Source organism: Mesorhizobium sp. M1334, assembly GCF_040317995.1.
Taxonomy (GTDB): domain Bacteria; phylum Pseudomonadota; class Alphaproteobacteria; order Rhizobiales; family Rhizobiaceae; genus Mesorhizobium.
The window spans coordinates 451,991-507,557 of sequence record NZ_JAMYLM010000003.1; the positions used below are offsets into that span (position 1 = coordinate 451,991).

56 protein-coding genes and 2 pseudogenes (1 of these 58 only partly in view) are annotated in these 55,567 nt (G+C 63.0%); 26 read left to right on the top strand and 32 right to left on the bottom strand.

Annotation, left to right across the window (positions count from 1 at the left end; all coding sequences use genetic code 11):
* A protein-coding gene (gene gntR, locus NKH17_RS09175) for an HTH-type transcriptional regulator GntR (RefSeq protein WP_352900581.1) crosses the window boundary here: on the bottom strand, window positions 1-658 show its 5' portion. Its footprint begins 371 nt before the window's first position; the window shows 658 of its 1,029 coding nt (coding positions 1-658); its start codon is at window positions 656-658; its stop codon lies beyond the left edge, outside the window.
* A gap of 171 nt (window positions 659-829) precedes the next feature.
* The gene (locus tag NKH17_RS09180; protein ID WP_352900578.1) at window positions 830-2,062 is read right to left on the bottom strand and encodes an MFS transporter; all 1,233 of its coding nucleotides are present in this window, start codon (window positions 2,060-2,062) and stop codon (window positions 830-832) included.
* 175 nt (window positions 2,063-2,237) lie between these two features.
* On the opposite strand from NKH17_RS09180, the gene NKH17_RS09185 reads away from it, so the two are divergent.
* Window positions 2,238-2,525 carry a DUF3175 domain-containing protein gene (locus NKH17_RS09185; protein ID WP_352475440.1) on the top strand — a complete coding sequence of 96 codons (288 nt, stop codon included), beginning with the start codon at window positions 2,238-2,240 and terminating at the stop codon, window positions 2,523-2,525.
* Between the two features lie 343 nt (window positions 2,526-2,868).
* Here NKH17_RS09185 and NKH17_RS09190 read toward each other — a convergent pair.
* Together NKH17_RS09190 and NKH17_RS09195 are read right to left on the bottom strand one after the other, a co-directional pair.
* Window positions 2,869-3,457, bottom strand: a pseudogene (locus tag NKH17_RS09190) (IS5 family transposase); the annotation flags it as partial.
* A 22-nt stretch (window positions 3,458-3,479) separates the two neighbouring features.
* Window positions 3,480-3,959 carry a hypothetical protein gene (locus NKH17_RS09195; RefSeq protein ID WP_352900575.1) on the bottom strand — a complete coding sequence of 160 codons (480 nt, stop codon included), beginning with the start codon at window positions 3,957-3,959 and terminating at the stop codon, window positions 3,480-3,482.
* A 387-nt stretch (window positions 3,960-4,346) separates the two neighbouring features.
* Here NKH17_RS09195 and iolE point away from each other — a divergent pair, with 387 nt between their 5' ends.
* The 4 genes from iolE to NKH17_RS09215 all read left to right on the top strand — a co-directional run bounded on the left by iolE (window position 4,347) and on the right by NKH17_RS09215 (window position 7,692).
* A complete protein-coding gene (gene iolE / locus NKH17_RS09200) occupies window positions 4,347-5,258 on the top strand; it encodes a myo-inosose-2 dehydratase (protein WP_352900572.1) in 912 nt (303 codons plus the stop codon).
* Window positions 5,259-5,459: 201 nt separating this feature from the next.
* Window positions 5,460-5,666 carry a LacI family DNA-binding transcriptional regulator gene (locus NKH17_RS09205; protein WP_254819080.1) on the top strand — a complete coding sequence of 69 codons (207 nt, stop codon included), beginning with the start codon at window positions 5,460-5,462 and terminating at the stop codon, window positions 5,664-5,666.
* A 4-nt stretch (window positions 5,667-5,670) separates the two neighbouring features.
* Entirely contained in the window at window positions 5,671-7,137 is a 1,467-nt protein-coding gene (gene mocR / locus NKH17_RS09210) for a rhizopine catabolism transcriptional regulator MocR (protein WP_352799420.1), read from the top strand.
* Window positions 7,138-7,326: 189 nt separating this feature from the next.
* The gene (locus NKH17_RS09215) at window positions 7,327-7,692 is read left to right on the top strand and encodes a GFA family protein (RefSeq protein WP_352644841.1); all 366 of its coding nucleotides are present in this window, start codon (window positions 7,327-7,329) and stop codon (window positions 7,690-7,692) included.
* A 31-nt stretch (window positions 7,693-7,723) separates the two neighbouring features.
* Here NKH17_RS09215 and NKH17_RS09220 read toward each other — a convergent pair whose 3' ends face one another.
* Together NKH17_RS09220 and NKH17_RS09225 are read right to left on the bottom strand one after the other, a co-directional pair.
* The gene (locus NKH17_RS09220; RefSeq protein ID WP_023675820.1) at window positions 7,724-8,167 is read right to left on the bottom strand and encodes an SRPBCC family protein; all 444 of its coding nucleotides are present in this window, start codon (window positions 8,165-8,167) and stop codon (window positions 7,724-7,726) included.
* Window positions 8,168-8,337: 170 nt separating this feature from the next.
* Window positions 8,338-9,582, bottom strand: a complete 1,245-nt coding sequence (locus NKH17_RS09225) for a DegT/DnrJ/EryC1/StrS family aminotransferase (protein WP_352900568.1) — start codon at window positions 9,580-9,582, stop codon at window positions 8,338-8,340.
* A 348-nt stretch (window positions 9,583-9,930) separates the two neighbouring features.
* Between NKH17_RS09225 and NKH17_RS09230 the strand changes: the two genes are divergently transcribed.
* From NKH17_RS09230 to NKH17_RS09250, 5 genes are all read left to right on the top strand, one after another.
* Window positions 9,931-10,905: a polysaccharide deacetylase family protein gene (locus NKH17_RS09230; protein ID WP_352900565.1), complete on the top strand. Its 975-nt coding sequence runs from the start codon at window positions 9,931-9,933 to the stop codon at window positions 10,903-10,905.
* A gap of 67 nt (window positions 10,906-10,972) precedes the next feature.
* Window positions 10,973-11,941, top strand: a complete 969-nt coding sequence (locus NKH17_RS09235) for a rhizopine catabolism ABC transporter substrate-binding protein (RefSeq protein ID WP_352882452.1) — start codon at window positions 10,973-10,975, stop codon at window positions 11,939-11,941.
* Window positions 11,942-12,146: 205 nt separating this feature from the next.
* Entirely contained in the window at window positions 12,147-13,262 is a 1,116-nt protein-coding gene (locus NKH17_RS09240) for an ABC transporter permease (RefSeq protein ID WP_352491125.1), read from the top strand.
* Between the two features lie 14 nt (window positions 13,263-13,276).
* Window positions 13,277-14,089 carry an ATP-binding cassette domain-containing protein gene (locus NKH17_RS09245; RefSeq protein WP_254819104.1) on the top strand — a complete coding sequence of 271 codons (813 nt, stop codon included), beginning with the start codon at window positions 13,277-13,279 and terminating at the stop codon, window positions 14,087-14,089.
* 32 nt (window positions 14,090-14,121) lie between these two features.
* The gene (locus tag NKH17_RS09250) at window positions 14,122-15,228 is read left to right on the top strand and encodes a Gfo/Idh/MocA family oxidoreductase (RefSeq protein WP_352970610.1); all 1,107 of its coding nucleotides are present in this window, start codon (window positions 14,122-14,124) and stop codon (window positions 15,226-15,228) included.
* A gap of 26 nt (window positions 15,229-15,254) precedes the next feature.
* Here NKH17_RS09250 and NKH17_RS09255 read toward each other — a convergent pair whose 3' ends face one another.
* Window positions 15,255-16,028 carry a FadR/GntR family transcriptional regulator gene (locus NKH17_RS09255; RefSeq protein WP_352900559.1) on the bottom strand — a complete coding sequence of 258 codons (774 nt, stop codon included), beginning with the start codon at window positions 16,026-16,028 and terminating at the stop codon, window positions 15,255-15,257.
* A 30-nt stretch (window positions 16,029-16,058) separates the two neighbouring features.
* A complete protein-coding gene (locus tag NKH17_RS09260; RefSeq protein WP_352475452.1) occupies window positions 16,059-17,060 on the bottom strand; it encodes a LysR family transcriptional regulator in 1,002 nt (333 codons plus the stop codon).
* A gap of 109 nt (window positions 17,061-17,169) precedes the next feature.
* Here NKH17_RS09260 and NKH17_RS09265 point away from each other — a divergent pair.
* Window positions 17,170-17,783 (top strand): annotated as a pseudogene (locus NKH17_RS09265) (nitroreductase family protein).
* Entirely contained in the window at window positions 17,780-18,637 is an 858-nt protein-coding gene (locus NKH17_RS09270; RefSeq protein ID WP_352475454.1) for an EamA family transporter, read from the top strand. Before NKH17_RS09265 ends, NKH17_RS09270 begins: the two are co-directional and overlap by 4 nt.
* 18 nt (window positions 18,638-18,655) lie before the next feature.
* Here the strand turns inward: NKH17_RS09270 and NKH17_RS09275 are convergent, their stop codons facing one another.
* Entirely contained in the window at window positions 18,656-19,270 is a 615-nt protein-coding gene (locus tag NKH17_RS09275) for a Fic family protein (RefSeq protein ID WP_352900553.1), read from the bottom strand.
* 10 nt (window positions 19,271-19,280) lie between these two features.
* Window positions 19,281-19,469, bottom strand: coding sequence for a hypothetical protein (locus tag NKH17_RS09280; RefSeq protein ID WP_352475456.1), 189 nt, complete (start codon window positions 19,467-19,469; stop codon window positions 19,281-19,283).
* 215 nt (window positions 19,470-19,684) lie between these two features.
* Between NKH17_RS09280 and NKH17_RS09285 the strand changes: the two genes are divergently transcribed.
* Window positions 19,685-20,173: a nucleoside deaminase gene (locus NKH17_RS09285; RefSeq protein ID WP_254819093.1), complete on the top strand. Its 489-nt coding sequence runs from the start codon at window positions 19,685-19,687 to the stop codon at window positions 20,171-20,173.
* Window positions 20,174-20,266: 93 nt separating this feature from the next.
* Here the strand turns inward: NKH17_RS09285 and NKH17_RS09290 are convergent, their stop codons facing one another.
* Entirely contained in the window at window positions 20,267-21,163 is an 897-nt protein-coding gene (locus NKH17_RS09290) for an NAD-dependent epimerase/dehydratase family protein (protein WP_352475457.1), read from the bottom strand.
* Between the two features lie 146 nt (window positions 21,164-21,309).
* Between NKH17_RS09290 and NKH17_RS09295 the strand changes: the two genes are divergently transcribed.
* Window positions 21,310-22,248: an NAD(P)-dependent oxidoreductase gene (locus tag NKH17_RS09295; RefSeq protein ID WP_352900550.1), complete on the top strand. Its 939-nt coding sequence runs from the start codon at window positions 21,310-21,312 to the stop codon at window positions 22,246-22,248.
* Between the two features lie 818 nt (window positions 22,249-23,066).
* Here NKH17_RS09295 and NKH17_RS09300 read toward each other — a convergent pair.
* Both NKH17_RS09300 and NKH17_RS09305 read right to left on the bottom strand, forming a co-directional pair.
* Window positions 23,067-23,843, bottom strand: a complete 777-nt coding sequence (locus NKH17_RS09300) for a FadR/GntR family transcriptional regulator (RefSeq protein WP_254820534.1) — start codon at window positions 23,841-23,843, stop codon at window positions 23,067-23,069.
* Between the two features lie 144 nt (window positions 23,844-23,987).
* On the bottom strand, window positions 23,988-24,977 hold the full coding sequence (locus NKH17_RS09305) for a sugar-binding protein (RefSeq protein ID WP_254820533.1): 990 nt from the start codon (window positions 24,975-24,977) through the stop codon (window positions 23,988-23,990).
* 427 nt (window positions 24,978-25,404) lie between these two features.
* Between NKH17_RS09305 and NKH17_RS09310 the strand changes: the two genes are divergently transcribed.
* From NKH17_RS09310 to NKH17_RS09360, 11 genes are all read left to right on the top strand, one after another.
* Window positions 25,405-26,145, top strand: coding sequence for an ATP-binding cassette domain-containing protein (locus NKH17_RS09310; protein WP_023675804.1), 741 nt, complete (start codon window positions 25,405-25,407; stop codon window positions 26,143-26,145).
* A 34-nt stretch (window positions 26,146-26,179) separates the two neighbouring features.
* Window positions 26,180-27,178 (top strand): ABC transporter permease, encoded by a 999-nt coding sequence (locus tag NKH17_RS09315; protein WP_352900545.1) that lies wholly within the window; start codon window positions 26,180-26,182, stop codon window positions 27,176-27,178.
* 277 nt (window positions 27,179-27,455) lie between these two features.
* The gene (locus NKH17_RS09320) at window positions 27,456-28,283 is read left to right on the top strand and encodes a helix-turn-helix domain-containing protein (protein WP_352900542.1); all 828 of its coding nucleotides are present in this window, start codon (window positions 27,456-27,458) and stop codon (window positions 28,281-28,283) included.
* 107 nt (window positions 28,284-28,390) lie between these two features.
* Window positions 28,391-28,834: an SRPBCC family protein gene (locus NKH17_RS09325; RefSeq protein WP_352475461.1), complete on the top strand. Its 444-nt coding sequence runs from the start codon at window positions 28,391-28,393 to the stop codon at window positions 28,832-28,834.
* 31 nt (window positions 28,835-28,865) lie between these two features.
* Window positions 28,866-29,660 (top strand): FAD binding domain-containing protein, encoded by a 795-nt coding sequence (locus tag NKH17_RS09330; protein WP_352900538.1) that lies wholly within the window; start codon window positions 28,866-28,868, stop codon window positions 29,658-29,660.
* Between the two features lie 51 nt (window positions 29,661-29,711).
* Window positions 29,712-30,194 (top strand): (2Fe-2S)-binding protein, encoded by a 483-nt coding sequence (locus NKH17_RS09335; protein WP_352644876.1) that lies wholly within the window; start codon window positions 29,712-29,714, stop codon window positions 30,192-30,194.
* A 14-nt stretch (window positions 30,195-30,208) separates the two neighbouring features.
* A complete protein-coding gene (locus NKH17_RS09340; protein WP_352900535.1) occupies window positions 30,209-31,576 on the top strand; it encodes a xanthine dehydrogenase family protein molybdopterin-binding subunit in 1,368 nt (455 codons plus the stop codon).
* Window position 31,577: 1 nt separating this feature from the next.
* Entirely contained in the window at window positions 31,578-32,582 is a 1,005-nt protein-coding gene (locus NKH17_RS09345; protein ID WP_352900532.1) for a xanthine dehydrogenase family protein molybdopterin-binding subunit, read from the top strand.
* A gap of 9 nt (window positions 32,583-32,591) precedes the next feature.
* A complete protein-coding gene (locus NKH17_RS09350) occupies window positions 32,592-33,488 on the top strand; it encodes an AAA family ATPase (protein ID WP_352900529.1) in 897 nt (298 codons plus the stop codon).
* A 226-nt stretch (window positions 33,489-33,714) separates the two neighbouring features.
* The gene (locus NKH17_RS09355) at window positions 33,715-34,851 is read left to right on the top strand and encodes a vWA domain-containing protein (RefSeq protein WP_352900526.1); all 1,137 of its coding nucleotides are present in this window, start codon (window positions 33,715-33,717) and stop codon (window positions 34,849-34,851) included.
* Complete coding sequence (locus NKH17_RS09360; RefSeq protein ID WP_352900523.1) at window positions 34,851-35,738, top strand: amidohydrolase family protein; 888 nt, start codon at window positions 34,851-34,853, stop codon at window positions 35,736-35,738. Before NKH17_RS09355 ends, NKH17_RS09360 begins: the two co-directional genes overlap by 1 nt.
* An 85-nt stretch (window positions 35,739-35,823) precedes the next feature.
* Here the strand turns inward: NKH17_RS09360 and NKH17_RS09365 are convergent, their stop codons facing one another.
* The 15 genes from NKH17_RS09365 to NKH17_RS09435 form a co-directional block, all read right to left on the bottom strand.
* Window positions 35,824-37,266 carry a DHA2 family efflux MFS transporter permease subunit gene (locus NKH17_RS09365; protein WP_352900520.1) on the bottom strand — a complete coding sequence of 481 codons (1,443 nt, stop codon included), beginning with the start codon at window positions 37,264-37,266 and terminating at the stop codon, window positions 35,824-35,826.
* A gap of 224 nt (window positions 37,267-37,490) precedes the next feature.
* A complete protein-coding gene (locus tag NKH17_RS09370) occupies window positions 37,491-38,291 on the bottom strand; it encodes a 3-methyl-2-oxobutanoate hydroxymethyltransferase (protein ID WP_352900519.1) in 801 nt (266 codons plus the stop codon).
* Window positions 38,292-38,328: 37 nt separating this feature from the next.
* Complete coding sequence (locus NKH17_RS09375) at window positions 38,329-38,643, bottom strand: MocE family 2Fe-2S type ferredoxin (RefSeq protein ID WP_287249971.1); 315 nt, start codon at window positions 38,641-38,643, stop codon at window positions 38,329-38,331.
* Between the two features lie 42 nt (window positions 38,644-38,685).
* On the bottom strand, window positions 38,686-39,774 hold the full coding sequence (locus NKH17_RS09380) for a fatty acid desaturase family protein (RefSeq protein ID WP_352880213.1): 1,089 nt from the start codon (window positions 39,772-39,774) through the stop codon (window positions 38,686-38,688).
* A 91-nt stretch (window positions 39,775-39,865) separates the two neighbouring features.
* A complete protein-coding gene (locus NKH17_RS09385) occupies window positions 39,866-41,047 on the bottom strand; it encodes an aldose 1-epimerase family protein (RefSeq protein ID WP_352900517.1) in 1,182 nt (393 codons plus the stop codon).
* Between the two features lie 33 nt (window positions 41,048-41,080).
* The gene (locus NKH17_RS09390) at window positions 41,081-41,863 is read right to left on the bottom strand and encodes an ATP-binding cassette domain-containing protein (RefSeq protein WP_254820537.1); all 783 of its coding nucleotides are present in this window, start codon (window positions 41,861-41,863) and stop codon (window positions 41,081-41,083) included.
* The gene (locus NKH17_RS09395; protein WP_352900515.1) at window positions 41,860-42,864 is read right to left on the bottom strand and encodes an ABC transporter permease; all 1,005 of its coding nucleotides are present in this window, start codon (window positions 42,862-42,864) and stop codon (window positions 41,860-41,862) included. Before NKH17_RS09395 ends, NKH17_RS09390 begins: the two co-directional genes overlap by 4 nt.
* A gap of 61 nt (window positions 42,865-42,925) precedes the next feature.
* Window positions 42,926-43,864: a sugar ABC transporter substrate-binding protein gene (locus NKH17_RS09400; RefSeq protein WP_352900513.1), complete on the bottom strand. Its 939-nt coding sequence runs from the start codon at window positions 43,862-43,864 to the stop codon at window positions 42,926-42,928.
* 37 nt (window positions 43,865-43,901) lie between these two features.
* The gene (locus NKH17_RS09405) at window positions 43,902-44,816 is read right to left on the bottom strand and encodes a sugar phosphate isomerase/epimerase family protein (protein WP_352900510.1); all 915 of its coding nucleotides are present in this window, start codon (window positions 44,814-44,816) and stop codon (window positions 43,902-43,904) included.
* A 26-nt stretch (window positions 44,817-44,842) separates the two neighbouring features.
* Window positions 44,843-45,931, bottom strand: a complete 1,089-nt coding sequence (locus tag NKH17_RS09410) for a Gfo/Idh/MocA family protein (protein WP_352970638.1) — start codon at window positions 45,929-45,931, stop codon at window positions 44,843-44,845.
* Between the two features lie 50 nt (window positions 45,932-45,981).
* Window positions 45,982-47,043 (bottom strand): ABC transporter ATP-binding protein, encoded by a 1,062-nt coding sequence (locus tag NKH17_RS09415; protein ID WP_352900508.1) that lies wholly within the window; start codon window positions 47,041-47,043, stop codon window positions 45,982-45,984.
* A gap of 4 nt (window positions 47,044-47,047) precedes the next feature.
* Window positions 47,048-48,139 carry an ABC transporter ATP-binding protein gene (locus NKH17_RS09420; RefSeq protein ID WP_352900506.1) on the bottom strand — a complete coding sequence of 364 codons (1,092 nt, stop codon included), beginning with the start codon at window positions 48,137-48,139 and terminating at the stop codon, window positions 47,048-47,050.
* Window positions 48,136-49,095: a carbohydrate ABC transporter permease gene (locus tag NKH17_RS09425; protein ID WP_352900503.1), complete on the bottom strand. Its 960-nt coding sequence runs from the start codon at window positions 49,093-49,095 to the stop codon at window positions 48,136-48,138. Before NKH17_RS09425 ends, NKH17_RS09420 begins: the two co-directional genes overlap by 4 nt.
* A complete protein-coding gene (locus tag NKH17_RS09430; protein ID WP_254820511.1) occupies window positions 49,092-49,952 on the bottom strand; it encodes a carbohydrate ABC transporter permease in 861 nt (286 codons plus the stop codon). Before NKH17_RS09430 ends, NKH17_RS09425 begins: the two co-directional genes overlap by 4 nt.
* A 78-nt stretch (window positions 49,953-50,030) precedes the next feature.
* Window positions 50,031-51,644: an extracellular solute-binding protein gene (locus tag NKH17_RS09435; RefSeq protein ID WP_352900500.1), complete on the bottom strand. Its 1,614-nt coding sequence runs from the start codon at window positions 51,642-51,644 to the stop codon at window positions 50,031-50,033.
* A 371-nt stretch (window positions 51,645-52,015) separates the two neighbouring features.
* Between NKH17_RS09435 and NKH17_RS09440 the strand changes: the two genes are divergently transcribed.
* The gene (locus NKH17_RS09440) at window positions 52,016-53,047 is read left to right on the top strand and encodes a LacI family DNA-binding transcriptional regulator (protein WP_352900497.1); all 1,032 of its coding nucleotides are present in this window, start codon (window positions 52,016-52,018) and stop codon (window positions 53,045-53,047) included.
* Between the two features lie 44 nt (window positions 53,048-53,091).
* On the opposite strand, the gene NKH17_RS09445 is transcribed toward NKH17_RS09440, so the two are convergent.
* The 4 genes from NKH17_RS09445 to NKH17_RS09460 all read right to left on the bottom strand — a co-directional run bounded on the left by NKH17_RS09445 (window position 53,092) and on the right by NKH17_RS09460 (window position 55,468).
* The gene (locus NKH17_RS09445; RefSeq protein WP_352799384.1) at window positions 53,092-53,304 is read right to left on the bottom strand and encodes a hypothetical protein; all 213 of its coding nucleotides are present in this window, start codon (window positions 53,302-53,304) and stop codon (window positions 53,092-53,094) included.
* A gap of 57 nt (window positions 53,305-53,361) precedes the next feature.
* On the bottom strand, window positions 53,362-53,784 hold the full coding sequence (locus NKH17_RS09450; RefSeq protein ID WP_352900494.1) for an aconitase X swivel domain-containing protein: 423 nt from the start codon (window positions 53,782-53,784) through the stop codon (window positions 53,362-53,364).
* The gene (locus tag NKH17_RS09455; RefSeq protein ID WP_352900491.1) at window positions 53,781-55,028 is read right to left on the bottom strand and encodes an aconitase X; all 1,248 of its coding nucleotides are present in this window, start codon (window positions 55,026-55,028) and stop codon (window positions 53,781-53,783) included. Before NKH17_RS09455 ends, NKH17_RS09450 begins: the two co-directional genes overlap by 4 nt.
* 194 nt (window positions 55,029-55,222) lie before the next feature.
* Window positions 55,223-55,468, bottom strand: a complete 246-nt coding sequence (locus NKH17_RS09460; RefSeq protein WP_352900488.1) for a hypothetical protein — start codon at window positions 55,466-55,468, stop codon at window positions 55,223-55,225.
* Between the last annotated feature and the right edge of the window lie 99 nt (window positions 55,469-55,567).

Genomic DNA, 55,567 nt, shown 5'->3' on the forward strand with positions numbered 1-55,567 from the left:
CATCGAACAGGCCGGCCGCCTCCATCGCCGCGCGATAGCCGGCCAAGCGCCGCTGCGAACGCGGATCCATGCGCGCCCCGATGAAGCCGATCCGCCGATAGCCTGCCTCGATCAGATGTTCGGCTGCCGCCTTGCCGCCCTCGAAATGTGAGAAACCGACCATCATGTCTACCGGATCGGGCCCGGTCTCCATCACCTGCACCACCGGACAGCCTGCCGTTTCCAGCAGTTTTCGCGACGCCGGCGTCTGGTCGATGCCGGCCACGATCAGCGCCGCCGGGCGTTGCCGGCCAAACACCTGCAGCAGCCGCTCTTCCTCGAGGCCGGAATAGTGAGTGTTGCCGAGCTGGATCCGGAAAGGGCCGTCCGACAGGCTGTCGTAGATGCCGCGCACCACTTCGGCAAAGACGTTGTTGGTAAGCGACGGCACCAGAACGCCAAAGACCTCGGCGCGCGCCGAAGCCAGCGCCCGCGCATTCGGGTCGGGCACATAGCCGAGCTCATTCACGGCGGACTCGATCTGGCGGCGCAGATCTTCCGAGACACGCCCCGGCTCACGCAAGGCGCGCGATACGGTAATGGCGCCGACCCCGGCCTTGCGCGCGACGTCGGCGATGGTCGGGCGGCCGCCGCCGCGGCGCGAGCGCGGCTTGATCACCGCATGGGTCCCGAGGCCGGGCAACCGCCTAGATGCGACCGTGAGACGATGTTCAGCGTCTTTGCCACTGCTGCCTGCCAATCTGGCCCGTTGCCACACCTGTCTGGCGTCGCGCAGCCTTCGGCTATTGTCAAGCGACGGACGGAGAGGCTGTACTCGTACCGCCGTGCTTCAGGCCGTCACAGCAGCGCTGCGCCGGGCCTTCCACAACAGCAGCACCATGGCCAAAATGTTCAGCAGGTTCCAGGCGATGCCGTTGAGGAACGCGGCGGCATAGGAACCGGTCAAATCATAGATCCAGCCCGACATCCAGCCGCCGATCGCCATGCCGAAAATGGTCGCCATCATGACGATGCCGACGCGCTGGCCAGCCTCTTTGGCTGGCATATATTCGCGCACGATGATCGCATAACAGGGCACGATGCCGCCCTGCGACAGGCCGAAGACCAGCGAGACGACATAGAGCGAGGCAAGCCCGTCGAAAGGGATATAGAACAACAGCGACAGGCATTGCAGCACCGAGCCGATCAGCAGGGTTTTCACGCCACCGATGCGATCGGCAAGGAAGCCCGAGCCTAGCCGGCTGACGACGCCCGCCGCCAGCATGATCGACAGCATATCGGCGCCATGTGCCACCCCGTAGCCGAGATCCATGCAATAGGCGACGATATGGACTTGCGGCATCGACATCGCCACGCAGCAGCCGAGCCCGGCGAAGATGAGCAGTGCCTGCAAGGCCGCCGGCGACAGTGAGATCGGCTGCACCACGCGGCTCCCCGGCGATCCCGGAGCCGCCTGGGGCGGTGCGCCGCGCCGGAGCAGCAGGATCAGCGGCACCATGGTAACCAGGCAGACGGCGCCGATCGCGGCATAGGTGAAGCGCCAGCCTTGCGCCTGCATGACATAGGGCATCACCGTCGGCCAGATCGCTCCGGCGAGATAGTTGCCGGACGCGGCAGCGGTCACCGCAACGCCACGGCGCCGGTTGAACCAGTGCGAGATGTCGGCAATCAGCGGCCCGAAGATTGCCGACGAGCCGACGCCGATCAACACGCCCTGCACGAGGGTGAACTGCAGGATCGAACTGGTCAGCGACGCCAACAGGAAACCGGCGCCAAGTGTAATCGCGGCAATCAGCGCCGGCACCCAATACCCCATGCGGTCGATGGCGCGGCCGACCAGCACATTGCCGGCGGCAAAGCCTACCATCGTCGCCGTGTAGGGCATCGAGGCAGCGGCGCGATCGACGCCGAATTCTGCCTGCACGGCGGGCAGCACCACGACCACAGCCCACATGCCGACCCCGCCGATCGTTGCCAGCAGCATCGAGATGCCGAGACGTATCCAGGCATAGGCACTGTCGATGCCGGAACTTCCTGCCTGGTTTGAGACGATTTGGGTCAAGAGCGTTTCCTGTCCGCAGTTCTTTAATCGGCGGTTCTGACCACTATCGGCGCATTCGCATCGCGGAGCAGCGCCACGACAGGGCAATCCGTGGCTCCAGGGATTTCGGGCCGAAGTGGAACAGCGGCCCACCATGGGCGTTTTCCCGGCAACGACCTAGTTGAAGGAGTTTGCCATGACCGCGCAACGGAAATGGTCCGCCGACGTCACCGAGCATAGCGACGCGCTGGACCTCGAGGAACACATCTTCGAATCGCACGATCCAAGGAAGATCGCCGCCTCGCTGAAGCGGTCGGCCGAGCGCAGCGACCGACGCAAGGCAGGGCCGTTTCAATCGGCCATGTCGATGCTGAATTTTTACATCAACCGCGCCGGCAAGAACCTGCCGGCGGCGCAGAAGAAAGTGCTGGAGGACGCTAAAGATGAACTGCGCGTCCTTTTTGGCCGCTCAAAGGAGGACTAGTAGTGAAAATCTGACGCTTGGTATCCGTTGGGAATGGCGGGAACCGACCCGAAGCGGAACTTGGCGCACCTACAGCGAACGAAGTCACACCGCAATAAAAGAGATCGCGCCTATTAATACAATTGCCGCTGCTGCAGCAAACCAATAAGACGAGCGTAGAATGCTGCGGTCGTGTTTATTTCCATGGCTTCTTACAATCATAACTAGTCCGACCGAGCAGAAGATAACTCCCACAAGGGCCGACAGAAAAAAGAGATACATACCGGTCTCCACTCCAAGGCGAGCACTTTAGCAAATGGTGGGCATCTGTCGATGGTTACCTTCGTGTGCGGCACGCAGCGCTCTAGGGCGTGGACTCATTACTGCGTAGCCAGATGCGGATTGCGACGAGTTTGAGCGCGGTAAGATAGTTCTCAGCCAGCTTGTCGTAGCGGGTTGCGAAGCGGCGGAATTGCTTCGCTTTGTTGAAGAAGCGCTCAACTAAGTTGCGGGCCTTATACAGGAAGGGGCTGAAGCAGATCGGGCCCTTGCGGTTGGCCTTCGGCGGGATGTTGGCCCATGCCTTTCGCTCGCTGACCGCATTACGCAAGGCGTTGGCATCATAGCCCTTGTCGGCGAGCAGCATGGCACCCTCCGGCAAATCCGTGATCAGGTCCGCTGCCGAGGCAATGTCACTCATCTGACCTGCCGTGTGCATCAGTTTGATCGGCATGCCTTTGGCGTCGACAAGAGCATGGATTTTGGCTGTCAGCCCGCCTCGGGAACGACCGAGACAATGATCTCGATCCCCCTTTCGCGCCCTGCTGATGGACGCGAACAATAGAGGTGTCGATCATCTGCACCTTGCCGTCATGGGCTTTGGTGATTGCGTCCATGAGGCGGTCCCACACACCTGCTTTCCGCCATCGGACGAAGCGATTGTAACAGGTGGTCACTGTCGGCGCGGGCTGTCAATCACGGTGCGGATAGCGTCGGCGGAATGTATTCGCTGTCCGGCACGGGAAGATGCCCGTCCGTTTCGATAATTACAGCCCACATCTCGAAGTTGACAAGCGCTGTGCAATTCACATCTGCCTGCCGAAGGTATGGTGCGCCATAGCTGCATGAGGCTCCGGCTACCTTGGCGATAAAGCCGGGTTCGCTTCCGATTGCACCGAACGCTACACCGTCAACAGCAAGGATAGTCTTGTAATTTTGCCAAAGGCGGGCTGACGCCTCTTTTGTACGGAAAATCAACCAGTTCCTTCCGTCCGAAAAGCTGAAAGTGATCGTTCCATCGGAGAATTTGGTCCGCGTGACTTCACCGGTGCAGCTGGAGGTCAGCTTCTCGTTTCGGACGATAAGACGCTTGCACTCACCCTTGACCGTCCAAATCTCGGGCGGGCCATCTTTCGGTTTGGCTGAGGCCCCGACTGCCCCTGTTGTAAGCGCCAATATTACTAAAACCCGGGCTGCCCCCTTGAACAAATCACACCTTTTTTGGCTGAGCTATGACGAGTTTTTTTAGGCTATTCCTGTTAAAACCACTGCCTAGAACCCCTTAAATCTTGATTTGAAACGACGTAGATACGGGTTCGCAAGTAGGCCGCTTTCCACCCATCCCAGTCATTCCGCCTTTATGAGCTTACGGCCTAATCCACCGCCTATGTCGGCCTTCCACCCAGAGCGGCTGTTATCGTTACCATCAGACTTTCACCACCAGGATCGACCACCATCGACTGGTTCTGCCAAATTCGGCTGAACTGGACCTAGTGACGGGTCCTCTTTGCCGCCAGTCTGCAGGCTCGGCTTGTATTCCCAAGCCCGCAAAGGTCTGGCGCCATGACGGTCAAGATCGGCATCAATCCCATCACCTGGAGCAATGACGACGTTCCGGCGCTTGGCGGGAATACGCCCCTGGAGACCTGCCTGTCGGAAACGGCGCAGGCCGGCTACCGCGGCACCGAGCTCGGCGGCAAATTTCCGCGCCAGGCCGAAGTGCTTGGGCCGCTCCTGTGTTCCTATGGCCTGGAACTCGTCTCCGGCTGGTATGATGGCCGCATTCTCGACCGCACGGTCGACGAGGAATTCGCGGCGATCACTCCGCATCTGAAGCTGCTGCGCGATCTCGGCGCCAGGATCGTCGTCTATGCCGACACCTCGCGTGGTCGCCATGACGGTATTTTCGCACCGATCTCCGAGCGTCCGCGCCTCGCCGACAGCGACTGGCCGTCCTATGGCGAGAAACTTACCGCCCTCGCCGACCGCATGGCCGCATTCGGGGTCGGCATGGCCTTCCACCACCACATGGGCACCATTGTCGAGACGGACGATGAAGTCGACAGGCTGATGGCGGCGACGGGCCGATGCGTTGGCCTGTTGTTCGATACCGGCCACTGCCTGTTTTCGGGCGGCGACCCGCAATCGCTGCTGCAACGGCATCTCGACCGTATCGTGCATTTCCATTGCAAGGATGTTCGCAGGGCGGTGCTGGAACGGGCACGCCGCGAGGACATGAGCTTCATGGCGGCGGTAATGGACGGCATTTTTACCGTGCCCGGCGACGGCTCGGTCGATTTCCTGTCGTTGCTTAAACCCCTCGCCGCGCGCGGCTATGAAGGTTGGATCGTTGTCGAAGCCGAGCAGGATCCGGCCAAGGCGCGCCCGCTGACCTATGCCAGCAAAGGCTATGTCTCGCTGCTCGCCACCGCCCGCGAAGCCGGCTTCGAAGTGGCGACGCGGCAGGCAGACTGACCGGACCGCATCGCGAGCCGGAGGAACATAATGGGCGCGCGCCTCGATGGGGTTAGCGACGCGAAAGCGCCCGGCGATCCGCGCCGTCTTGCTCCCTGTACGGCGCGGATCGCAGAAATCGCGGCCCTGGATTTCAAACGCGGACTTTCAAGCTTGAGGCCGGCCGGAGGCCGTGTCTTGATGCAATCGAGGAGGAGCGACATGGCTTTCGAAGCTGCGCTTGGCATGGAACGGCTTTGCACCATCCGGGAGATTGCCGAGAAGGCGGAACTTGGCACCGCCACCGTGCATCGCGCGCTGAAGAACAGCCGCGAGGTCCGCCCCGAAACCAGGCGACTGGTGCTTGATACCGTCTGTCGGCTCAACGAGGAAAAGATCGCCCGCGCTGCCCGGTTCGTCGGGGGATAGTGCCGTGGCCGACCACATGCGCCTTTCCCTCGACATCATGTCGGTCGACCGCGCTTCGGAAGAACCGATGCATCGTCAGATCTACGGCGCCTTGCGACGCTTCATCCTTGACGGCCAGATCCCGCAGAACACGCTGCTGCCGTCGACCCGCTCGCTGGCCGAAGATCTGAAGGTCGGGCGCAACACGGTCATCGCCGCTTATGACCAGCTCCTTGCCGAAGGTTTTATCGAAGCGCGTGCCGGATCGGGCACCTGGGTCGCGCCGATCCAGCAGAACCGCCCGTTAGCGTCCCTGCGCGCCGGACTGGCAGCGCCGCAAAAACTGTCGCGGCGCGGTCAGACCATCGTCAACGGCCCGCAACCGCCGCGCAATGCCGGCGTCATCAATTTCCATCCCGGCGTGCCCGAAACGGCATCGTTTCCGTTTACCATCTGGTCAAGCCTTCTGGTGCGCAATGCACGCAGCCGCGACGAGAGCCTGCTTGGTTATCTCTCCTTTGCCGGCCACCCCGGCCTGCGTCAGGCCATTGCCTCGACCATCGGCCTGTCGCGCGGCATCAGCTGCACCGCCGACCAGGTGATCATCGTCACCGGTGCGCAGGCAGCGCTCGATCTGGTCTCGCGCGTGCTGATGGACGAAGGCGACCATGTCTGGATGGAAGAGCCCGGCTATCTCGGCGCCAAGAGCGCCTTTCTCGCCAGCGGCGCCAAATTGGCACCATTGAAGGTCGACCGGCGCGGCTGGCATCTTGCCGATCCGGAGCTGCCGCCGCCGCGGCTGATCTATGTGACGCCATCCTGCCAATGGCCGTTCGGCACCATCATGCGCATCGAGGAGCGCCTGCAACTGCTCGACATCGCCGAGCGCAACCGCGCCTGGATCGTCGAGGATGACTATGACGGCGAATACCGGTTCCGCGGCCGGCCGGTGCCGGCCCTGCGCGGGCTCGACCACGCCGACCGCGTCGTCTACATCGGCAGCTTCGGCAAGACGCTGATCCCGGCGCTGCGCATCGGCTATCTGATCGTGCCGCGCGAACTGTCGGTGCCGTTCGATCGGGCAGTGAGCATCACCGGCCAGTTCGCGCCGCTGATCCTGCAGGCAACGGTCAACGACTTCATCACGCAGGGCTATTTCGCCACACACCTCAAGCGCATGCGCCGGCTCTACGCGCGTCGGCAGGCGAACTTCGTCAAGCTGTGCCAGGAGCATCTGGCCGAATGGCTGACCGTCACGGAAAACGATTCCGGCATGCAGCTGCTGGCGAGCTTCGTCAGGCCCTACAAGGACAGTGACGTGGTCGCTGCAGCCGTCAAGGAGGGGCTCGACGTCCAGGGCATCTCGATCAACTACCATTCCACTGAACCCGAGCACGGCCTGCTGCTCGGCTATGCGGCGATGGACGAGCGCCAGATCCTGCGCGCCGTGCTGGCGCTGCGCGCCGCATTCCTAAGGTTGGACAGAAGCTAGGGCAAGCGCGTCATCTCGTTCACCGCGGTTGCAACAGTCGCCCGAGGCGATTAGAAATGCGGCATCGGTCCTGGTCCTTCGCCGCGTTCGCGCAAGGAGCCACTCACAAGGCCGAACTCCCCGAAAACCTGAAGCATGCCACCGCCGCTATGGCCCGGCGGCGCTTTCATCTGAACCATGAGGATTGCCATGAGAACCGCATCCTGTGCCTGCGGGCAACTGAGGATCTCCTGTGAGGGAGACCCGCAACTGGTTGCACAGTGTCACTGCCTCGACTGCCAGAAGCGAACCGGCAGCACGTACGGCGTCGCAGCCTTCTTTGCGCGCGACAAGGTAGAAGCCGAAGGCGACGCCAGCACCTACAGGCGATCGGCTCGGAGCGGCCATCACGTCACTTTCCATTTCTGCCCGGGCTGCGGCTCGAGCGTCTTCTGGGAGCCCGAGCGAAAGCCTGAATGGATCGCCGTCGCGGTCGGCTGCTTCGCCGATCCCGCCTTTCCGGCTCCGGCGCATGTTGGGTGGGAAGAACGGCGCCATCCCTGGGTTTCCGGTTAGCGACGCCAACCCGCCAGGGCAGCGCTTTATCCTACTGGTTGATCTCGGGTTCAACGAGCTTCGCCAGATTTCGCAGCGACTCCTGCCAGCCGAGATAGCAGGCCTCGACCGGGATGGCGTCTGGAATACCTGCCTGCGTGATATTCACCTCGGTGCCGACCGACACTTTCTTCAATGTCACGGTCACCTCGATCTCGCCGGCCAGGTTGGGGTCGTCGAACCGGTCGGTGTAACGCAGTTGCTCGTTGGGCACGAGCTCGACATATTCGCCGCCGAACGAGTGGCTGTCGCCGGTGGTGAAGTTGCGGAAGGACATTTTGAACGTACCGCCGACTTTCGCCTCGAAGTGATGAACCGTGCAGGTGAAGCCGTTCGGCGGAAGCCATTTCGCAAGTGCATCCGCCTCGAGGAACGCGCGGTAGACTTTCTCCGGGCTTGTTGTCAGAACGCGGTGCAGCCGTACGGTGCCGGGCATATCGTTAATCCTCCGTGTTGGTGATCGATGCCCCCCTAGGACGAGCGGAGCCCGGCCTATCCGACACGGGCCCGCGGGTTTTTTGACAACCGGTTATGCCGGCCGGAATCCTCGCCCGGCCACCGGACAAGGAACTCGACCGCAGGGTAGCAAACCGCGCCGGATCTGGTCTAGTTCACACTGTCGAACTTCTGCAGATCAACCGGTGCCGCCTTGCGCAATTCGATATCGTCGAGAGAAGCATTCTCCAGCGCCACCCGCGCCGCCGCGTCGATGTTGTGGATCATGTCCTGAATGTCGCTATCGCTGTGCGCCGGGTTCATGGCAATCATCACGGTGCGGTTGAGGATGTCGAGCGAGCGCTTGCCGAGGTCGTCGGGATAATCCAGCCGCAGGCCCTGGTTCTCGGGCAGTGCGTAAGGATTGAGCGCCGGATGATGCGCCCCTTCATGCATCAGCACCTGGTCCCACTGGGTGAAATTGTGACGGCCGGTCTTGCCGGCAACGACGCTCGGAATGGTCCTCGAAAAAGTCTGCGCCGCCTGCTCGCTCGGCAGCAGGTACATCACCTGTGCGGCGCAGTCGTCGTCCGCGCTGTTCATCGGCGACGGCGTCAGCCCAAGATTGCTAAGGTGGCGGGTACCGGCCAGCACCGTCTTCTTCTCGGTCCGCATCGCCTCGATGATGCCGTCCAGCCGGTGGAGCTGGACATTGAGCATCGCCCCCATCAGTTCGGAAGCACGCGCGCCGATGCCGGCGAAGGGTTTGATGCTGTCGCTTCTGCCCTGCCAGTAGAAATGGCAAGGGTCGATGGCGCAGCGCGCCCGCTCCGCCACTTTGGGATCGCTGGTGGCGATGCCGCCGCCCTCGCCCGAGGTCATGTTCTTGAAGTAGTTGAAGGAATAGGCGCCGGCATGGCCGATCGAGCCGAGCTTGCGGCCGTCATAGCCGCCGCCGATGCCTTGGCAGACATCCTCCAGCACCAGCAGACCGCGCTTGGCAGCAATGTCCATGATCGCATTCATGTTGCAGGCCGCGCCCCACATATGCACCGGGATGACCGCCCTGGTGCGCGGCCCGATGGCGTCCCGCAAGGCGATGGGATCGATGGTCAGGCTCTCGTCGATGTCGACGATGACGGGAATGGCCCCGACCGAAAGCACCGCGGTCGCGGTCGCCATATAGGTGTGCGCCGGCACCAGCACTTCGTCCCCCGGGCCGATGCCGAGGCCGATCAGGCCGGCGGCGAGCCCATAGGTGCCGCTGGCGGCCAGCGCGAAATGCTCGACGCCAAGATGCTGCGCATAGCGGGCCTCGAAGCGGTCGCATTCGCTGTCCTTGCCGTAACGAAACAGCGCGCCCGAGCGGATCACCCTGGCAATGGCTTCGATTTCCTCTTCGCCGGCGGTGTACATGACAGGCCTCCAAGTCATTTGGTAAATGTGGGTCGCTCGATGGTGTGGACAGCTGTAGGCTTGTCGGCACAGTTTGAAAGAACCACTCCGCCGCTATTCGACCAAGCCATCTGCGCCCGGACGACGGTTCCTATGAGTGGTTTTGAACCCTGATTGGGGAAATCGGTAGCTAAGTGTCTCAGCCGGCAGGCAAATCGTATCCATCCGAATTCGCCAAAGTGGCCCTGTCGGAAAGCCGGGTTTCGGCGTTCCATTCCGGCCAGTTGGGCAAACGGTCGGTTCCATGAAATACGGGACACACTTTGGAAGACCCTCGAAACCGGTATGCCGGCGGGAAGGCGGCCATTGGTGAACGCCGCCGGCTCCCGCAAACGGATCGTGCTCCACGAGGACGATGTCGGCATGTGCCACGGCGCCAACAGGGCCTTTCTCGAATTGAGCGGGCTGGGTGTCTGCAGTTCCGGCGCGGTGATGGTGCCGTGCCCCTGGTTCCTCGAAATGGCCGAAGGCGCCGCCGCCAACCCCAGCCTTGACCTTGGCGTCCACCTGACGCTGAACAGCGAGAAGCAGCATTACAAATGGCGGCCCTTGACCGCGCCGTCGCGAGCGGCCGGCCTGACCGACGAGTTCGGCTTCTTCTGGCCCGATGTGGCGACCACGCGCCGCAAGGCGGTGCCGCAGGCGGTCGAGGCCGAGCTTCGCGCCCAGATCGACACCGCCTATCGCGCCGGCATCGACGTCACCCATCTCGACGCGCATATGGGCGCGGCATTGTCGCCGGAATTTTGCGAAATCTACATCAAGCTCGGGCTGGAATATCAGCTGCCCGTGCTGCTGACCAAGACGCTCTCCGCCTATTCCCCCAACGACAATCTGGTCGGCGTTACCGAGGAGGCGTTCCAGCGCGGCGTGGCGCTGGCCCGCGCCGGCGGCTTTGCCATTTTCGACGCCGCGATCCAGACAACCTGGGGCCGGCCGCGTTCCAGGCCGATCGAGCCCGCTTACAAAGCGCTCATCGAGGGCGTGCGCGAGGGCCTGACGTTCTTTTGCCTGCATTGCAACGCGCCCGGTGAACTCGAGCTGATCGAGCCGCGCTCCGCCTATATCCGCACCGAAGAGTACGAGCTGTTCCGCGACCAGGGCTTTCGCGACTGGCTCGCCGCCCAGCCGATCGACGTCATCGGCATGAAGCCGCTGCGCGAGGAGCTTCGCGCCACGCTCTCGGCCGGGCGATCATCGACAACGGCCCGCGGCAGCAACGCGAGGGAACAGCGATTGGCGTCGGCAAAGGCCCGCAAAGCGGCCACCCGATCCGCGACGTGAGCCGATCGTCGCGGCCGGAAAACGGCGCCAGAGGGATTGGAACTGCAACGACAAATGGGAGAATAAGATGAAAACTCTTCTGAAAGCGGCATTGGGCGCCTTCCTCTCGGCGGGCCTGATGACTGGCATTGCGTATGCCGCGGGCCTCAAGGATCCGAAGGACGTCCGCATCACCTTCGTGGTGCATGGGTCGGCGTCCGATCCCTATTGGTCGGTGGTCAAGCGCGGCGTCGATGACGCGGCCGCCCTCACCGGCGCCAAGGTCGAATATTACGCGCCGCAGGTCTTCGACGTGGTCGAGCAGGCCCGGCTTCTGGACGCCGCCATTGCCACCAAGCCGGACGGCATCGCCGTCTCCATCGCCGACGCCAATGCACTCGGCAAATCGGTCAAATCCGGGCTTGCCGCCAATATTCCCATGGTGGTTCTGGATTCCGGCGAAAAGGAAGGCGCCGAGCTCGGCACGACGCTCTATGTCGGCACCGTTTCCGAATATGATTCCGGCAAGAAGGCCGGCGAGCGGCTGGCCAAGGAAGGCACGCTGAAGGTCGTTTGCATCAATCACGAGGTCGGCAATGTCAGCCTCGACCAGCGCTGCCAGGGCCTCAATGACGGGCTGAAGCCATCCGGCGGCGGCACCGAGGTTCTGGCCGTAGCGCCCGATCCCGCAGACATCCAGCGCCGCACGGAAGCCTATCTGTCGGCACATCCCGACACGCAGGCCGTCTTCGCGCTTGGCGCCACTGCCGCCAACCCGCTGATCCCGATGTTCCGCGACAAGGAACTGTTCGGCAAGCTCAAGCTCTATACCTTCGACATCAGCCCGGAGGTTCTCGACTCTGTCGTCGCCGGCGAAATGGGCTTCGGCATGGACGCCCAGCAATATCTGATGGGCTATCTGCCGGTGATCTATCTGGTCGAGCAGGCGACGCACGGCTTCTGGCCGCAGAACAACGCCTATACCGGACCGCTGTTCATCGACTCGCCGGAAAAAGCCAAGGCGATCCTGGCGCTCGCCAAAGAAGGCATCCGCTAATGCATGTCGCGCAAAAGTGTGCAGCGGTTTTGCGGTAACGACATGCATCAAAATTTAGGCCAGCGCTCCGACGGAACGGGAGAATGCGCCAAGCGCTCTCCCGTTCGTTCGAAGATTGCGATTTGAGCGATTGGAGAGCCTAATGGCGGTCGTGGAAGACAAGGCGATATCTCCGGGTGAACTGAAGGCGACCGACCGCTTCGACATGACGTCGAAGCGGGCCGCCGGCGCCGACGAACGGTTGGCCAGCACCGGCAAGCTGACCCAGTGGCTGCGCCGGCCGGAAGCCGGTGCCGCCGGTGGGCTGCTTGCGACGATCATCATCTTTGCGCTGCTGCCGGGCGCCGCGAACCTCTATTCGCTGCAGGGGTCAATGACCTTCCTGACGCTGTCGGCGGAGCTCGGCATCGTCGCCACCGCGGCAGCACTCCTCATCATCGCCGGCGAGTTCGATCTTTCGGTCGGCTCCATGGTCGGCTTCGCCGGTGTCGTCATCGGGCTGACGGTGAAGTACTGGGGACTGCCGCTATGGGGCGGCATCGCCTGCGCCTTCGCCGTTGCCATCCTCACCGGCTATCTCAATGGCCTGATCGTGGTGAAGACGCGCCTGCCCTCCTTCATCGTCACACTCGCCACGCTCTATATCCTGCGCGGACTGTCGATCGGCATCACCCGCGCCGTCACCGGCCGCACCCAGATCCCCTACATCCTCGAAGGCGCACCGGATCCGGCGACGGCCGGTATTTTCAACGGCCATCTGCTCACCGGCCTGTTCCACTGGATGGGCGCGCAAGGCTGGATCGCCACCCGCAGCGACGGCATCCCGTTCGTCGCCGGCATTCCGATGTCGATCGTCTGGTGGCTTGGCCTGACGGCGCTGGCCGGCTACGTGCTGACCCAGACGAAATACGGCAACTGGATCTTCGCCACTGGCGGCGACCTGATCGCAGCCCGCAACGTTGGCGTGCCGGTCGATCGCGTCAAGATCAGCCTGTTCATCTACACCGCCTGCGCGGCGACGCTGCTTGCCACCATCCAGGTGATGGAGGCGGGCTCCGCCGACACCACGCGCGGCCTGCTCAAGGAATTCGAGGCGATCATCGCCGCCGTCATCGGCGGCGTGCTGCTCACCGGCGGCTACGGCACCGTCTATGGCGTGCTGTTCGGCGCGCTGATCTTCGGGCTGGTGCAGATGGGCATCTTCTACACCGGCATCGACACTGACTGGTTCAAGGTCTTCCTCGGCATCGTCATCCTGATGGCTGTGCTGGTCAACAACTACATCAGGCTGAAGGCGCTGGGCCGCGGAGGTGGCAAATGACCGAGCCGGCCCAAATGACTGCGCCAGCAATGGAACTGCGCGGCGTCAGCGTCAATTTCGGTTCGGTGCGCGCCCTCCAGGACATCGACATCAAGGTCTATCCGGGCGAGGTCCACTGCCTGCTTGGCGATAACGGCGCCGGCAAGTCGACGCTGATCAAGGTTCTGTCCGGCGTCTACCGGCCGACCAAGGGCGAAATCCTGGTCGACGGCAAGCCGGTCACTTTCCGCAGCCCGCGCGACGCGCAGGAACTCGGCGTGGCAACGGTGTTCCAGGACCTCGGCATGATCTCGCTGATGTCGATCACCCGTAACTTCTTCCTCGGCCGCGAGCCGACCAAAAGCAGCCTGCCCTTCTCGCGCATCGACAAGGAGCGCGCCAACACCATCGCCAGGCAGGCGATGGCCGATATCGGCATCGACGTGCGCGATCCGACGCAAGCCGTCGGCACGCTGTCGGGCGGCGAGCGCCAGTCGGTGGCGATCGCGCGCGCCGTGCATTTTGGCGCGCGCGTGCTGATCCTCGACGAGCCGACCTCCGCACTCGGCGTCCACCAGGCGGCGATGGTGCTGAAATTCATCATCGAAGCGCGCATGCGGGGCCTGGCCGTCATTTTCATCAGCCACAACATCCACCATGCCTATCCGGTCGGCGACACCTTCACCCTGCTCAACCGCGGCCGCAATCGCGGTACCTACGCCAAGTCGGAGATCTCGCGCGACGAGGTCATCTCGATCATGTCGGGCGGCGAGGATCTGAAAGCGGTCGAGGCGGAGATTGCCGGCCTGCTCGCCCAGATCGGCAACCGGCCGCCTGCGGCGCCTTGAGCTGACATCAGGACATTGCGGGGAATGATCCAATGAGCAGGTTACGCGTCGGGGTCGTCGGCGCCGGCATGGTCTCGCAGGTCGAGCATATTCCCAATCTGCTGCGCCTCAGCGAATTGTTCGAGCTGGTCGGGGTCGCCGATCCCTCCAGGATTTCGCGGCAGTTCGTCACCGACACCCATGGCATTGCCAATTTCGAAACGATCGACCAGCTCTTCGACCAACGCCTCGACGCGGTGGTGATCGGCTCGCCGGACCCGCTACATCACGAACAGGTGCTGGCGGCGCTGGCGGTTGGCCTGCATGTCTTTTGCGAAAAGCCGCTTTGCTATTCGCTGGCGGAAATCGCCGAGATCATCGCCGCGCGCGACGCCGCCAGGAAAATCGTTCAGGTCGGCTATATGAAGCGCTTCGATCCGAGCTACCGGCTGGCGCTCGCTTCGCTGCCTGGAACATCAAACACGCTGCGCGCGGTCTCGGTGGAAGTGAACGATCCCGACGCCTGGCCGTTCATCACCCACCAGCCCTACAGGCGCGGCACCGATATCCCCAGCGACCTGATCGCCGCTGTCGCCGCCAAGCAGAAGCGCCAGGTCGAATACGCCATCGATGTCCCCGTGACCAAGCTCGCTTTCCGTGGATTTATCGGCGCTTACAGCTCGGCCTTGATTCACGACGTCAACGCCGTCCACGGCCTGCTCGACGCGCTCGGCGTGCCGGACGGCGAGGTCGTCGGCGCGCAGATCTTTGCCAATGGCGACGGCGGCCAGGGCGCCGTCAAGTTGCTGGACGGGCAGGCGCTGTGGACCATGACCCATCTCACCGTGCCCAAGCTTGCCGACTACAAGGAGCGGATCACGCTGTTCTTCGACGATGCCAGCCTCGAGCTCGAATTCCCCTCGCCCTGGCTCAACCATCATCCGACCCGGCTGACGGTGACGACCTCGGACGGTCACATACTGTCGAAGCGTGATTTGCGCGCCGGCTACGCAGAAGCCTTCGTCGAGGAGATGCGTGGCTTCTGGGCGGCCATCGTCAATGGCGACCCCGTCGTCAACCCGCCCGAACACGCCGCCCGCGACCAGGAGCTGCTCCTCGGCCTGACGTGGCAGCATCTGGCGACCGAACCCTTCGACTGAGCGCTCAATCTGTAGCTGAACGGCCGCTACCTGGACTTGATGACGCTGTCGGTATTGGCCAGCAGCTTGCGCACCGCATTGCGCGCCGCGTCCGGCCGCTGCAGGCGGATGCTCTTCTCGATCGCCTCATGCAGCCTCTGCGCATGCTGCAAATCGTCGAGTTCCCGCGTGGTATAAGCAAATAGATGATCGAATGCCGATTCGATCAGCACGCCGAGCGGCACCAGCAGATCGTTGCCCGAGGCCCGCAGGATGGCGAGGTGGAACCGCGTGTCGGCGCGCGTTCGCTCCTGCAGATTGGTCGCCTCGCCCATCTCGCGGCAGGCCTGGCTGATCTCGGCCATCTGCTCGTCGGTGCGCCGCATCGCGGCAAAGGCGCTGGCCTCCGGCTCGATGATGTGGCGGAATTCCTGCACGGTCCTGAGGAACACCTCGCGATCCGGCGAGGTCGCGTACCAGGCCAGCACGTCGCGATCGAGCAAGTTCCAGCGCTCCTTCGGCTCGACCCAGCTGCCGATCTTCGGGCGCGAGGCAAGCAGGCTCTTGGCCATCAGCATTTTTATGGCTTCGCGCACCGCCGAGCGGCTGACGTCGAAGGTCTCGGACCATTTGGCCTCGTTGGGCAGGATGGTTCCCGGCGGATAGTCGCCGCGCACGATCCTCAGCCCGATCTCGTTGGCGAGCGACGCGTGAACGCTCGACCCCGGCATGCGCGCCGCATCGGCCCGGCGAATATCGCTCGTGCGTTCGGCGAACGCCTCGGCCGCTGTCTTTCCCTTGTTCGGCTTCGCGTCCTGCATAGCTCCACAAAGTCCGGATTTGGAGGCGTGTCAAGGAGATGAAATCGACGGCAATATCTCAGTTTGGTTTTCCGCCTCAGTCCCCTCCCCGACACCGCGCTTTGCCGAGCGCTCACGCCGGAGCGGCACAAACGGCTTCTCTTGGTTCCGATTGAATTCCTCGATCAGGAAATCAAGGAAGGCGCGGATTTTCGGGGCAAGATGCTGCCGTGCCGGATAGACCGCGTAGAGCGTGGTTTCGACCTTTTCCCAGTCATCCAGAGCCGATTGCAGCCGGCCTGCTTTCAGGTCGCTCTCGACATAGGGATAGGGGATCAGGCTGACGCCGAAGCCGGCGCGCAGCGCATCGCGCACGGCAAGGCTTGACGAGACCGTATATCGTCCGTCGATGGCGACCCGCTCGGCGCGGCCGTCCTTGCGGAATTCCCATATGTCCGCATGCCCCGAGAGGCTGAACCGGATGCAATTGGCCGCCTTCAAATCGGCAGGCGTCTTGGGCCGGCCATGCTCCTCGAAATAGGACGGAGCCGCGCAAAGCACGTGCGGCATGACCGCAAGCTTTCTCGCGACCAGGCTGGAATCCTCGAGATTGTCGCTGCCGCGAATGGCCAGGTCAAATCCCTCCCGCACGATATCGACGCGCCTGTCGTCAAGATGCAGATCGAGTTTCAAATCGGGATAGCGCGATAGAAACGCGGGGATGGCAGCCGAAAGCCGCGTCAATGTGACAGTCATCGGCGCGCTGACCCGCAACGTGCCGCTCGGCGCCGTCTTGACCGGGCCGAGGACCTGGTCGGCCCTGGCCAGCGCATCGAGCCCCTGCGTGACATGCTCCAGATAGATTCTGCCTTCTTCGGTCAGGGCCATGCGCCGCGTTGTCCGGTTGATAAGCCGCACCCCCAGATGCGCCTCCAATTCGGCGATGTTCTTGCTGACCGCAGGAGGAGAGAGACCGAGCCGCCGTCCGGCTTCGGCAAAGCTGTTCAGTTCCGCCACATGGCGGAAAACCTGCAACGCCGTCAGGCGATCCATCTCATCATTCTCTTCTAGTAAACAATGTCTTTCAATTATCGCGTATTATCGCTCGTTGGTAAATTCTCTATCTGCTATCCGAACGGCTTGCTCAATTCGGAACGACATGATGACCAACCCCACAATCTCCCTGATCGAGCGGCGCATGTCGGCCAATCGGTTCGATGCCTCGCACGCATTGACGGATGCCGAGGTCGAGGAACTGGCACGCCTCGCAACGCGCGCGCCAAGCGCCTACAACCTTCAGAATTGGCGGTTCATCGCCGTGCGGACGCCGGAAGCAAAGGCGCGGTTGCGCAGCGTGGCCCATGGCCAGGCCAAGGTGCAGGAAGCAGCGGTCACCTTCATCGTCTGCGGCGTACTGCCCGACCACGCTGCCCTCAATGCCAGGCTGCGTCCTTTCGTCGAAGCCGGCTTCATGCCGGCGGATATGGCTTCGGGCTGGCGGGAGGGCGCCCGCGCCCAATATGCCGATCCTCTAGCGGCCCGCGACGAGGCGGTGCGCTCGGCAACGCTCGGCGCTGCAACGCTGATTTTCGCGGCCGAAGCGCTGGGGCTCGTCTCCGGTCCGATGGCCGGCTTCGATGCCGAAGGCGTGGCGCGCGAGTTGGCCTTGGGCGCAATGAAGTGCCGGTGATGCTCATCGCAGTCGGCCGCGCCGCGCCCGGAAACTGGCCGCAAAAGCCGCGTCGCCCCCTTGCCGAAGTACTGGAAATCTTATGAAAACGCACCGTTCCGATCTGTTGCTTACAGCCATTGCACCCGCAATATGGGGCAGCACCTACATCGTCACCACGCAGTTCCTGCCGAACTTTTCGCCGATGACGGTTGCAATGCTGCGAGCCTTGCCCGCCGGATTGCTGCTGCTCGCGATCGTTCGGCAACTGCCGACGGGCATCTGGTGGCTACGCAGTTTCCTGCTCGGAGCCCTCAACATCTCGATCTTCCTGAGCCTGTTGTTTGTCGCCGCCTACCGGCTTCCGGGCGGGGTCGCCGCGACGGTGCTGTCGGTCCAGCCGTTAATTGTGATTTTCCTTGCCGCTGCCATGCTTGGCAGCCCTGTCCGGCCGTTGGCGATCGTCGCCGCCCTTGTCGGGATCGCAGGTGTCGCGTTGCTGGTGCTGACCCCGAACGCGACGCTCGATGCGGCCGGCGTTGCCGCCGGCGTCGCCGGGGCGGCCTCCATGGCCTTCGGAAGCGTATTGTCGCGTAAGTGGCAACCGCCAGTATCGCTGCTTACCTTCACGGCATGGCAGCTGACCGCCGGCGGTCTGCTTCTCGTTCCAGTGGCTCTGCTTTTCGAATCGTCCATCCCGCTCCCGACCGGCGCCAACCTGCTTGGACTGGCGTGGCTCGGGCTGATCGGTGCGGCGCTGACCTATGTCCTCTGGTTCCGGGGCATTGCGCGACTAGAATCCGCAGTGGTGTCATCGCTGCTTTTCCTCAGCCCGGTGACCGCCGTGCTGCTTGGATGGGTATTCCTGGATCAGACGCTGACCTTGCCTCAAATCGCCGGCGTCGTTTTCGTCATCGGCAGCATCTGGCTGGCTCAACGGCCCAATCGGAACGAGGCTTGAGCCTGAGCGGGAAGTTGGTCAGTTTGAAATTTGGCCGCCGGCTTGGTCGATGACGGAAATGAGCTGTTTCGCGAGCATTGCGCGAATCATATTCTCCATCTCACTGATGTCCTCTTCACCTTTGCTAGCAGCCTCATCGGCCATTTCGAGAGCCTCAATGTAATGGCTATTATCGGTCTCGATTTGTTGAGGGATTGTTGGGGACCCCGGCAACACGTAACCCAATTTAGTGCTCAACAATAAGTAGGATAATGCTCGAGAGGTGCGGCCATTTCCGTCAGCAAACGGGTGAATCCAATTCAGCCGCCACATGGCATACGCTGATAGATAAAACGCAGTTCGCTCGTGCCAATTGTCGTTTATGTAATCACAAAATTCGGTTAGGTGCGTTGTCACCAAATGAGGCGGCGGCGGCGAGTGCTTACTCTTGTGGATGCCGGCGGGGTTTTTGCGTATTTCCCCGGGCTCGGCTTCTATTCCCTGAACAGCCTCTCGCTGCAGGTCCAAAATTAAAGGAACCCGAAGGGCGAACGGCCGATCGGGTTCCAAATAGTAACGAATGACATCTAGCGTTAGGTCGTACTGGCGAAATCCATTTTCAATCTCAAGCCGTGTGTTGTGATCGACCGCCACGCTTTACTCTCTACCGGCCGTGGACAGCTTCTCTCGGCACACGATGTGAGATTTCTTCCACCAGTTCACGCGTCACATTGCTATTTTCGATCTTCGTGTTTCCGTACACGAAGCTGTTGCGCTGTTCGTTGCGCTGCTCGTCGTTCATGTGAACGCCCTTTGCTAGCTCAACGAGTCTAGAAAGGTTGTGGTCGCCCATTCGTGCCTCCTGCTGATTTGTCACTAGAACATAGTGCGTACGCAAGAGGTTGCCAATGCGCTAATCGCCACCGGTACGCTTTGTATGGCCCGCGCTTTCCCGCCTTCGGCGCCATCGCTGGTCGGGGCGCGTGAAACTGAGGCACTACCGCCTAGGCCGCCACCTTGTGTCGGCGGATTGTTCGGCACTATGGTCAAGCGGCGGAGGATCTGCCGATGCCACAACGGCCCTATGATGAGCGTCTGCTCCGTCAGGCGTTCGAAGTCGCGCGCCGAGCCCGCGATGCTGGCGAACATCCCTTTGGTTCGCTCCTCGCCGATAAGGACGGCAATGTGTTGCGCGAGCAGCCCAACGGTTACAAAGCCGGCGGGGGCGACCGCACCGCTCACGCCGAAAGGCTGCTGGCCTCGTGGGCGGCGATGAATGTCAGTCTCGAAAAGCTGGCTTCCTGCACCCTCTACACCTCGGCCGAACCTTGCGCGATGTGCTCTGGGACAATCTATTGGGCGGGCATCGGACGGGTCGTCTTTGGGCAGAGCGAACATGACCTCAAGCGGGTAACGGGTGCACATGTCGAGAATCCCACGCTCGACCTGCCCTGCAGGATCGTCTTCGAAGCCGGGCAGCGTCCGACTGAAGTCGTCGGCCCGCTGCTTGCCGATGAAGCGGCGCAACTCCAGGCCGATTTCTGGAAAGACAAGTAGCTCGATTGCCCGCGCGCGGCAAACGCGTGAGCCTAGCCTCATGACGAAAAAATCGGGGCTGGCCCAGTGGCGGCTCCGCGTCAGATCCGCCCGTCAGCCCGTCTTGACGTATTTCCGCCAGCTGTGCTCAGGCCGGAAGCCGAGCATGTCGCGCGCCTTGCGGTTGGAGAGCAGCGTCTCGTATTCGCCGAGATCGCCCTTGACGGGCACGTCGGGATAAAACCGCTTCAAAAGTTCGGCCGTCGGCAGGTCGGACGAGGTGTCGTCATTGGCGGCGTTGAACACCTGATAGCCGAGCCCGTCCTTCTCGATGGCGCGCAGCGTGATCTGGCCGAGGTCGCGCGCGTCGATATAGCTCCAGGCGATGCGCTTGCGGAAACCCGGATCGGCGAACCATTTCGGAAATAGCGAATATTCATGCGGCTCGATGACGTTGCCGATGCGCAGGGCGTAGATGTCGCTGCCATCGCGTTGTGCAAACGCCCGCGCGGTCTTCTCGTTGACGACCTTGGACAGCGCATAGCTGTCCATCGGATCGACGTCGTACTCCTCGTCGAGCGGGAAATACGTCGGATCGCGCGGTTCGTTGGCGAAGACCAGGCCGTAGGTGGTTTCGCTGGAGGCGATCACCACCTTGCGGATGCCGAGCTTCACCGCGGCCTCGATGACGTTGTAGGTGCCGAGCGCGTTGATGCGGAACACCTCGTTGTCGGGCGTGATCATGATGCGCGGGATCGCCGCGAAATGCACCACGGCATCGACCGGCTGCGTGCGCAGCGACGGGTCGAATTCATGCAGGCCCATATAGCTCGACAGCGCGTTGAACACCTGCCCGCTGTCGGTGATGTCGGTGATCAGCGTGCGCACCTTGGGATTGTCGAGCGGCTTGGTGTCGATGTTGAGTACCTGGCAGCCCTGCTCGACGAGATACCGCACGACGTGGCGCCCGGCTTTGCCGCTGCCGCCGGTGAACATAATCCGCTTCGTCATTTTGCTCTCCCTGGAATTCATGTGTATTGTCAGACAATATCGAACTCTGCAATCGCCTGCCATGGCATGCGGCAAAAACCCGCTTCAACAATTCGCCGGCAAGCTGCAGCGCCGTCATCCATCATTGCAAGATAGGACGAAACGACATGAACACGACCGCCGCGAGCGAAAAGATTGGCTTCATCGGGCTTGGCCTGATGGGGCACGGGATCGCGAAGAACATCGTCGACAAGGGCTATCCGCTGACGTTTCTCGGCCGCAAGAACCGCGCGCCGGCGCAAGACCTGCTCGGCCGCGGCGCCAGGGAAGCGGCGACCTCGCGCGACGTCGCGGCGGCCTCCGACATCGTCTTCATCTGCGTCACCGGCTCGCGCGAGGTCGAAGCCATCATCAGCGGCCCAGGCGGCCTCAAGGAAGGCCTGAAGCAGGGATCGGTTGTCGTCGACTGCTCGACCTCTGATCCCGTTTCGACGGTGGCGCTGGCCGCCGAACTCAAGGGGCTAGGCGTCGATTATGTCGATGCCCCGCTCAGCCGCACGCCGAAGGAAGCCTGGGAAGGCACGCTCGACGCCATGGTCGGCGCGCCCGACGCGGTCTTTGCCCGGCTGAAGCCGGTGCTCGAAACCTGGGCCGGGCGCATCGTCCATATCGGCGACACCGGCGACGGCCACCGCATGAAGCTGCTCAACAACTTCATTTCGCTCGGCTACGCCGCGATCTATTCCGAAGCGCTGGCGCTGGCGCAGAAGGTCGGCATCTCGCCGCCGCGCTTCGACAGCGTCATCCGCAACGGCCGCATGGATTGCGGTTTCTACCAGACCTTCATGCGCTGGACGCTGGAAGGCGACCGCGACGCCCACAAATTCACCATCGCCAACGCCTTCAAGGATCTCACCTATCTCGAGTCGATGGCGGGTGCTGCCGGCATCGCCAACCCGCTCGGCAACGCCACCAAGAACGCCTTCGCCGGCGCCTTCGCGGCCGGCCCCGCCGACCAGTACGTGCCGATGCTGGCCACGCATATCGGCAAGGTCAACGGCGTCGACCTGATGCCGACCAGGGACGGCAAGAAGCAGACGATCTGAGAACGTTGAGATTAACGCCTGGGAGTGTCGCACAACTGTAGACGTTCGCTGCCGACCAGCTACAGCCGCCAATCTCCAACGCTGGCGATTAGCCACATGACACCACACCTTCGTCATCCCAGGGCGGAGCAGCAGCGAAGCGACGTCGCGCAGACCCTGGGATCCATGCCGTGAGATCAGCCGAAGAATGCAGCGCGGCTCAGAACGGCGCTTGTATCCGCCATTGCGCTCGTTGCCCTTCCACCATGACCGCGAGCCAGAAGCTGCTGAAGCGCTGGCTCCGCCAATGGAAGACCGAATTGATCGAGACGACCAGTCGCAGAGTGCTTCGAGCTTTTTCGCAGGACGGGGGTGGCAGCGTTTGGTTCTGGTCCGCTGGAGCACTGCCGCAAGGTAACGGGTCTGCGCCGCGTCGCTTCGCTCCTTGCTCCGCCCAGGGATGACGAAGGGAGGGGATGACGAAGGGAGGGTTTCGGCTAATCTCCTAAATTTGCGATTTGCGACTGACGGGAACGATCGACCTTCGTTGCTGGTTGACCCGACTTACACGCAGTTGGCCGAGAAACGATCGAATCAGCGCCGAAACCGGCCGATAACGTCGTCGGTATTGGCGAGAAGTCTGTGCACCAAAGCACGCGCACTTCCGATCGGAAGAAGCCAAAAACAAAAAACCCGCCTCGGTGGGCGGGTCGTCGGCGCCAATTCGCACCATACCCAAATTAGTAGCATAGCTGCCGGCACAAATCAAGAACAAAGTACATTGCGACGATAAAAACCGAATTCCTGTCCCACCCGAGTTCGCCAGCCCTGTGCAACCATCACCGCCGCGACCGGCCGATAACGTCGTCGGTGTTGGCGAGAAGTCTGTGCACCGCGGCACGGGCTGCAGCCGGCCGCTGCAGGCGGATGTTCTTCTCGATTGCCTCGTGCAGCCTCTGCGCATGCTGCTGGTCGCTGGTTTCGCGCGTGACGAAAACAAACAGGTGATCGAGCGCCGATTCGATCAGCACGCCGAGCGGCACCAGCAGATCGTTGCCCGAGGCCCGCAGGATGGCGAGGTGAAACCGCGTGTCGGCGCGCGTTCGCTCCTGCAGGTTGGTCGCCTCGCCCATCTCGCGGCAGGCCTGGCTGATCTCGGCCATCTGCTCGTCGGTGCGCCGCATGGCGGCAAAGGCGCTGGCCTCCGGCTCGATGATGTGGCGGAATTCCTGCACGGTCCTGAGGAACACCTCACGATCCGGCGAGGTCGCGTACCAGGCTAGCACATCGCGATCGAGCAGGTTCCAGCGCTCCTTCGGCTCGACCCAGCTGCCGATCTTCGGGCGCGAGGCAAGCAGGCTCTTGGCCATTAGCATTTTTATGGCTTCGCGCACCGCCGAGCGGCTGACGTCGAAGGTCTCGGACCATTTGGCTTCGTTGGGCAGGATGGTTCCCGGCGGATAGTCGCCGCGCACGATCCTCAGCCCGATCTCGTTGGCCAGCGACGCATGCACGCTCGAGCCGGGAAAGTGTGCGGCGTCGGCGCGCCGAACGCCGGCCGGCCGCTCAGCCTCTGCCTTCTTGGCGGGTCGCTTTTTTGATGTCGCGTCCGGCATTCGTATTCCCCGGCAGCTGCTTGTCGAAAGCCTGAATTCAGGGCACGACAAGGCAGCGGCCTACGCTCCAAAGCAGCGTCGCCTCGTGCGTTTGTATGGACGATGCGTAACGGGGCGCCCGTCGGGCGCCCCGTAATTGCCGACCTACTTCTGGATGCAGGTGTCGACAGTATCCTTGGTGCATTCGTCGAGGCCGGTGAACACCGGATCGGCCACCGGCTTGCCTTCGATCAGGTCGATCATCACCGAAGGCGCCTTGTAGCCCATCTCGAACGGCCGCTGGCCAACCAGTGCGGTCACCAGCCCGTCACGAGCAATCGCCACCTCGTCGCCGATCGTGTCGGCGGCGCCGATGACGAAGGCGTTGCTGGCGATCTTGTCGGCCATCGGCTTGAACAGGTCGCGATAGGGCTGCGGAGCGCCGAACAGCGGCCAGCCGCCCATGATACCGAAGGCGTCGAGATCGGGATTGGCGGCGAGGATGTCGGTCATCGCCTGCACGCCCTTAGCGCCGTCGTCATTGGTGAACACCGGGCAGCCGGCAACTTCGGTCCAGCCGCCTTCGCCCGCCAGCGCCGCGAGGCCGTCCTTGCCTGAAAGCGCGTCACGCATGCCCTGCGCGCGGCGCAGGATGTTGTCGGCCGCCGGATTGCCTTCGATGGTGCAGATCTTGCCGCCATTCGGCTTGGCCTTCTTGATGTATTCGCCGATCTTGTGACCCATCAGGTAGTTGTCGGTGCCGAGATAGGTCTTGCGCAGCGCCGCGTCTTCCTTGCTGAGGTCGGCGTCGACGGTCATGATCGGGATCGACGGATTGGCGCTCTTGATCGTCTGCGCGATCAATGGCGCGTTCGACGGCGAAATCGCCATCGCCACCGTGTCGGGCTTGCTCAGCATGTCCTGGACGATCTGGGCTTCACCGGCCTCATCCGAGGTCGACGCCGGTCCGGTGTAGAAGCACTCATATTCCGAGCTGGCGTTTTCCTTGTTCCATTTCTCGCAGCCCTGGTGGATGGCCTCGAAGAATGGATTGTCGAGACCCTTCACGACGATGACGAGCTGTTTCTTGGCCATGGCCGGCCCGGCACCCAACGCCATGACGGCGGCGGCAGCGAGCAATAGTGATTTCCTCATGTCAGTCCTCCCTTTTGAAACAAACGGACACCGCGTGCCCGCCACACACAGATCGACCCGGAGCAAGATGACAGAGGATGTCGCACTCGTGCCGCCAAGCCAGGTCGATAAGCATTTTCATATTCAGTCTCAGACAGGCACCGACAGATAGCGCCGGTTGCCAAATCCCTGACCGACAAACCCTCACCGATTCCTTCCGGCAACCCGGTGGCTCGGCGCAAGCTCCTCCGACACTTAGCTAATATCGCCTTGTCACCGACGTCAATGCTATTTGTCCTACAAAACTGATTTTTCGAAAGAAGCCGTGGTTGACGCCAAGAAGGCTTATGCGTAAATGGGCGAAATCGCTGCTTCCGGGAGGAACTGGGAAGAGCGAAAGGCCGCGGTAGAACCGCAGGCCCCAAAGCACGGGGAGGCAAGAAGGCTGGTGGCGGTTCTCGAACTCACCAACATCTCGAAGCATTTTGGCGCCATCCAGGCGGTCAACGACGTTTCGTTGTCGATCGAGGCCGGACAGGTTGTCGGCCTGATGGGCGACAACGGCGCCGGCAAGTCGACGCTGGTCAAGATGATCGCCGGCAATTTCCCACCGAGCCATGGCACGATGCAGATGGACGGCAAGGAGCTGATCCTGCACAAGCCGGTCGAGGCGCGCCAGCACGGCATCGAAATCGTCCATCAGGACCTGGCGCTGTGCAACAATCTGACGGCCGCCGCCAACGTCTATCTCGGCCGCGAATTGCGCCGCGGCCTCGGGCCGCTTCGCATCCTCGACTATGCCGCGATGTACAAGCGTGCCGGCCAGATCTTCGCCGAGCTGAAATCCGAAACGCGCCCGCGCGACCTGGTCAAACAAATGTCGGGCGGCCAGCGGCAAGCGGTGGCGATCGCCCGCACCATGCTTTCGCAGGCCAAGATCGTGCTGATGGACGAGCCGACGGCGGCGATCTCGGTGCGCCAGGTCGCCGAGGTATTGAACCTGATCCGCCATTTGCGCGACCAGGGCATCGCCGTCGTGCTGATCAGCCACCGCATGCCCGACGTCTTTGACGTTGCCGACCGCGTTATCGTCATGCGGCGCGGCCGCAAGGTCGCCGACAAGACGATCGCATCGAGTTCGCCGGAAGAAGTCACCGGACTCATCACCGGCGCCATCGAACAGGTATGACCCACGCCTCAACCATGAGTAAAAAAGGTCGATAATGGCAGTCACCCTTGATCAGACGATCGCGCAAAAGCAGCACACCTTGCTGAGCAAGGTGTTTGCCAGCCAGACCTTCTGGGTGGTGATCGCGGTCATCCTCGCCTGCCTGTTCCTGTCGATGGCCACGGATTCCTTCGCCACGACCAAGAACCTCTACAACATCACCCGCAACGTCACCTTTGTCGCCATCGTCGCGCTCGGCATGACCTTCGTCATCATCACGGGCGGTATCGACCTGTCGGTCGGCTCGGTGCTTTGCCTTTGCTCGATGGTGCTGGCCGTGACCATGCATGCCGGCTACGGCATCGAGATCGGCATTGGCGCCGCGATCGCGACAGCGCTGATCATCGGCGCCTTCAACGGGGTTCTGATCGCCTATCTCGGCTTTCCGCCCTTCGTGGTGACGCTCGGCATGCTGTCGATTGCGCGCAGCCTTGCCATGGTCGCGTCCAACAACACCGTCGTCTTCCAGTTCGGGCCGGACCACGACAAGCTGCTGGCGCTGGGCGGCGGCGCATGGGTGTTCGGCATCGCCAATCCGGTGCTCTACATGATCGTGCTGGCGTTGATCACCGGCTTTGTGCTGCGCTGGACGAAATTCGGCCGGCACATCTTCGCCATCGGCGGCAACGAGCATGCGGCGACGCTGACCGGCGTTCCGGTGCGCCAGATCAAGGTTGTCGTCTACATGATCTCGGCATTGGCGGCTGGGCTTGCCGGCATCATCCAGACCGGCTGGCTGGGCGCGGTCACCACCAATCTCGGCAACGGCATGGAGCTTCAGGTGATCGCCGCCACCGTCATCGGCGGCGCCAACCTGGCCGGCGGCATGGGCACCGCTTTCGGCGCGGTCGTCGGCGCGGCGCTCATCGAGGTCATCCGCAACAGCCTCGGCCTGCTCGGCATCAATGCCTTCTGGCAAGGCGTGTTCATCGGCGGCGCCATCCTGCTCGCCGTGCTGTTCGACCGCATCCGCAATTTCAGGCGCAACGACTGAATATTCGGCCGGATCTCGACGCCGAAGCGGATCGTTCGCTAGTCGAATTGCCGGCCCCGAGGCCTCGCTGGCGCTGGTCGCCGGCCGACGGCATCGGTCTTGCCATAGCGGCCTGGAAACGCTCGCCGTCCTCCTATCGCCGAGTCTGAAAATCCGCCGGTGCGGCGCATGGCCGGCGCCCGGGCGTGCACATGCGTCTTGACGCAAGCCCAAACTGAGCCGCACAATCGCCCGCAGCAGGCGAAGGGAGGCCAGTCGCCTGCGGGAGGATGTACCCATGACGGAAGCGATCAGGCTCTACTGGGGCCGGTTCGGACATGTTTCTGTCCTGAACGTCGCCAGCGACTTCGTCACCCATGCCCATGTCGAGGCGCATATCATCATCTGGCTGGAAGGCACCGCCGGCGAGATGACCATCGGCCGCGAGACGGTGCGGCTTGGACCGGGCACCGCCGCCGGCATCAATTCCTTCCAACCGCACAGCCACGCTCTGTCCCGCGACGGCACGCCCGGCCTGTTCCTCGCCTTTTACATCGATCCGGACTGGGCACGGAAACGCCGCGAGCTGCCTTCCGCCGCGCCGCTGTTCTCCGCCCCGGCAATCACGCTCGAGCCTTGGCTGCACAAGGCAGCGGCTAACCTCCTCGACCATCTCAGCGACAATGAGAGCATCGACGACATCGCCAATTACGAGATCGAGCGCTTCATCGACAGCGTGCTCGATGCCGCCGACGCGTCCGCACCGCAGACCGTGCGTGCCCGCGTCAACACCATGCAGGACTTCCGCGTCCGCAAGGCGATCCAGCTGATGAAAGCCAATGTCTGCGAGCGCATCTGCTTCGACGACGTGGCGCGCAGCGTCGGCCTGTCGCGGCCGCATTTCTTCGCGCTGTTCAAGGAACAGACCAATCTGACGCCCAACGTCTATTGGAACACGCTGCGCATGGAGGAAGCGGTGCGGCAATTGCAATGGTCGCAGGAGCCGCTGATCTCGGTCGCCTGCAATCTCGGCTTCACTACCCAGGGCAATTTCTCGCGCTTCTTCCGCGACCATGTCGGCGTCCCGCCGACGCTTTACCGCGAGGCGGCGTGGGCGATCAGCTGAGCGCCCGTTTTTCAGACTATTTGATAGGCGTTCAAGACGCATTGATAAGCGCCGCCAAGTCCGCCGCCCTACCCTCCCACGCAGCTGATTTGCGAGGGAACGATCAAATGGCGAAAGTCACCATCTCCAGCGTCATCGACGCGCCGGTCGAAAAGGTCTGGGCGCGCATACGCGACTTCAACGGCCTGCCGACCTGGCACCCGCGCATGGTCGAAAGTCATATCGAGGATGGCAAGGATGCCGGCACGATCGGCTGCATACGCAATTTCCAGCTCGCCAGCGGCGCCCGCCTCCGCGAAAAGCTGCTCGATTTCTCCGACGAGAATTTCCTCGTCAGCTACTCCATCCTGGAGACGCCGCAGCCGCTCACCAACCACAAGGCGACGCTGCAGTTGCGACGGGTGACCGACGGCGACCGTACCTATGCCGAATGGACCGCCAGCTTCGACGCGCCCCCAGAGGAAGCCGACAAGCTGGCCGAAGGCATGGGCGCAAACGTCTTCCAGGGCGGCTTCAACGCTCTGAAAGCCCATTTTGCCGGCCAAGGTTGAACTGGACTGTGCTGACAAACAGGAGCGTTCCATGACGCTTGCACTGCAGACTTTCCCGACAGTGAAGGACGCCGGCGCGGCGCTGAAAGCCGCTGGCGCCCGCTATCTCGGTGGCGGCACGCTGGTCGTTCGCGCCGCCAATGAAGGCGATGTGTCGATCTCCGGTTTCGTCAGGTCGACCGAACCGGCGCTGTCGGTCATCCGCATTTCCGGCGGCGAGGTGCGCATTGGCGCTTCGGTGACCATGGCGGCGATCGCCCGCCATCCGAATCTCGCCCCCCTGGCCCACGCCGCGCGCGTCGTCGGCGGACCGGCGATCCGCAACATGGCGACGGTCGGCGGCAATCTCTTCGCGCCGACACCTTACGGTGATTTCACCGTTGCGCTGCTGGCTCTGGACGCAACCGTCAGCACCGGTGACGGCGAGCTGCCGATTGAGACATTCCTGGCAAAGCGCGAGAGCAATGACGCCATCGTCACGGCGGTCGGCTTCACGCTGCCGAAGGAAGGCGGGTTTCGCTTCCTGAAAGTGTCGCGGGTCAAGCCAAAGGGCGTCTCGGTGCTGAGCATCGCAACCGTGCTGGAACAGGCGCCGGACGGAACCGTGTCGTCAGCGCGGATCGCGTTCGGTTGCATGGCCGATCGGCCGATCCGTGCCAGGGCGGCGGAGAAAGCCCTGATTGGCCGGAATCTCACCGCCGAAGGCATCGCGCCGGCGCTGGCTGTCGCCCGCGACGGCACTTCGCCCCCAACCGATCCAATCGCCAGTGCCTGGTATCGCAACGAAGTCCTGCCGGTCCATCTCGGCCGGCTGCTGGTCGCCTGAGAGGCCGTGGCGCGTATGTCCGCCTGGCTGCGGCGCAAGGAGTAAAAAAAGATGGCAAAGGTCCCGGTTCAGTTCACGCTCAATGGTGCCGAAAAGGCCGAATTCATCGACAGCGGCACGACGCTGCTTCATGCGCTGCGCGACAAGATCGGCGACACCTCGCCCAAGGGCGGCTGCCATCAGGGCACCTGCGGTGCGTGCTCGGTCATCATCGATGGCGAACTCCGGCTCTCCTGCCTGACGCTGGCAGAGGCCTGCAATGGTGCGACTATCACCACAACATCAGGGCTTTCGGAAGGCGGCGTGCTGCATCCGCTGCAACGCGCTTTCCTCGACGCTTTCGCCACCCAATGCGGTTTCTGCACACCGGGCATGATCATGGCCGCCAAGGTGCTGCTCGATCACACGCCGAACCCCAGCCGCGAGGACGTGGTCGAGGCGCTTTCGGGCAATATCTGCCGCTGTACCGGCTACGAGCCGATCATCCAGGCGGTGCTGACCGCCGCGCAGTCCAATTCGCAGAACGCGGCTTGAGGGGAGTTAAGAAAATGGAACTCCGCAAGAGCTATTTCGCCGACCAGCGCAAGGACGATCTGCACGAGATCGGCCAGCCGCGGCCGCGTTCGGATTCACCCGGCCATGTCACCGGCAAGACCACCTATTTCGCCGACCGCAATTTTCCCGGCATGCTGCATTTGAAGATGGTGCGCAGCCCGCACCACCACGCCCGCATCCGCAGCATCGATACATCGGAAGCGGAAAAACATCCGGGCGTCGTCAAGGTGCTGACCGCCAAGGATGTGCCCCACAATGTCTACACCATCCTGATCCTGATCCAGATCGGGCCGGAGGACGAGACGGTGCTGGCCGACGGCAAGGTGCGCTGGAAGGGCGAGGCGGTGGTGGCGGTGCTGGCCGAGACCGAGCGTGCCGCCCAGGAAGCCGTCGCCAAGGTCAAGGTCGATTACGAGGTGCTGCCGGCCGTCTTCGACATGGACGAAGCACTGAAGCCCGGCGCGCCGATCGTCAACGAATATCACGGCCGCAATTATTACCTCTACGACAGCGGCGAATGCCGCAAGGTGCGCTTCGGCGATGTCGAGGCAGGCTTTGCCGGAGCCGACCACGTGCTCGAACAGACCTACCAGTCTTCACCGATCGAGCATGCGCCGACCGAGACGACTGGCTGCATCGTCGCACCCGAGGGTAACGACCGCTTCACCTGCTATACCAACACGCAGGCGATGTTCTTCACCCTCGACAACACCTCGATCATCCTGCAGATGCCCGGCAACAACCTGCATTTCGTCGGCGGCACCGTCGGCGGCGGCTTCGGCGGCAAGGTCGACGTCATCGTCGAGCCGATCGCCATCCTTGGCGCCAAAATAACAGGACGACCGGTCTGTTTTATCTACAGCCGCGAGGAAGAGATGCAGATTTCCTCGCCGCGCGCCGCCGAGAAGGTCGTCATCAAGGACGGCGTCATGAACGACGGCCGCATCGTCGCGCGCAAAGTGACCGGCTACACCGATGCCGGCGCCTATTCGCGCCATTCGCCCTACGGCGCGCAGAAGGGCGCAGGCCACTATCCCGGCCCGTATACGATCCCGAACGTCTGGATCGACACTTATTGCGTCTACACCAACCGCACCCCGTCCTCGGCGATGCGCGGTTTCGGCGTCACCATCGGCGATTTCGCGCTGGAGGTGCAGATGGACAAGCTCGCACGGCTGATCGGCATGGACCCGCTCGAATTCCGCTTCATCAACGCCTACCGCGACGGCGACATGAAGGCGCATCGCCAGCCGACAGAGGGAGCGGCGCTGATCGAATGCATGCAGGAAGCCTCACGCGCTGCCAACTGGCCGGTGGCGGAGAAGTTCATGGCGATGTCGTCTTACGCGAAGGGAGCTTGAGATGGCGATCAGGCGCGGACGCGGCGTTGCCGCGATCAACTATCCGACCGGCATGAATCTCGGCGGCGACCCGACCCAGGCGCTGCTGCATTCGACGCCGACCGGCAATTTCATGGTGACGCTGTCGAGTGTCGATCTTGGCCAGGGCATGAAGCAGATCATGGCGCAGATCTGCGCCGAGACGATCGGCGTGCCGACCGATCGTGTCGTCGTCGACACCGCCGACACCGACACCGGTCCGCACTGCATGGGCACCTTCGCCTCGCGTGGCACGCACCGCGCCGGCAACGCCGTCATCGAGGCGGCCAGGGAAGCCCGCCAGGTGATGCTGGAAGTAGCGGCCGAGGAGCTGGAGGTGAATGCGTCGGACCTCGAGACTGATGGCCAGGGCAACATCCTGGTCAAGGGCGCGCCACAAAAATCGATCTCGATCTTCGATGTCGCGCTGTCGGCGCATTTCAAGCGCGGCCGCTCGATTTCCGGCCGCGGCATGTTTTTGATCCCCCGCTCCTATCCCGAAAAGGAAACCGGCGCGATGAAGCCGTCGACCTGCTACGCCCACGCCTGCACGGTTGCCGAGGTCGAGGTCGATGACGAGACCGGCGAAGTCACCGTGCTGACGGTGAAGAACGTCTTTGAGATCGGCCGCGCGCTGAACCCGAAAATGGTCGAGCAGCAGCTCGTCGGCGGTTCGTGGATGGGCATCAGCCATGCTCTCTACGAAACGACCGAGCCCTATTATCCCAACCGCGACCATGGCGGCACCGACTTCAACCAGTATCTGATGCCGGGTCCTGGCGATCTCGCGCAAACCGAGATCATCGTGCTGGAGAGGCCCTCGGCCGACGGGCCGTACGGCGCCAAGGGGCCGGGCGAAATGTGCGCCAACCCGCAAATCCCGGCGGTGGCCAACGCCGTCTTCGACGCCGTCGGTGTGCGCATCGACACGCTGCCGATCACGCCGGAGCGCATCCTGCGGGCGCTGAAGGCGCAAGCATCGAACTGAGTGCTGGAAATGCCCAAGAGAAGCGCCCGGACTTCAAGCGCAGAGACAGTCGCGACCTCGCCGGAGGCGGTGGCGTCCCGCCTCGCCGCCTCGCGCTATCTCGCCGATGAAAGCCTGGCCACCGCAATCTTCCTGGCGATCAGGCTGGGTAAGCCGCTGCTGCTAGAAGGCGCGCCCGGCGTCGGCAAGACCGAAGCGGCGAAGGCGATAGCCGAACTGCTCGGGCGCGATCTGGTGCGGCTGCAATGCTATGAAGGCATCGACGCCGCACATGCGCTATACGAGTGGAACTACCAGCGCCAGCTGCTCGCCATCCGCCATGCCGGCGAGCACGAGCTCGACATCTACGACGACCGTTTCCTGATCGCGCGGCCGCTGCTGCAGGTGCTGAAGGCGCCGGAAAAGCGCGTGCTGCTGGTCGACGAAATCGACCGTTCCGACCATGAATTCGAAGCGCTGCTGCTGGAGTTCCTGTCCGATTTCCAGATCAGCATTCCCGAGCGCGGCACCATTCGCGCGACGGCGCAGCCGATCGTCATCCTGACCTCGAACCGCACCCGTGAACTGGCCGAAGCGCTGCGGCGGCGCTGCGTCTATCACTGGATCACCTATCCCGACGCCATTCGCGAGGCCGAGATCATCATGCTGCGCGCCGGCGACGTCGCCGAGGCCACGGCGCGCGCCGTGGCTTCCGCGGTGCGCGACATCCGCGCGCGTCCGCTGGCCAAGCCGCCAGGCATCGCCGAGGCGGTCGAATGGGCCAATGCCGCCACCATCCTCGAAAAGGGCGGCAGCCCCTGGCCGGAAGCCTTCCGCCGCGCCATCGGCGTGCTGATCAAGGACGAGGAGGACTTTTCCTGCATCGCGCCCGAGCTCGGCAAGATTATCGAGGAGGCGCTGGCGTGACGAGCAACCGAAGCGCGCTAGCGCGATACCCCAGGGCTAGTGCGCGACGCTGGCGGGACAGCGCCCCCCTCTGTCCTGCCGGACATCTCCCCCTCAAGGGGGGAGATTGGCAGCTTGGGCGCTCCGCTCAATTCTGCAACGTTGAAGATTGGCGAAAGCCGGCGAGATGTCTGATCTCCCCCCTTGAGGGGGAGATGTCCGGCAGGACGGAGGGGGGCGCGAAGGAATGATGCGTCCGGAAAGCTTGCCCCGTGCGACCACGCCGTTCCTCGGCTTCGGCCGGCTGCTGCGCCGCTACGGCTTCCCGGTGGCGCCCGAGCAGGTCTCCGGTTTCATGCAGGCGGTTACGTTGCTCGGCCCACGCTCGATGGCCGACATCCGCGAAGCGGCCCTCGCCACGCTGGCGCCGCCGCCCGACCGCCGCGACGAATTCGAGGCGCATTTCCGGAGCCATTTCTATGGGAATGCCGCGGCGCTGGTCGAAGGCGACGCCGACGAGGAAGCCCGCATCAAGGACGATGGCAAAACCAGCAAACAAGAAATCGAAGTGGTCCGCCAGGAGGAAGGCGGCGAACTGTCTTCGGCCAGCGAACAGTTGAGCGTCCGCGAGTTCCAGCGCGATCGCGACGGGCTTGCCGCCTTCCGCCGCAAGCTCGCCACCGCTTTGCCCGCCCGCCGGTCCTTCCGCACCGTACGCACGCATGCGCGCGGCAAGCTCGACCTGCGCCGCTCGCTGCGCGAAATCGTCAGCGCCGACGGCGATATCCCCTCGCCGCTGCTGCGCCGGCGGCAGACAGTGCCGCGCAAGCTTCTCATCCTGATCGACGTGTCGGGCTCGATGAAGCACTACACATCGGACTATCTCAAGCTGGCACACGCGGCGGTGCAAGGCGCCGACCGGGCGGAGGTATTCACTTTCGGCACACGGCTGACCCGCATCACCTCGGCGCTGCGCATTCGCGACCGCGACCAGGCGCTGGCCCGCGCCGCTGCCCAGGTCGACGACTGGGACGGCGGCACCCGCATGGGTCCAACGCTGCTAGCCTTCCTCTCGGTGCCGCGCTTCTCCGCCTTTGCACGGGGGGCGGCAATCGTCATCCTGTCGGATGCGCTCGAGCGCGGCGATCATGCCGAGCTGGAAATGGCGATGCGCCGGCTGAGTGCCCGCGCCTTCCGACTCTCCCTGGCGACGCCGTTGGCCGGCGATCCGCGTTTCCAGCCGGCAACGGCAGCACTTCGCGCCATCCTGCCGATGCTCGACGACCTGGTCGACGGCTCGTCCATCGCGGGCCTCACCGATTTCATCCTGTCGCTCGCCCGCCCCGCCCCCGTGGCCGCGGCAATCTGGAAGAGGGTTTCGTGATGCAGAAGGCGATCGACGCGCATTTCCACATCTGGCGCCAAAAGGACCAGCCGTGGCTGGTCGGGCCGATGGTGCCGCGCATCTTTGGCCCTTACGAGCCAATCCGCCGCGACTATCCGATCGAGGAATTCCTTGCCGACCAGCAAGGCTCGGGCGTCGAGAAGGCGGTCTATGTCCAGACCAACTGGGCCAAGGAGGATTTCGAGAACGAGGTCGCCTTCCTGCAGAAGACCGCGGAAGAAACCGGCTGGCCGCACGCCATCGTCGGCTATGCCGATATGACCGTGAACGACGTGCGTTCCCAGATCGACCGGCTGATCAAATACCCTCTGCTGCGCGGCGTGCGCATGCAGCTGCACTGGCACGAAACGCCGGCCTTCCGCTTCGCCGCCTCGGCCGATCAGGTCATCGACCCGAAGGTGCGGGCCAATGTCGCGCGCCTCAAGGATTACGGCCTGTCTTTCGACCTGCAGCTTTTCCCCGCCCAGATGAAGGATGGGCTGACGCTCGTCGGCGAGAACCCCGAGACCAATTTCATTCTCACCCACGCCGGCATGCTGACCGGCATGGAGCCCGAAACCACCGAGGCCTGGAAGGCAGGGCTGCGCACGCTGTCAGCGGCGCCCAACCTCTATGCAAAGCTGTCCGGCCTCGGCACATTCGTCCACCATAACGATCCGGCGCTGATCAGCTATATCGTCGACAATGCCATCGACATCCTCGGCAGCGATCATCTGATGTTCGGCTCGAACTTCCCGATCGAGAAACTGTGGACCAGCCACGCCGAACTGACCAGGGCGCACCGGCAGGCCGTGGCAAAACACGGCGCGACCGCCGAGGCGGATGTCTTTTGGAACACGGCGGAGAAGATATATCGGCCGGTGTAGCGCCGCTCTTTCCTTCTCCCCTTGTTGTGGGAGAAGGAAAAGCCCCCCGCCTCCGCCGACACAGAACGGACAACTGCGGCCGATTTCAGCTCCGCAAAACATGGCCCGAGACCTCGGCGCCGGCAGCGTTCGGCAACGCCAGAAAGCGGCACGAGGCCGCGAGCCCGATTGCGCCGATCACCAGGAAGGCAAGTCGGAAGTCGACGAGATCGAGCGCCGCAGCGCCCCTGGCGATCTGCGACAGGTTGAGCAGTGCCGCGGCGACCGCTACGCCGAACAGCATCGCCACCTGTTGCAGCATGCTGGATAACGTCGCCGCCGAGCTGCGCTGCGGTGAGGCCACATCGGCGAAGGCCAGTGTGTTGAGCGCGGTGAACTGCATCGAACGCGACAGTCCGGCGATCAGCATCAGCACCACCACCAACGCTTGCGGCGTCTGCGGCGAAAGCGCCGCGCAGGCCATGATCGACAAGGAGGCGATCACCCCGTTGACGATCAGCACCGGACGGAAGCCGAAGCGCCTCAGCGTCGGCGTCGTCACCGCCTTCATGCCGAGATTGCCGAAGAAATAGGCCAGGATCATCATGCCCGCATCGATTGGGCTCAGTCCGAAGCCGACCTGGAACAAAAGCGGCAGCAGGAACGGCGTGGCGTTGATGGCGATCCGGAAAATCGTGCCGGCCGACAGCGTCGAGATGGCGAAGGTCTGCACCTTGAAAGCTGTGAGATCGAGCAGCGGATGGTTGGCGCGTCGCAGATGCCGCACCGCCAGCCAGCCGACCAAAATGCCCGTGCCGAGCAGTGCCACGGTCGGCAACACACCCTTTTGCGGATGCGCGATGCGCTCGAGGCCGTAGAGCATCGAGGCGAGCCCCACCGAGGTCAGCAGGAAGCCCGGCCAGTCGAGCGGCTTGGCTCCGGCTTCGCGGTCGCCGGGAATAAAGCGGGCGACCAGCGCCAAACCTGCAACCCCAAGCGGGATATTGATGAAGAAATTCCAGTGCCAGGAGAGATAAGTGGTGATGAAGCCGCCAAGCACCGGCCCGACCACCGGCGCAAACAGCGCCGGCCAGGTGATCAGCGCCGTGGCGTTGAGAAGCTCGGATTTCGGTGCATTGCGCAGCACCAGGATGCGGCCGACCGGCGTCATCAGCGCGCTGGCCAGGCCCTGCACCGCGCGCGCGGCAACGAACTCGGCCAGGTTCTGTGACATGCCGCAAACGAGCGAGGCCAATGTAAACAGGGCGATCGCAACGAGGAAGATGTTGCGCGCGCCAAAACGGTCGGCGAGCCAACCGGACAGCGGCACGAACACCGCCATGGTCAGCATATAGACGGTGATGCCGATGCTCATCGCCACCGCGGGCACGCCGAAGGATTCTCCCATCTGCGGCAGCGAGGTCGAGATGATGGTCGAATCCAGAAGCTGCATGAAAAAGGCGACGGCGACGATCAGTGCCACCCGCCGAGCTTGCCGCGCCGCCGGCGCGGTTTCGGGCAAGGCTTTGTTTTCGGGAATGGCGGTCATACACAGACTGTCCGAAGGGGAATTTTCACCCGCTCCATCGGCAACCGCGCAATTGTCCGGCAAACCGATGACGCACCGGTTTCAACAGCATCTGGCCGGTGCCGTCCAGACCTGGTCCAACAAACTTTCGTGTGGCATCGCAGGCGGCCATGCGATGACCTAGACCTGGCGCCGAACCGGCCTTTTACGATCCGCGATGACGCTTTGTGCCTGCCGGGGCGTCTTTATGCGGCTTCGATCTTCTCCAGGAACAGGCTGAGCTGGTCCGGGTCCATGTGCACGACGTGTCTGTCTTCGGGATACGCCAGGCTGTTCACATCGGCGACATATTCGGAGAAGGCAGCGATGCGTTCGGCCTGCAGGCGATCGTATTCGGCGGCGAAATTGCGATAGACCTTGGAATGGCGCGGCATGTGGCCACGGTTCTGGCCGAGGATGTCGTCTGCGAACAGGTATTGCGCATCGCAGCCGGTGCCCGCCCCCATCGACAACATGATCAGCGACGTCCGCTCCGAAATCGCCTTGGCCACCTCGACCGGCACCACCTCGATCTCGGCGCCGATCGCGCCGGCGGCCTCCAGTTGCTTCACCGCCTGGAACACCTGCATGGCGGTATCGGCGGTCTTGCCGACGGCCTTGAAGCCGCCGGTCCAGGTGGCGCGTGACGGGATGAGACCGACGTGGCCGATTACCGGAATAGCATCGTCGGCCATCCGCTTGATGGTGGCGTAGCCGGCGCTGCAGTAGACCGCATCGGCGCTGGCCTTGTAGAGCCGGAACGCCCAGCGGACGAAATCATCTGCGGTGCCGATCTCGAAGAAATTCTCGCCCGGCATGGTGAACAGGCTGGGTGCCGCATCGCGGTATTGCGGATTGAGCACCAGCTCCGGCGGTACCGAGACGATATCGACGCCGGCGCGTTCGGCGGCCTCGGCCTCGTCCATCGTCAGCACGCGCAGCATCGTCAGCTGCCGCTTGCCCTTCATGGCACGCAGGTCGGCGACGGTCGGTCTTTTCCGGCTCATGGATTTTGGTCCCCTTTGCTACGTGACAGAAGGCCGGTCAGGCGATCTGGATCATCACCTTGCCAGCTTCCACCTTGACGGGATAGGTCTGCAGATTGACACAGACGGGAGCCCCTTTGGCCTGGCCGGTTTTGTAATTGAAACGGCCATTGTGCTTTGGGCATTCGATGATGTCGTCCATCACAAGCCCGTCGGCCAGATGCGCCTTCTCATGCGTACAAAACCCGTCGGTGGCGAAGAATTCATCGTCCGGCGAACGGTAGATAGCGAAGGTGCGGCCGCCATGGTCGAAGCGGATGACATCTTCCTCGTCGACATCGTCCACGGCGCACGCTTCGACCCAATCGGCCATCTCTGCTTCTCCCGAAATTTCTGCATTGCGCTGCTGCGGTGCCTATTCAGCCGCCGCCGACATGTTCACTTCGTGGAACTCGCCACGATAGGGCCTAGCCGTTGGCGGCAGTTCGCGCTTGAGGAAATAATCCTCGTATTTGAGCTGCCTGAGCAGGACCGGCCAGACCTCGCGATAGGCATGCCATATCGACGGGTTCGGCTCCGGCAGATCGTGCTTGATCAGTTCGTGCAGCCTGGGCAGCGCGTGGTAAGGCACCATCGGAAACATGTGATGCTCCACATGGTAGTTCATGTTCCAGTAGATGAACCGGCTGATCGGGTTCATGTATACGGTCCTGGTGTTGAGCCGGTAATCGACGACGTTGTCGGCCAGACCGATGTGTTGCAGCAGGCCGGTCATCACCATGTGCCAGGTGCCGTAGAGGCGCGGCACGCCGATGAGCACCACCGGTATCCACGACCTTATGAAAATGGCGAGCGCGATCGTCGCAACGTAGATGGCGATGTGCCAGCGCGCCGCGATGACGGCCTTGTGCTGTTCCATCTCGGGAACGTAGCTTTTCTCGTCGGGCGTCAGCTTGCCGAACGCCTGGCGTACCAGTGCCGGGAGCGAATAGCGAAAATCGAGAATGCCGGTGAAAGCCAGCGCCGCACGCAAAAGGTCCGGCGGGCGCATCACGGCGATCTCGGCGTCGCGCCCGACGATGATCGTGTCTGTATGGTGGCGGGCATGGCTCCAGCGCCAGGTCACCGGGTTGCGCATCAGCATGAAGCTGGCGATCTGGTAGACGACATCGTTCATCCAGCGCGTGCGGAAGGCCGTGCCATGGCCGCATTCGTGCCAGCGCGAGTCGCTGGACGAGCCGTAGAGCACGCCGTAGACGAAGAAGAACGGCACGCACCACCAGGTACCCCAGAAATAGATGGCGCCGGCGGCCGAGCCGAGGATGGCGACGATCCAGATGATCGTGTCGCGGATCGCCGGGCCGTCCGAGCGCTGCATCAACTCCTTGATCGCCTTGCGGGGGACATCCGTGTGGTACCACTCCGCCGAGGCCAGTCCCGTCTCGATCGCCCTGCGCGTGCTTTCGCCGACCAGGCTGTAATCGCGCTTTACCGTGCCCGCCATTGTGACCTCCAATTCCCGATCGGCCGCGAGCCCTCCCCGCTCCGGCCGGAGCCAGCCTCCCGACTGGTGTCTCGTATCCTGTTCGCCATTATCACGACCTGCCTCCAAGAACAGGAAAACGGCCCGACGGCTGCGGATAATCCTGCTGCGGCTGTCTGGCAATCGCCGCGATCCGGCTTTCGGCGGCGGCGATCTCGCCGGCACCGTCGAGAACCCGGAACACCGCATCGTAGGTGCGGCTCTCGCCGTGCTCCAGCCAGATCATCTCGCCGCGTTCGCGCGCCGCCAGATTCCCAAGCACATGATGCGTCGACGGCTCGATGCCAAGCGCGTACTGTCCGGCCTGGAAATTCTGCCATTGATAGGCGCAGGGCAACTGGTCCTTGCGCGTGACCACCTCGAAACCGAGGCCGAGCCTGTCGTTGACCACCACCACCGGGACTTGGCCGGTGCTGTCGGCGCCGAGTTCGTGCTGCCAGACCTGTTCCTTGAATCCCGGTTGCGGCGCCGGCACCGTGCGGTAGCCGACCTGCTGCGCTTCATAGCGCTCGCCGGCATGGCCTGCCCAGACGACGTCGCGGATCGGCGCCAGGTAGCGCGATCCCTCGTCGAGCACCGGATAACTGACATTGATGTGATAGAAATACATATGAGGGGTCCGGTTGAAGCCGTGATTGACGACACGGTCCGAAAGCCGGATCTCGTTGCCGCCGACATCGGCCTCGATGCGCCGCAGCAGGTGCAGATCCTCGCCAAATACAGTCGATTGCTGGACGATAGCTTCGGCCCACAACACGCAGTGGTCGCCGTCCCAGGTCTCGCCGTAGCCGGTCAGCCGCGCTGGGATGGTGCTGACGCGGCCATGCAGCGAGTGGCGCACCGTCTTCTTGGGCGGGTAGTTGTAGGTGTCGGCCGGTACCTCGTTCATGAACAATATATGGTCGAGGCCGCAGGTCAGCAGAAGGCCGGAAAACGACCGCGCCCAGGCCAGCCCCTCCTCGCCTTCGTATTCGTGCAGGCCGGGATGGCGAAAGCCGCTCGGCGAATGCCAGCCGATCGCCTGGCCCCTGAAGTCGCAATCGGCGATATCGAGCGCCCGGTCGACCAGCGCAGTGAAACGCAGGCCGGAGCCGGTGCGGAATTCGAGCATACGGATGCCGCGCTCGACCCCATCGCCAAGCGTCATCAGCCGCACGCCGGCGAATTGCGACAGCATGCCTGAGCGTTCCGAGACCTGCCGGCGCGACAGCGTCTTGCCGTAAAGCTCTACCATGTAACGGCCAGTTCCTTCACTTGCTCCCGTCCTTCACTTCGCTCTCGTCTCCTTGAGGAGGGCCGACATGTCGGCGCCGGTGATGATGCTTTCCACGGTCAGCAGGTCGGTGTCCGCGACCGTCTGCTCGGCGACGATCTCGCCACGGCGCATAACGATGATGCGGTCAGCGACCTGGAAGACGTGATGGATGTTGTGGGTGATCAAAAGCACCGAGTGACCGGCATCGCGCACCTCCTTGACGAAGCGCAGCACGCCGTGTGTTTCCTCGACGCCGAGATTGTTGGTCGGCTCGTCGAGGATGATGACCTTGGCGGCGAACTGCATTGCGCGCGAGATGGCGATCGACTGACGCTCGCCGCCCGACAGCGTTGAGACCAGCGCATCGGCGTCGAGTTTCTTCGAGATGCCGACGCGCTTCAAAAGTGCCGAGGCGGCATCGCGCAATTGAGCGAGATCGAGCGGCGCGAACACGCCAAGCCATTTGAGATTGACCGGCTCGCGGCCGAGGAAAAGATTGCGCGCGATGCTGAGATCGGGAGCCAGCGAGGTGTCCTGGTGGATGGTCTCGATGCCGAGATCCATCGCGTCGCGCGTCGAGCGGATGGAGACCTTCTGGCCGCGCACATAGATGTCGCCGCGATCGACCGGAAAGACCCCGGAGATCGCCTTGATTAATGTCGATTTGCCGGCGCCGTTGTCGCCGAGCAAGGCCACCACTTCGCCCTCGTTGAGCGTGAAGGAGGCGCTCTTCAGGGCGCGGACGCTGCCGAAGGATTTTTGCAGGTTCTGCAGCCGAAGCACTTCCATGATCAGCTCCTGGCGGCGTTCTTCTGCAGCAAAGCGTGCAGGATGAGCATGGCAAGGATGATGACGCCGACGAAGATGTTGTAGGCGAGCCCTGGCACGCCGATCAGCACGATGCCGTTGCGGATGCTGCGCAGCATCAGCGCGCCGACGATGGTGCCGAAAATGGTGCCGCGCCCACCGGTCAGCGCGGTGCCGCCGACGACCACCATGGCGATCACTTCCAGCTCATAGCCGGTGCCGGCCACCGGCGATGCCGCGGAGATGCGGAACGCGCTGATCATGCCGGCGAGACCGGCCAGCACCGAGGTCAGGATAAACAGCCAGATCTTGACCGCATCGGCCGGCACACCACGCGCCACGGCAGCGTTACGGTTCGAGCCGATAGCGCTGATCCAGTTGCCGAGCTTGGCGTAGCGCAGCACATAGACCGCCAGCAGCGACAGGCCGATGAACCACCACAGCGAGGTATAGAAACGGAACGTTCCGATACTAAAGCTGCCGGCCAGCAGCGTCACGAAGAAGCCTGGCTGATCCCAGGACTTCAGCGGAAAGCCCTGGGTGATGTAGAGGGCCGCGCCTCGCACCACGAGCAGCATCGACAGCGTCACCAGGAAGGACGAAATGCCGATCTTGGTGACGATCAGCCCGTTGATCGCACCGATCGCTATGCAGAGCAGCAGTCCGGCCAGCAGCGCCACGCCGATATCGACCCCGCCGTTCTGCACCAGCAGCATGACCACGACCGGCGCCAGCCCGAATACGGCGCCGACCGAAAGGTCGAATTCGCCGGCCGTCAAAAGCAGCGTCATGCCGAGCGCGATGATGCCGAGCTCGGGCAGAAACGCCATCATGTTGGAGATGTTGAGCGGCGACAGGAAATTGGCGTCGGCGATCGCGAACACCGCCAGCAGGACAATCAGGATGACGAGCGAAGAGAACTGCGGCGAGCGGATCAGGCTCGACCTGCGTTTGGCACGCGGCATTTCCTCTTCTGCGGCAATTGTCATGACTGCTTGAACCATACTTCAGGGCGCCGCCCGCCGCCTGCGCGGCGAGCGTCAATTTCCATCACTTGTTGTAGAGTTTCAGGATCGGCTCGACGCTCGAGGCGTCGTAGAGGCTGAAGGTGTGGATGTCGTAGCCGATCGGTTCGCCAGCGGCGGCCAGCCCGAGCAGCGCCACCGGCATGAAGCCTTGCGCCGAGGGAAACTGCCAGGCAGCCGCGTTGATGAACCCAGACTTGACTGACTCTGCCGTTTCCTTCGAATTGCCCCAGCCGACGACCGGGATCTTGCCGGCCGGCACGCCGGCGCCGTCAAACACCCGCTTGACGCTGGCCGCAACGGAATCGCCGAGCGCGATGATCGCCGGCGGGTTGTTGGCGACCATGTAGTCGGTCATCTTGGCGATGATGCCGGCCGGATCGGTGCCGCAATCGACCACGTCATATTTGATGCCGAGCGGATCGAAGACGCTGGCAATGCCTTCGGTCTCGAGCTGCTGGTAGCTGGCGCCCGGCACTTCGACCGGCAGGAATACCTTGTCGCCTTGCTTCACCATCTTGTGGTCGACCAGATACTTCGCCCAGATGACACCGGCTTCCTTCAGGTCGGCGCCGACATAGGCTTGCCGGCCGGTCGCCGGATCGTCGGTGTTGAAGAACACGATCGGGATACCGGCAGCCTTTGCCGCCTTGACCTCCTCGGTCCACAGGCCGGGCTGCGCCGAGGTGGTGGCGATGCCGTCCGGCTTGGCTGCCAGTGCCGAGTTGAAGGCTTCCTTCTGCGCCGCCATGTCGCCGCCGCTGAAGGAGATCTTGCAGGTCACCTTGAGCTGGTCGCACGCCTTGGTGGCACCGGCATTCCAGTCGATCCAGAAGGCATCCGACGGGCCGCCATGCGACAACAGGTAGAACGTCTTCTGGGCGTCCTGCGCCGCCGCCGAGCCCATGGTCACGCCGGCGAGCACGATCGCCGCAGCCGCGATTTTCAACGCGAGTTTCAACATTTCTCTTCCTCCCTTGTTTCGTAGCCGAACCGCGCCGTCACAGTCCGTTGGCGCGGAATTTCCCGTCGAGGAATTTCTTGGCGCGCGGCACGTCGTCTTCCGAAAGATGCTCGATGATGACCGGAATGTTCGGATGCTTTTCGGCCAGCCGCTTGAGATAGAGGTCGTAATTCAGCGAACCGAGGCCAGGCGCCGGCAGCTCGATCTCGCCGACGCCGCGGAAAGTGTGGCTCTCCAGCGCGTCCTCGTCGCCGATGTCGGCGTGCTTCTCCGACTTGTCGCCGCCAGAACGCTTGACGTCCTTGGCGTGGGCGATTTTGATCTTATCGGTCAGCGTGTCGAACACCTGGTTCAGGATCTGGTCCATCCTGTCGATATTGTGCGTTTCGAAATAGTTGGTCGGGTCCATCAACAGGCCGAGGCCTGGGTGGTCGACCTGCGCGAACATTCTCACCGTCTCCTCGACCGAACCGACGACATTGTTCACATAGGTTTCGAGCAGGAACACCGCGCCGTGGTCATAGGCGGTCTGGGCAAGGTCGGCGATGACCTTGCGACATTCTTCAAAACCTTCCTCGGTCTTGTTCTTCGGGTGATGCACCCAGTCGGACTCGGTGTTGTAGGTACCGGTTTCCGAGATCACGTAAGCGGTGCCGAAATGGCGTGCGTTGCGGATGATCTCCTTCAGATAGCCGACGCGCCGCTCGCGCTCGCCCAGGTCCGGATGGATGATGTTGGTGTAACCCGATACGCAGCAGATCGGCAGATTGTGGTCGCGAAACGTATCGCGGACGGTCTTGGCCTTGTCCCTGGTGATCTGTCCGGCCGACAGGTCGATGTCCCTAAAATGCAGGTCGAGCTGCACGGTGTTGAAATCGAGCGCACGGATCTTCTGCGCGGTTTCCTTGAGGCCATACGGAAAATAACCCGTGAAAATACCTGCCTGCATCATGGTGTGAAGTCCTCCCTGTAAGTGATTCAGTCAGTTGATATTTCGGAAAGTTTGACCGTCCGGCCCTTGTCGATGGAGCGGTAGCCGGCTTCGACCAGCGCCATGGTCTTGACGTTGTCGGCGACCGACAGCGCCGGCGGCTCGCCAGTCTTGACCGCGTGCTGGAGCTGCTCCATGACGCCGATAAAAGCATGCGGGAACCACTTCGTGTCCCAGCTGGGTGTCACCCATTCACCACCGGTGGTCTCGGTCGAGGCATAGGTCAGCGTCGAGGCAGCGCCAGTCGGCCAGCCGATGGTGCCCTTGGCGACGCCCTTGGTGCCGTCGACGCGCCAGTTGACGTGCTGGTCGTCCTTGTAGCCCTCCTGGCGCGGCCCGGACCAGACATCCTCCAGCGATACGGCAAGCACACCGGACGGGAACTTAATCGTCGACACTGTGATGCCGTCCGAATGGTCGAAGCGGGTGCGCGGGTCCTTGCGGGTCAGGGTGGTGATCTCTAGGGGATCGCCGAACAGGAAGCGTAGTACGTCGAGATGGTGGACGCTCATGTTGGCGAGCGTCAATCGGTCATAGTCCTCGAGGAAGCTCTGCCAGTGCGGGATCGCATGCATGTCGATCTGGGCAAAGACAATGTCGCCGAGCGCGCCGCTGTCGATGACCTGCTTCAAGACGCGCATCGACTGGTCGTAGCGCATGTTCTGGTTGACCGAGAGGATCTTGCCGGTCTTGGCCGCCTCGTCGCGCAGTTTGACGGCCTCGTCAAGGGACAGCGCCAATGGCTTCTGCGCCAGGATCGCTTTGATATGTGCCTGCTTCAGCGCATGGCGGATCAGCGCCGGCTGCTGGTCGGGCGGAAAGGCAAGGTCGATGATCTCGACGTTTTTGTCCTCGATGAGCTGTTCCGGCGTGTCGTGGACGGCCGGGATATCCCAGCGTTTGGCGACCTTCTCGGCGCTGGCCTTGGTCCGCGAGGCAATCGCCACCACGGGGAAACCGGCTTCCTTGTAGGCGGCAAGGTGACATTCGGCCATGATCATGCCGGCGCCGACGCAGCCGATCCTGTATTCCCTGGTGCGGACTTTAACGTCCGGCTCGAAGCCGTTGCCCACCATTTCTTGGCTTGCCATATGTTCCTCCCGAAGCTCGTTTCTTGCAGCCGCCGTCACCTTGCCAGCGCTCCCCCGCTTTGCCCGAAATAATGCACCCTGCCCGGCTCGCAGGATATCGCCACCATCGCGTCCGGCCTGATGTCCGGCTGGCCGCGCAACAGCGCTCGCAGACGCGCCTGCCCGGCGGCGAGCGTCACTACGGTGTAGCCGCCGAGCGGCTCGACCTCGAACACTCGTGCCGGGCGGCCCGCGCCCCCCTCCGACCAGGCCTTGACCTTGATGTCTTCCGGCCTGAGTCCGATTTCGACGGCATCGGCTGGCGCCGTCTTGTCCGCGATGCGGATCCTGCCTTCCGCCGCCTCCACGCCTTCAGCGCCGTGCACCGACTTCAGTATGTTCATCATCGGCGAGCCAAGCAGCCGCGCCACATAGGTACTGGCCGGCCGGTCATAAATCTCGGCTGGCGCGCCGATCTGCCTGATCTTGCCGTTGTCCAGAATGGCCATTCGGTCGGCGACCGACATCGCTTCTTCCTGGTCGTGCGTGACATAGATCAGCGTCTTGCCGAGCTCGCGCTGGATGCGCTTCAGCTCGACCCGCGTCTCCTCGCGCAGCCGGGCGTCGAGCGCCGAGATCGGATCATCCATCAGATAGGCGGCGGGATCCCGTACCAGCGCGCGGGCAATCGCCACGCGCTGCCGCTCACCGCCGGAAAGCTGTGCTGGCGGCTTGTGCAGGATATGGCCGATATGCAGCTTGGCCGCGACGTCGGCGAGGCGCTTTTCGATCTCGGCTTCGGCGACCCGGCGTTCGACCAGCGGAAAGCGGATGTTGTCGCGCGCGCTCATATGCGGAAACAGCGCCAGGTTCTGGAAGACCATCGCGACGTTGCGTTCGGCCGGCGACACTGCGTTGACCGGCTTTCCGTCGATCAGGATCTCGCCCGTGTCCGGTGTCTCGAGCCCAAGCACCAGACGCAGCACCGTCGACTTGCCAGATAGAGGCGGGCCGAAGAAGCAGAAGAACTCATTGTCGTTGACAGTAAACGAGGCGTCATCGACGGCGAGCGTGTTGCCGTAGCGTTTGGTCACATTGCGGAAGACGATATCGGCCATGGTCTCAGCCCGCTCTCAAGGCAAGGCCGGTGGCGGCGTCGAAGACGCGCACCGCCTCCACCGCAGGTGCGACGACGGCTGTCTGCCCGATCGCCAGCCCGACATCATTGTCGAACACCGCCTTAACCGCAGCTTCCCCGTCGCCAAGGTGGATGATGGTGCGCGGGCCGATCCGCTCGACGAAACTCACCGGCATCGACAGGCCACGGCCGTCTTCAGCCAGCTTCACCTGCTCCGGTCGAAAGCCATAAAACACCTCGCCGCGCATCCGGCGTGCGGCATCGGCGATCTCGACCGGCAGCGGCGGCGTCGCCCCCAGCGGGCCGAGATCGACGACCAGGCCACGGTCGCTTTCCGCCAACCAGCCCTTGAGCAGGTTCATGCCCGGCGCGCCGATGAAGCGGGCGACGAAGACATTGGCCGGATCGTTGTAGACCTCGAGCGGTGTGCCGACCTGCTGCAGCACGCCATGGTCCATCACCGCGATGCGGTCGGCCATGGTCATCGCTTCGAGCTGATCGTGGGTGACGTAGACCATGGTCTGCCGGAACTGCCGCTGCAGCTGCTTCAATTCGGTCCGCATCACCGCCCGGAAGGCCGCGTCGACATTGGAAAGCGGCTCGTCGAGGAGGAAGATCGCCGGCTCCATGATCGCCGAACGGCCGATCGCCACCCGCTGCAATATGTTGACCGAAAGGCGGTCGGCCTTGCGGTCGAGCAGCGGCGTCAGCTGCAGCATCTCGGCAATGGCGCCAACGCGGCGGTCGACCTCGGCCTTGGGTGCGCCGCGCATTTTCGGCCCGTAGGCGAGGTTCTGCCGCACGCTCATATGGGTGAAAATCGCATAGTTCTGGAAGACGAAGCCGACGCCGCGCCGCCCCATCGGCACGCCGGCCATGTCGCGCTCGCCGAACAGGATCTTGCCGCTGGTCGGCTCTTCCATGCCGGCGATCATGTTCATCGTCGTCGATTTGCCGCAGCCCGACGGCCCGAGCAGCGCCATGAACTCGCCGTCGGCGATGGCCAGGTCCATCGTCTTCAGCGCGGTGAAATCGCCGAATTTCTTGATCAGGTTCTGCAGATGGATGGTGCTCATGCCGCCACCTCGGGTACCCGGGCCATGCGTTTGATGGCAAACACCGCAGCGATGGACAGCACGATCAATATGGCCAGCGCGATTGCCGCCACATAGCCCCAGATCAGGTCCTGGGTGGTGAGCTTGTAGATGTAAACGGAGATGGTTTCGGTAGCGACGCCGGGACCGCCGCCGGTCATGATGTAGAGCGTGTCGAAGATCTTGAAGTTCTCGATCACCCTGATCGCCAGCGCGATGATGATGATCGTCTTCATCTTCGGCAGCACGATGGTGACGAATCGCTGCCAAGGGTTGGCGCCGAGCAGCGTCGCCGCCTTGATCTGGTCCTCAGGCACGCCGACCAGGCCGGCAAGCAGGATCAGGAACATCAGCGGCGTCCACTGCCAGATGTCGGCGACCATGACGGCGATGAGTGCCAGCGTCGGGTCCGACAGCCAGGCGATGGTGACGGGAAAGCCTGAGATCCCCGACAGGATGTCGTTGACCGGGCCGCCTGATTGAAACAGCATGAAGAACATGTAGCCGGCCACCGCCGGCACCACCATCATCGGCATCAAGAGGATCGAGTAGAAGATCCGTTTGCCCGGAAACTCGTCGGCAAACAGCGTCGCGAGCGCCAGCCCGAGCAGGAACTCCGTCGGCACGCAGACGATCATGACGATGGCTGTGCGCTTCAGCGCGCTCCAGAAGCGTGCGTCGACCGCAAGGTCGGTGTAGTTGGCGAAATTGTTCCACATCGACCAGGCATTCCACCAGCCGGTGCCCGACAGCGGCGACCAGTCGGTGAGGCTGATATAGAGCTGCATCAGGAGCGGGAAGACAGCGATAAACAGCACCAGGATCTGCGCTGGCAATGTCAGCCGGAAGCCGAGCTTTGCGCCTTCGTCCCGCAAGGCCGGCTTTGCCTGGACGGTCTTCATCACGTCCTCCGGAATCGTCGCTGCCACCGCGCTCATTGCTTGAGCGCCCCGAAGGTCAGCCCGCGCACCAGATGGCGCTGAATGGCGATGCCCATGATCACCGGCGGCACCGCGGCGATCAGGCCGAGAGCAGCCTTGGCGCCGTAGAGCTGTCCGGTCATCGAGGAGGACAGCGAGGCCATGTAGACAGGAACCGTCACCCATTCGCGCGTCGTCAGAAGCAGCGCAATCAGATAGTCCGACCAGTTGAGGATGAAGACGAACAGCGCCGCACTTGCCAGCGGCGCGCGCATCATCGGCAGCGTGATGCGGGTGAAGACGCGCCACCGCGAACAGCCTTCGACAAGTGCCGCCTCCTCGATCTCGCGCGGCATGTCGTCGAAGAAGGTCTTCATCAGCCAGAAGGCGAAAGGCAGCGTGACGATGCCATAGATCAGCGACAGCCCCCACCAGCTGTCGGTGAAGTTGAGGAAAGCCCACATGATCATCACCGGGGTCATGACCGCCATCGGCGGAAACAGGCGAAGCTGGATCAGCGCCAGCGGCAGGTTCTGGCCCGAGCCGAAGCGCGACAGCCCGTAGGCCGCCGCGGTGCCCGCCGACATGGCGATTGCCGTGCCGAACGTGGCCGACAGCAGCGACGACAGGATCGGCTTCAAAGCTGTGCGGTCGAGCGCGACGATCAGATTGTTGGTCGATTCCCCGAAGACGAAGCGGAAATTGCTGAGTGTCGGGTTCTTCGGCCACCATGTCAGGTCGGCGCCGGTCGCCGACCATTCGGCGATCGGCTTGAACGCCATCGACACCATCCACAGGATCGGCACCAGCGTCACCGCCATCGCCGCAAGGATCGCGGCATAGCGGAATATCTCGAAAGGAACTGAACGCTTCATCTTGCGGCTTTGCTGGGTCCTTCGTTGGCGAGGGGAAGAGCGGCCGCTCCTCCCCTCCTTGGTAAGATCCTGCGAGGATCAGGCGATCGGATCGAGGACGGTCGGCCAGGCCTCCTTGTTGGTCTTGATGGCTTCGAGAAGCTTCTCCTCGCCCGTCCGGCGGGCAATCTTCTTCCACTCGGCCTCGGTGTCGGCCATCGCCTGCTCGGCTGTCTTGGCCTTGGTCAACGCGGCTACGAGGTTCTCGTCCAGCGCGTTGTGGAAGGCGGTGGCGCCGGGATAGTTGATGGTGGGCACGGTGCGGGCGACCGTCTCGCGCACCACGTCCATGTGGTAGGCGTGATAGGTCTGGCGAACCAGCGGATCGGAAAAATCCGACAGCCGGAACGGATCGAAATAGCCGCCCGGATTGGCGGTCATCCAGGCATAGATGCGGCTTGAACCCAGCCACTGCAGGAACAGGTAGCAGGCTTCCGGGTTCTTGGCTTGCGAGGAAACCGACGCCGACAGGTTAAGCCACAGCACCGAACGGCTGACCAGTTTTCCGTCGATCTCGCGGCCGGGCGGCAGCATGGAGCCGATCTTTCCAGTGACAGATGAATCCTTGTTGCCGGCATTGTCGAGGAATTTCGGCAGGTTGGAGAAGGCACAGGTCATGGCCGCACCGCCCTTGGCGAAATTGCCGTACTGCTCCGGCCAACCCCAGGAGATCGCATCCGGCGAATGATGCGAGAGCGACGCAATGTACTCGCTGGTCGCTGCGATACCTTGCTCCGAATTGATCAGCGGCTTGCCGGCATCGTCGAACAAGAACTGATTGGGCGAAGCCATTGAGACATAACGCTGATACCAGTTGGTGTAGCCCCAGCCCTGGTTGCGCAGATCGGTCGAGCCGAACAGGCCCTTGTCCGGGCGCTGGAAGAAGGCTGCGATCTCGTCATGCTGCTTCCACGTCTTCGGCGCCGCCAGTTCATACCCGTATTTGTCGGAGAAGGCCTTCTTCTCGGCTGCGTCGCCGAACAGATCGGTGCGGTAGACCCAGGTCTGGAAATCGCCATCCAGCGACACGCCGTAGGTCGAGCCGCGATACTGGTTGAGCAGCGAGACGCCCTTGGCGCCGTTGACGTAGCCACGCTCGGGATCGTCCCATTCCGGCTTATATTGTGCAACGAAGTCGTCGAGCTTGAGGATGCCGCCGGTTTCGGCGAGGTCGCCAAGACGGTTCCATTCGACCGCGTAGATGTCGTAGGCTCCACCCTTGGTGGAGATGTCCTGCATCGTCTTGGTGAATTCCTGGCCGTTGGGCACACCGACGATCTCGAGCGGAATGCCGGTTTCCTTCTCCCATAGATCCTTGATCGACGGCGCGCCCGCCGGAAACGGCTGCGTCAGTTGGCCGATCGAACCGTCGGACAGGCCGAGCACGATCTTCGTCGGCGCCTTGCCGGCGCCCTTCATCGCCTTGGCTGCCTCGATGGCGCGGCCCTCGGGTGTGTCGGCGCCATACTGATAGCGCTCCGAGCCGTCGAAGCCGGTCGGGCCACCGATCATGCCGGGCGCCAGGGCATCGGCCGCATAGGCACGGCTTGGGCGAATGAATTTCGGCGCGATACCTGCGGCGGCAACAAGCACTGCCGCCTTTCCACCGGACGCCAGCAAACGGCGCCGCGACACGCGGATCAAATTCGACATTGGAACTCCTCCCTCAGGGCCTTGTTCCTCCACGGCCCTTATGATGGATATTGACGGCACTGCACCAAGGCTGTCAATATCATAAATAATCAAGACACATCATAATATCTCAAGGAAGGGGAAAATGGCGTTTATCGAGGCTCTCACACCGAAGCCGGTGCTTGAATTTGAGGGAACCAGGCCTGCCCACCTCGCCGCTTTGGTCCGCTTCGGAATTTGGTCTAGCGCAGCGACTTGCGGATCGGCCAAGGCCGGTTACATCATTTCCCATCAGAATCGCGAGCGGCGATGAGGCCGCTCTCCGACGTCGGACCTATGAAATGCGTAATCTCGATGCGCTTTTGGCACATTTTGGAATGAGGTGATCGACAGTGCGGTCCACCCAGACAGACATAGCCCGGGAAGCCGGCGTTTCCGCCGCCACGGTCGACCGTGTGCTCAACAACCGCGCCGGGGTCAGGGCGCGCACTCGCGAGGTCGTGCTCGAAACGGCACAGCGGCTTGGCTACATCGCTGAAAATTCAAACAATCCGAGCTCGCTCAACGCGCTGCGCGGTGAGGTCATACGGCTCGATTTCGCCCTGCCCGCCGGCACCAATTCCTTCATCAAGATGCTGCACCGCCAGATCGAGGCGCAGGCGCAGTCGCGGCCTGACCTCGACGTCCGCGTCGCCACTATCGAAGGCTTCAATCCGGATCGGCTCGCCCGTCTGCTGCAGGAACTGCACGGGCAGACGCAAGGCGTCGGTGTGATCGCGCTCGACCATCCGACGGTGCGCGAGGCGATCCGCTCGCTTTCGGCCAGCGGCGTCAAGGTCGTCACCCTCGCTTCCGACATCCTGCATGTGCCGAGGGTTGCCTATATCGGCATCGACAACCGCGCCGCCGGCCGGCTCGCCGGCTACCTGCTCAACCGCTTCATGGGCGCAGGGCGTCCGGGCAAGGTCGCGCTGTTCGCCGGTTCGCTCTCCTACCGCGGCCACGAAGAGCGCGAGATGGGCTTCCGCCACATACTGACGGAAGAATCGCCCAATCTGCAGATCGTCGAGATGCGCGAAATGCTCGACGATCGGGAAAAAGCCTACTCTGAGGCCTCCGCCCTGCTGGACCGGCACCCGGACCTGGCCGCCATCTACAATGTCGGCGCTGGCAACACCGGCATCGCCCGCGCGCTGAAGGAACGCGGGCGCGCGCTGTCGACGGTCTTTCTCGGCCATGAGGTGACGGAAGGCACCAAGGAGCTCTTGCTCGACGGCACGCTCGACGCGGTCATCGACCAGAACCCGCGCGTCGAGGCCCGCGAGGCGCTCAACACCTTGACCCACGCGGTCAGGGGATTGCCTTACGAACTGCACCAGCCGAGGCTGCAAGTGATCTTCAGGGAGAGTATCCCGGAGATCTGAACCCAGGTGAATGGCTGGGGTTTCGTGAATCTTGCCGGCGCGCTCTATTCCGGCCAGCCGCTGAACAACACGCCGCTCGACCGCTCGCGGCGACCGTCGGCTTCAGGATGCTGGAAGACCAGCTTACCGTTGGCGCGCAATATCTCAGCGTTGGCAAGATCACGCGCACCAACCGCAGCAAACCGGACGAACCGGCTCTCGTCGATGACGGCTTCGATCTGGTCAACGTCTTTGCCAACTGGCGCATCAACGGCCACGCCAATCTCGATTTCAGCGTCGACCTGGCCGCGGGGCGCGGCGGGACTGATGGCCGGCTAGAGCTTGCTCACCATCGCTTGCGCATCTTCGCCCAGACCGATGGCGATCCGGTCGCCGGAGGCAATGCCTGATATGTCGCAGACGACCAGCGGCATGCTGATTTCGTAGAGGAATTCGGCAACGATGGCGCCGACGGCAAGGATCGGGTCCGGCCGCTCCAGGATAATGCCGGCCGGCGCCGTCCCTCTGCGAATCGCTTCGGCCAGAACCGAAGACGAGGACGACGACCCCCGCCCGCTCGGCATCACCAGGATCTTGCCGGCGATATTGCCGCCCAGGTCCGGATGCGAATGGTCGATGATGTCGCCCGTTTCGACATCGATCCCGCCCCAGAAGCTGAGCGCCTGCGAAAGCACCAGCGCCGGGCCCTGTGCGGAGCCGGCAAGGTGGAATGTACCGGTCGTGGCCGGCGCCTTCATGGCGCGCCTCGCACGACGCGGCCGGCCGCGGCCGAGCGGACGCAGTCTTCCATGTCGCCGAAGGCCACCGAGACACCGATGTTGCCAGGTGCGTAATGCGCCCATTTGCCCGAATTGGTCATCACCACGCCGTCGAGACGCTCGAGGATCGACGTGACATAGGTGCAGGTGTCGGTGACCGGGACAAGGCCGAAGGCTTCCATGCCGGCCAGTGCGCCTTCGTCCTGCAGTCGCGTCAGCGTGGCACGCCCTGTGTTGACATAGATCGGAACGCCCCTGCCCGGCGCAACTTCGCGCAGCAGCGGCAACAGGCGCATCCACTCTTCATGGGAGAAATGCGGCGTGCCTAACGACACGGCTGCAAGCTGCACGCCATCGGGGACGCTTGACAGCCTGGCCAGCGCATGGTGGACGTCAGCGCGAGAGATCCGGATTTTTTCCTTCGGCGCCAGGCCTTGCAACGCCTCATCCAGCGTCTTCGCCTCCGGCGTAATGCCGACCGCATGAAACAGCGCCACAGCGCCCGTCGTTGCCGCCGCCGCCCCCAGCGCCTTCAGTTGGTCCTCGTCGCGCGGCTGCGGCAGGCCTGATATGACAGGAATGCGGTCGCCGCTCTTTTGCCCGACAAGTAGTCCGACACCCACGAACAGGGCGTCGCTGGGCTCGAGACCGCCAGTCAGCTCGAACAGGATCTGGCCTCGTCGATTTTCACTCAGATGCAGCCCCCAGGCCGGCGCGCGTCCGGTCATTGCGCAGCATAAATCGATGAAATCGCCATAGCGGTTGGTTCGCGCCCCGATCACCGAATTGGCAAAGACGATGGCGTTGGACTCACCCCAGGCTATCTGCTCGCCGAACCTTGGCCGGAACCGAGTCTGATAGGGTGCGCAGGTGAAGGTCGCCTGGCAGCCGAGGTCCAGATGCGCCATCATCAGGCGTCGCGCCGGCGCTTCTTGCGACATCGGCATCTTCAGCAATCCGGGATGGATGAGGTCGAACGAACCGACATTCAGCGTCGTCGGCACCCGAACGCGGCCGCCGCCCTCGATCAGCCTTTCGACGAAATCGAGGCTGGCCTGGCCGTGATAGAGGCAGCCGTCGATATGGGCACCGGCAATATCCAACAACTTGCGGGCGCCGACCGCCTTCGCGAAGGCGACCAGGATCTTCATGGCGGCAGCCGCTGCCGACCCTTGCTCGCCATGCAGCATCGACTGGTCGCCGGCCGTCAATTCCAGCGTCATCGGCAAATTCCCGAGCCCGCACTATGCCGATCAAGCACTCCCTGATTGCGGAGCGTCTGGCAAGACAGAGCTTCGGATCTCTTCTACTTCGCGGCGATCAGCAGACCAGACGTTCACAGCTCATCGCAAAGCGAGAGAGACGCGAAGCACGGTCGGAGAGCGGGCGATCCACGGCGGAAACGGCGCTATTCCTTCTACGACGGTCCGTCGGCCGTGCTGCGGTCACCATCTGCAGAATGCGGCAGGATGCCGAAGTCGCGCGACTTGGTCCCATGCGCCGCTGTCAGGAAACCATCGGCTGTGAGACCTCGCCTCAAAAGCTCACGTACCGCGGCCGACCGGCTCGGCATGTGCTTTTCGAAGCGCCAGTTCTCCAACGCCGCCAGTTCATCGACAGTCAGCATGATCTGCAATCGTTCCGGGCGTTCCAGTTCGGACATCTCGGCCTCCAGTCATACCAACCTCAACGCAGATGAGTTAGTATGTCCCTGCTTTTGTGTAGAATTAGGTACGTGAGCAGAGTACGTCAAGACCTTCAG

Bases quoted from the DNA above. Each gene is read 5' to 3' on its own strand.
- NKH17_RS09295 (WP_352900550.1), top strand. From the start codon at position 21,310: ATGAACACGACCGCCGCGAGCGAAAAGATTGGCTTCATCGGGCTTGGC.
- NKH17_RS09350 (WP_352900529.1), top strand. From the start codon at position 32,592: ATGCCCAAGAGAAGCGCCCGGACTTCAAGCGCAGAGACAGTCGCGACC.
- NKH17_RS09245 (WP_254819104.1), top strand. From the start codon at position 13,277: ATGACTGCGCCAGCAATGGAACTGCGCGGCGTCAGCGTCAATTTCGGT.
- NKH17_RS09290 (WP_352475457.1), bottom strand. From the start codon at position 21,163: ATGACGAAGCGGATTATGTTCACCGGCGGCAGCGGCAAAGCCGGGCGC.
- NKH17_RS09285 (WP_254819093.1), top strand. From the start codon at position 19,685: ATGCCACAACGGCCCTATGATGAGCGTCTGCTCCGTCAGGCGTTCGAA.
- NKH17_RS09185 (WP_352475440.1), top strand. From the start codon at position 2,238: ATGACCGCGCAACGGAAATGGTCCGCCGACGTCACCGAGCATAGCGAC.
- NKH17_RS09455 (WP_352900491.1), bottom strand. From the start codon at position 55,028: ATGACGCTGGAATTGACGGCCGGCGACCAGTCGATGCTGCATGGCGAG.
- NKH17_RS09405 (WP_352900510.1), bottom strand. From the start codon at position 44,816: ATGATGCAGGCAGGTATTTTCACGGGTTATTTTCCGTATGGCCTCAAG.
- NKH17_RS09240 (WP_352491125.1), top strand. From the start codon at position 12,147: ATGACGTCGAAGCGGGCCGCCGGCGCCGACGAACGGTTGGCCAGCACC.
- iolE (WP_352900572.1), top strand. From the start codon at position 4,347: ATGACGGTCAAGATCGGCATCAATCCCATCACCTGGAGCAATGACGAC.
- NKH17_RS09305 (WP_254820533.1), bottom strand. From the start codon at position 24,977: ATGAGGAAATCACTATTGCTCGCTGCCGCCGCCGTCATGGCGTTGGGT.
- NKH17_RS09320 (WP_352900542.1), top strand. From the start codon at position 27,456: ATGACGGAAGCGATCAGGCTCTACTGGGGCCGGTTCGGACATGTTTCT.
- NKH17_RS09365 (WP_352900520.1), bottom strand. From the start codon at position 37,266: ATGACCGCCATTCCCGAAAACAAAGCCTTGCCCGAAACCGCGCCGGCG.
- NKH17_RS09280 (WP_352475456.1), bottom strand. From the start codon at position 19,469: ATGGGCGACCACAACCTTTCTAGACTCGTTGAGCTAGCAAAGGGCGTT.
- NKH17_RS09250 (WP_352970610.1), top strand. From the start codon at position 14,122: ATGAGCAGGTTACGCGTCGGGGTCGTCGGCGCCGGCATGGTCTCGCAG.
- NKH17_RS09400 (WP_352900513.1), bottom strand. From the start codon at position 43,864: ATGTTGAAACTCGCGTTGAAAATCGCGGCTGCGGCGATCGTGCTCGCC.
- NKH17_RS09300 (WP_254820534.1), bottom strand. From the start codon at position 23,843: ATGCCGGACGCGACATCAAAAAAGCGACCCGCCAAGAAGGCAGAGGCT.
- NKH17_RS09335 (WP_352644876.1), top strand. From the start codon at position 29,712: ATGGCAAAGGTCCCGGTTCAGTTCACGCTCAATGGTGCCGAAAAGGCC.
- NKH17_RS09330 (WP_352900538.1), top strand. From the start codon at position 28,866: ATGACGCTTGCACTGCAGACTTTCCCGACAGTGAAGGACGCCGGCGCG.
- NKH17_RS09225 (WP_352900568.1), bottom strand. From the start codon at position 9,582: ATGTACACCGCCGGCGAAGAGGAAATCGAAGCCATTGCCAGGGTGATC.
- NKH17_RS09325 (WP_352475461.1), top strand. From the start codon at position 28,391: ATGGCGAAAGTCACCATCTCCAGCGTCATCGACGCGCCGGTCGAAAAG.
- NKH17_RS09385 (WP_352900517.1), bottom strand. From the start codon at position 41,047: ATGGTAGAGCTTTACGGCAAGACGCTGTCGCGCCGGCAGGTCTCGGAA.
- NKH17_RS09430 (WP_254820511.1), bottom strand. From the start codon at position 49,952: ATGAAGCGTTCAGTTCCTTTCGAGATATTCCGCTATGCCGCGATCCTT.
- NKH17_RS09360 (WP_352900523.1), top strand. From the start codon at position 34,851: ATGCAGAAGGCGATCGACGCGCATTTCCACATCTGGCGCCAAAAGGAC.
- NKH17_RS09205 (WP_254819080.1), top strand. From the start codon at position 5,460: ATGGCTTTCGAAGCTGCGCTTGGCATGGAACGGCTTTGCACCATCCGG.
- NKH17_RS09415 (WP_352900508.1), bottom strand. From the start codon at position 47,043: ATGGCCGATATCGTCTTCCGCAATGTGACCAAACGCTACGGCAACACG.
- NKH17_RS09215 (WP_352644841.1), top strand. From the start codon at position 7,327: ATGAGAACCGCATCCTGTGCCTGCGGGCAACTGAGGATCTCCTGTGAG.
- NKH17_RS09235 (WP_352882452.1), top strand. From the start codon at position 10,973: ATGAAAACTCTTCTGAAAGCGGCATTGGGCGCCTTCCTCTCGGCGGGC.
- NKH17_RS09260 (WP_352475452.1), bottom strand. From the start codon at position 17,060: ATGGATCGCCTGACGGCGTTGCAGGTTTTCCGCCATGTGGCGGAACTG.
- NKH17_RS09410 (WP_352970638.1), bottom strand. From the start codon at position 45,931: ATGGTGGGCAACGGCTTCGAGCCGGACGTTAAAGTCCGCACCAGGGAA.
- NKH17_RS09220 (WP_023675820.1), bottom strand. From the start codon at position 8,167: ATGCCCGGCACCGTACGGCTGCACCGCGTTCTGACAACAAGCCCGGAG.
- NKH17_RS09345 (WP_352900532.1), top strand. From the start codon at position 31,578: ATGGCGATCAGGCGCGGACGCGGCGTTGCCGCGATCAACTATCCGACC.
- NKH17_RS09315 (WP_352900545.1), top strand. From the start codon at position 26,180: ATGGCAGTCACCCTTGATCAGACGATCGCGCAAAAGCAGCACACCTTG.
- NKH17_RS09450 (WP_352900494.1), bottom strand. From the start codon at position 53,784: ATGAAGGCGCCGGCCACGACCGGTACATTCCACCTTGCCGGCTCCGCA.
- NKH17_RS09420 (WP_352900506.1), bottom strand. From the start codon at position 48,139: ATGAGCACCATCCATCTGCAGAACCTGATCAAGAAATTCGGCGATTTC.
- NKH17_RS09460 (WP_352900488.1), bottom strand. From the start codon at position 55,468: ATGTCCGAACTGGAACGCCCGGAACGATTGCAGATCATGCTGACTGTC.
- NKH17_RS09435 (WP_352900500.1), bottom strand. From the start codon at position 51,644: ATGTCGAATTTGATCCGCGTGTCGCGGCGCCGTTTGCTGGCGTCCGGT.
- NKH17_RS09255 (WP_352900559.1), bottom strand. From the start codon at position 16,028: ATGCAGGACGCGAAGCCGAACAAGGGAAAGACAGCGGCCGAGGCGTTC.
- NKH17_RS09375 (WP_287249971.1), bottom strand. From the start codon at position 38,643: ATGGCCGATTGGGTCGAAGCGTGCGCCGTGGACGATGTCGACGAGGAA.
- NKH17_RS09395 (WP_352900515.1), bottom strand. From the start codon at position 42,864: ATGACAATTGCCGCAGAAGAGGAAATGCCGCGTGCCAAACGCAGGTCG.
- NKH17_RS09370 (WP_352900519.1), bottom strand. From the start codon at position 38,291: ATGAGCCGGAAAAGACCGACCGTCGCCGACCTGCGTGCCATGAAGGGC.
- NKH17_RS09340 (WP_352900535.1), top strand. From the start codon at position 30,209: ATGGAACTCCGCAAGAGCTATTTCGCCGACCAGCGCAAGGACGATCTG.
- NKH17_RS09425 (WP_352900503.1), bottom strand. From the start codon at position 49,095: ATGAGCGCGGTGGCAGCGACGATTCCGGAGGACGTGATGAAGACCGTC.
- NKH17_RS09380 (WP_352880213.1), bottom strand. From the start codon at position 39,774: ATGGCGGGCACGGTAAAGCGCGATTACAGCCTGGTCGGCGAAAGCACG.
- NKH17_RS09355 (WP_352900526.1), top strand. From the start codon at position 33,715: ATGATGCGTCCGGAAAGCTTGCCCCGTGCGACCACGCCGTTCCTCGGC.
- NKH17_RS09270 (WP_352475454.1), top strand. From the start codon at position 17,780: ATGAAAACGCACCGTTCCGATCTGTTGCTTACAGCCATTGCACCCGCA.